The organism is Nocardioides deserti, assembly GCF_014266025.1.
Lineage (GTDB): Bacteria > Actinomycetota > Actinomycetes > Propionibacteriales > Nocardioidaceae > Nocardioides > Nocardioides deserti.
The window spans coordinates 168669-223663 of the sequence record NZ_JACMYC010000005.1 but is presented as its reverse complement, the minus strand read 5'-3'; the positions used below and the strand labels follow the sequence as shown (position 1 = coordinate 223663).

Annotated in this window: 58 protein-coding genes, 1 tRNA gene and 1 pseudogene (2 of these 60 cut by a window edge); 44 read left to right on the top strand and 16 right to left on the bottom strand. The window is 72.7% G+C overall.

Annotated features, from left to right (window positions below):
- The 7 genes from H7344_RS11170 to H7344_RS11140 all read left to right on the top strand — a co-directional run.
- Positions 1–565, top strand: the final stretch of a protein-coding gene (locus H7344_RS11170; protein WP_186346094.1) for an ATP-dependent DNA helicase UvrD2. It extends 1457 nt beyond the left edge of the window; 565 of the gene's 2022 nt are visible here — the last part of the coding sequence; the start codon falls outside the window, past its left edge; it ends in the stop codon at positions 563–565.
- Positions 566–776: 211 nt separating this feature from the next.
- Positions 777–992 (top strand): hypothetical protein, encoded by a 216-nt coding sequence (locus H7344_RS11165; RefSeq protein ID WP_166190786.1) that lies wholly within the window; start codon positions 777–779, stop codon positions 990–992.
- A gap of 107 nt (positions 993–1099) precedes the next feature.
- Positions 1100–1417 carry a WhiB family transcriptional regulator gene (locus H7344_RS11160; RefSeq protein ID WP_166190788.1) on the top strand — a complete coding sequence of 106 codons (318 nt, stop codon included), beginning with the start codon at positions 1100–1102 and terminating at the stop codon, positions 1415–1417.
- A gap of 84 nt (positions 1418–1501) precedes the next feature.
- Entirely contained in the window at positions 1502–1666 is a 165-nt protein-coding gene (locus H7344_RS11155; RefSeq protein WP_186346093.1) for a hypothetical protein, read from the top strand.
- 32 nt (positions 1667–1698) lie between these two features.
- The gene (locus H7344_RS11150; protein WP_186346092.1) at positions 1699–1893 is read left to right on the top strand and encodes a hypothetical protein; all 195 of its coding nucleotides are present in this window, start codon (positions 1699–1701) and stop codon (positions 1891–1893) included.
- Between the two features lie 108 nt (positions 1894–2001).
- The gene (locus tag H7344_RS11145; protein WP_186346208.1) at positions 2002–2181 is read left to right on the top strand and encodes a hypothetical protein; all 180 of its coding nucleotides are present in this window, start codon (positions 2002–2004) and stop codon (positions 2179–2181) included.
- 59 nt (positions 2182–2240) lie between these two features.
- Entirely contained in the window at positions 2241–3077 is an 837-nt protein-coding gene (locus tag H7344_RS11140; RefSeq protein ID WP_186346091.1) for a TOMM precursor leader peptide-binding protein, read from the top strand.
- A 149-nt stretch (positions 3078–3226) separates the two neighbouring features.
- Here the strand turns inward: H7344_RS11140 and H7344_RS11135 are convergent, their stop codons facing one another.
- On the bottom strand, positions 3227–3385 hold the full coding sequence (locus tag H7344_RS11135; protein ID WP_091115022.1) for a DUF5679 domain-containing protein: 159 nt from the start codon (positions 3383–3385) through the stop codon (positions 3227–3229).
- Positions 3386–3577: 192 nt separating this feature from the next.
- Between H7344_RS11135 and H7344_RS11130 the strand changes: the two genes are divergently transcribed.
- The 3 genes from H7344_RS11130 to H7344_RS11120 all read left to right on the top strand — a co-directional run bounded on the left by H7344_RS11130 (position 3578) and on the right by H7344_RS11120 (position 6322).
- On the top strand, positions 3578–4372 hold the full coding sequence (locus H7344_RS11130; RefSeq protein WP_186346090.1) for an enoyl-CoA hydratase/isomerase family protein: 795 nt from the start codon (positions 3578–3580) through the stop codon (positions 4370–4372).
- Positions 4373–4713: 341 nt separating this feature from the next.
- Positions 4714–5775, top strand: coding sequence for a PHP domain-containing protein (locus H7344_RS11125; RefSeq protein ID WP_229707148.1), 1062 nt, complete (start codon positions 4714–4716; stop codon positions 5773–5775).
- Positions 5776–5785: 10 nt separating this feature from the next.
- Positions 5786–6322 (top strand): M48 metallopeptidase family protein, encoded by a 537-nt coding sequence (locus H7344_RS11120; protein WP_186346089.1) that lies wholly within the window; start codon positions 5786–5788, stop codon positions 6320–6322.
- On the opposite strand, the gene H7344_RS11115 is transcribed toward H7344_RS11120, so the two are convergent.
- The gene (locus H7344_RS11115; protein ID WP_186346088.1) at positions 6253–6882 is read right to left on the bottom strand and encodes an NUDIX hydrolase; all 630 of its coding nucleotides are present in this window, start codon (positions 6880–6882) and stop codon (positions 6253–6255) included. The genes H7344_RS11120 and H7344_RS11115 overlap by 70 nt on opposite strands.
- Positions 6879–8294, bottom strand: coding sequence for a zinc-dependent metalloprotease (locus H7344_RS11110; protein ID WP_186346087.1), 1416 nt, complete (start codon positions 8292–8294; stop codon positions 6879–6881). Before H7344_RS11110 ends, H7344_RS11115 begins: the two co-directional genes overlap by 4 nt.
- Positions 8295–8348: 54 nt before the next feature.
- Between H7344_RS11110 and H7344_RS11105 the strand changes: the two genes are divergently transcribed.
- The 9 genes from H7344_RS11105 to H7344_RS11065 all read left to right on the top strand — a co-directional run bounded on the left by H7344_RS11105 (position 8349) and on the right by H7344_RS11065 (position 16980).
- Complete coding sequence (locus tag H7344_RS11105) at positions 8349–8777, top strand: molybdenum cofactor biosynthesis protein MoaE (protein WP_186346086.1); 429 nt, start codon at positions 8349–8351, stop codon at positions 8775–8777.
- Positions 8778–8846: 69 nt separating this feature from the next.
- Positions 8847–9074 carry a hypothetical protein gene (locus H7344_RS11100; RefSeq protein ID WP_186346085.1) on the top strand — a complete coding sequence of 76 codons (228 nt, stop codon included), beginning with the start codon at positions 8847–8849 and terminating at the stop codon, positions 9072–9074.
- A 43-nt stretch (positions 9075–9117) separates the two neighbouring features.
- Positions 9118–10167 (top strand): YlbL family protein, encoded by a 1050-nt coding sequence (locus H7344_RS11095; protein WP_186346084.1) that lies wholly within the window; start codon positions 9118–9120, stop codon positions 10165–10167.
- A gap of 29 nt (positions 10168–10196) precedes the next feature.
- The gene (locus tag H7344_RS11090) at positions 10197–10865 is read left to right on the top strand and encodes a PPA1309 family protein (protein ID WP_229707147.1); all 669 of its coding nucleotides are present in this window, start codon (positions 10197–10199) and stop codon (positions 10863–10865) included.
- Positions 10862–13951, top strand: coding sequence for a UPF0182 family membrane protein (locus H7344_RS11085; RefSeq protein ID WP_186346083.1), 3090 nt, complete (start codon positions 10862–10864; stop codon positions 13949–13951). The genes H7344_RS11090 and H7344_RS11085 overlap by 4 nt, the downstream gene beginning before the upstream one ends.
- A gap of 50 nt (positions 13952–14001) precedes the next feature.
- Positions 14002–14075: transfer RNA gene (locus tag H7344_RS11080), tRNA-Met, on the top strand.
- A 153-nt stretch (positions 14076–14228) separates the two neighbouring features.
- Complete coding sequence (locus H7344_RS11075) at positions 14229–14906, top strand: response regulator transcription factor (RefSeq protein ID WP_186346082.1); 678 nt, start codon at positions 14229–14231, stop codon at positions 14904–14906.
- The gene (locus tag H7344_RS11070; protein ID WP_222130525.1) at positions 14899–16314 is read left to right on the top strand and encodes a sensor histidine kinase; all 1416 of its coding nucleotides are present in this window, start codon (positions 14899–14901) and stop codon (positions 16312–16314) included. The genes H7344_RS11075 and H7344_RS11070 overlap by 8 nt, the downstream gene beginning before the upstream one ends.
- Positions 16315–16416: 102 nt before the next feature.
- Complete coding sequence (locus H7344_RS11065; protein ID WP_186346081.1) at positions 16417–16980, top strand: PepSY domain-containing protein; 564 nt, start codon at positions 16417–16419, stop codon at positions 16978–16980.
- 130 nt (positions 16981–17110) lie between these two features.
- Here the strand turns inward: H7344_RS11065 and H7344_RS11060 are convergent, their stop codons facing one another.
- Entirely contained in the window at positions 17111–18274 is a 1164-nt protein-coding gene (locus H7344_RS11060) for a hypothetical protein (protein WP_186346080.1), read from the bottom strand.
- A 53-nt stretch (positions 18275–18327) separates the two neighbouring features.
- On the opposite strand from H7344_RS11060, the pseudogene glsA reads away from it, so the two are divergent.
- Positions 18328–19256, top strand: a pseudogene (gene glsA, locus H7344_RS21380) (glutaminase A).
- 82 nt (positions 19257–19338) lie between these two features.
- Here the strand turns inward: glsA and H7344_RS11050 are convergent.
- Positions 19339–19878 (bottom strand): hypothetical protein, encoded by a 540-nt coding sequence (locus tag H7344_RS11050; RefSeq protein WP_186346079.1) that lies wholly within the window; start codon positions 19876–19878, stop codon positions 19339–19341.
- Between the two features lie 189 nt (positions 19879–20067).
- Here H7344_RS11050 and H7344_RS11045 point away from each other — a divergent pair, with 189 nt between their 5' ends.
- Positions 20068–20331, top strand: a complete 264-nt coding sequence (locus tag H7344_RS11045; RefSeq protein ID WP_186346078.1) for a gamma-glutamyltransferase — start codon at positions 20068–20070, stop codon at positions 20329–20331.
- Between the two features lie 133 nt (positions 20332–20464).
- On the opposite strand, the gene H7344_RS11040 is transcribed toward H7344_RS11045, so the two are convergent.
- A complete protein-coding gene (locus tag H7344_RS11040; RefSeq protein ID WP_186346077.1) occupies positions 20465–20866 on the bottom strand; it encodes a VOC family protein in 402 nt (133 codons plus the stop codon).
- Positions 20867–21057: 191 nt separating this feature from the next.
- On the opposite strand from H7344_RS11040, the gene H7344_RS11035 reads away from it, so the two are divergent.
- On the top strand, positions 21058–23895 hold the full coding sequence (locus tag H7344_RS11035) for a crotonase/enoyl-CoA hydratase family protein (protein ID WP_186346076.1): 2838 nt from the start codon (positions 21058–21060) through the stop codon (positions 23893–23895).
- Between the two features lie 185 nt (positions 23896–24080).
- Here H7344_RS11035 and H7344_RS11030 read toward each other — a convergent pair whose 3' ends face one another.
- On the bottom strand, positions 24081–25148 hold the full coding sequence (locus H7344_RS11030) for an aromatic acid exporter family protein (protein WP_186346075.1): 1068 nt from the start codon (positions 25146–25148) through the stop codon (positions 24081–24083).
- A gap of 82 nt (positions 25149–25230) precedes the next feature.
- Here H7344_RS11030 and H7344_RS11025 point away from each other — a divergent pair, with 82 nt between their 5' ends.
- The 5 genes from H7344_RS11025 (at position 25231) to H7344_RS11005 (ending at position 29927) form a co-directional block, all read left to right on the top strand.
- Positions 25231–25521: a hypothetical protein gene (locus H7344_RS11025; protein ID WP_186346074.1), complete on the top strand. Its 291-nt coding sequence runs from the start codon at positions 25231–25233 to the stop codon at positions 25519–25521.
- Positions 25522–25590: 69 nt separating this feature from the next.
- Positions 25591–26376, top strand: coding sequence for a CoA transferase subunit A (locus tag H7344_RS11020; RefSeq protein ID WP_186346073.1), 786 nt, complete (start codon positions 25591–25593; stop codon positions 26374–26376).
- Complete coding sequence (locus tag H7344_RS11015) at positions 26373–27011, top strand: 3-oxoacid CoA-transferase subunit B (RefSeq protein WP_186346072.1); 639 nt, start codon at positions 26373–26375, stop codon at positions 27009–27011. The genes H7344_RS11020 and H7344_RS11015 overlap by 4 nt, the downstream gene beginning before the upstream one ends.
- A gap of 54 nt (positions 27012–27065) precedes the next feature.
- Positions 27066–28481 (top strand): SIR2 family protein, encoded by a 1416-nt coding sequence (locus H7344_RS11010; protein ID WP_186346071.1) that lies wholly within the window; start codon positions 27066–27068, stop codon positions 28479–28481.
- 75 nt (positions 28482–28556) lie between these two features.
- Positions 28557–29927, top strand: coding sequence for an alpha/beta hydrolase domain-containing protein (locus tag H7344_RS11005; protein ID WP_222130522.1), 1371 nt, complete (start codon positions 28557–28559; stop codon positions 29925–29927).
- A gap of 3 nt (positions 29928–29930) precedes the next feature.
- On the opposite strand, the gene H7344_RS21200 is transcribed toward H7344_RS11005, so the two are convergent.
- Both H7344_RS21200 and H7344_RS10995 read right to left on the bottom strand, forming a co-directional pair.
- Complete coding sequence (locus H7344_RS21200) at positions 29931–30587, bottom strand: PaaI family thioesterase (RefSeq protein ID WP_229707145.1); 657 nt, start codon at positions 30585–30587, stop codon at positions 29931–29933.
- Positions 30584–31852 carry a hypothetical protein gene (locus H7344_RS10995; protein ID WP_186346070.1) on the bottom strand — a complete coding sequence of 423 codons (1269 nt, stop codon included), beginning with the start codon at positions 31850–31852 and terminating at the stop codon, positions 30584–30586. Before H7344_RS10995 ends, H7344_RS21200 begins: the two co-directional genes overlap by 4 nt.
- Before the next feature lie 176 nt (positions 31853–32028).
- Here H7344_RS10995 and fadD1 point away from each other — a divergent pair, with 176 nt between their 5' ends.
- The 13 genes from fadD1 (at position 32029) to H7344_RS10930 (ending at position 43488) form a co-directional block, all read left to right on the top strand.
- A complete protein-coding gene (gene fadD1, locus H7344_RS10990; protein WP_186346069.1) occupies positions 32029–33633 on the top strand; it encodes a fatty-acid--CoA ligase FadD1 in 1605 nt (534 codons plus the stop codon).
- Positions 33634–33724: 91 nt separating this feature from the next.
- Positions 33725–34303, top strand: a complete 579-nt coding sequence (locus H7344_RS10985) for a TetR/AcrR family transcriptional regulator (RefSeq protein ID WP_222130521.1) — start codon at positions 33725–33727, stop codon at positions 34301–34303.
- Positions 34300–35565: a cytochrome P450 gene (locus tag H7344_RS10980; RefSeq protein WP_186346068.1), complete on the top strand. Its 1266-nt coding sequence runs from the start codon at positions 34300–34302 to the stop codon at positions 35563–35565. The genes H7344_RS10985 and H7344_RS10980 overlap by 4 nt, the downstream gene beginning before the upstream one ends.
- Positions 35566–35572: 7 nt before the next feature.
- Complete coding sequence (locus tag H7344_RS10975; protein ID WP_186346067.1) at positions 35573–36358, top strand: SDR family oxidoreductase; 786 nt, start codon at positions 35573–35575, stop codon at positions 36356–36358.
- On the top strand, positions 36355–37743 hold the full coding sequence (locus H7344_RS10970) for a cytochrome P450 (protein WP_186346066.1): 1389 nt from the start codon (positions 36355–36357) through the stop codon (positions 37741–37743). Before H7344_RS10975 ends, H7344_RS10970 begins: the two co-directional genes overlap by 4 nt.
- Before the next feature lie 49 nt (positions 37744–37792).
- Positions 37793–38014, top strand: a complete 222-nt coding sequence (locus H7344_RS10965; protein ID WP_186346193.1) for a ferredoxin — start codon at positions 37793–37795, stop codon at positions 38012–38014.
- The gene (locus H7344_RS10960; RefSeq protein ID WP_186346065.1) at positions 38011–38667 is read left to right on the top strand and encodes a nuclear transport factor 2-like protein; all 657 of its coding nucleotides are present in this window, start codon (positions 38011–38013) and stop codon (positions 38665–38667) included. Before H7344_RS10965 ends, H7344_RS10960 begins: the two co-directional genes overlap by 4 nt.
- The gene (locus tag H7344_RS10955) at positions 38664–40142 is read left to right on the top strand and encodes an aldehyde dehydrogenase (protein WP_186346064.1); all 1479 of its coding nucleotides are present in this window, start codon (positions 38664–38666) and stop codon (positions 40140–40142) included. Before H7344_RS10960 ends, H7344_RS10955 begins: the two co-directional genes overlap by 4 nt.
- Positions 40143–40157: 15 nt before the next feature.
- Positions 40158–40892: an SDR family oxidoreductase gene (locus H7344_RS10950; protein ID WP_186346063.1), complete on the top strand. Its 735-nt coding sequence runs from the start codon at positions 40158–40160 to the stop codon at positions 40890–40892.
- Entirely contained in the window at positions 40885–41724 is an 840-nt protein-coding gene (locus H7344_RS21195; RefSeq protein ID WP_186346062.1) for an NAD(P)-dependent oxidoreductase, read from the top strand. Before H7344_RS10950 ends, H7344_RS21195 begins: the two co-directional genes overlap by 8 nt.
- Positions 41721–42155: a carboxymuconolactone decarboxylase family protein gene (locus H7344_RS10940; RefSeq protein WP_229707144.1), complete on the top strand. Its 435-nt coding sequence runs from the start codon at positions 41721–41723 to the stop codon at positions 42153–42155. The genes H7344_RS21195 and H7344_RS10940 overlap by 4 nt, the downstream gene beginning before the upstream one ends.
- Positions 42156–42256: 101 nt before the next feature.
- Positions 42257–42832 (top strand): hypothetical protein, encoded by a 576-nt coding sequence (locus H7344_RS10935; protein WP_186346061.1) that lies wholly within the window; start codon positions 42257–42259, stop codon positions 42830–42832.
- A gap of 218 nt (positions 42833–43050) precedes the next feature.
- Complete coding sequence (locus tag H7344_RS10930; protein WP_186346060.1) at positions 43051–43488, top strand: VOC family protein; 438 nt, start codon at positions 43051–43053, stop codon at positions 43486–43488.
- 249 nt (positions 43489–43737) lie between these two features.
- On the opposite strand, the gene H7344_RS10925 is transcribed toward H7344_RS10930, so the two are convergent.
- From H7344_RS10925 to H7344_RS21185, 4 genes are all read right to left on the bottom strand, one after another.
- The gene (locus H7344_RS10925) at positions 43738–45108 is read right to left on the bottom strand and encodes a DUF6414 family protein (RefSeq protein WP_444544115.1); all 1371 of its coding nucleotides are present in this window, start codon (positions 45106–45108) and stop codon (positions 43738–43740) included.
- Complete coding sequence (locus H7344_RS21190; RefSeq protein WP_186346058.1) at positions 45105–46358, bottom strand: ATP-binding protein; 1254 nt, start codon at positions 46356–46358, stop codon at positions 45105–45107. Before H7344_RS21190 ends, H7344_RS10925 begins: the two co-directional genes overlap by 4 nt.
- 259 nt (positions 46359–46617) lie before the next feature.
- On the bottom strand, positions 46618–47274 hold the full coding sequence (locus H7344_RS10915) for a response regulator (protein ID WP_186346057.1): 657 nt from the start codon (positions 47272–47274) through the stop codon (positions 46618–46620).
- A complete protein-coding gene (locus H7344_RS21185) occupies positions 47271–48401 on the bottom strand; it encodes a sensor histidine kinase (RefSeq protein ID WP_186346056.1) in 1131 nt (376 codons plus the stop codon). The genes H7344_RS10915 and H7344_RS21185 overlap by 4 nt, the downstream gene beginning before the upstream one ends.
- A gap of 132 nt (positions 48402–48533) precedes the next feature.
- Between H7344_RS21185 and H7344_RS10905 the strand changes: the two genes are divergently transcribed.
- Positions 48534–50663: an MMPL family transporter gene (locus tag H7344_RS10905; protein WP_186346055.1), complete on the top strand. Its 2130-nt coding sequence runs from the start codon at positions 48534–48536 to the stop codon at positions 50661–50663.
- Positions 50664–50727: 64 nt separating this feature from the next.
- Here the strand turns inward: H7344_RS10905 and H7344_RS10900 are convergent, their stop codons facing one another.
- From H7344_RS10900 to H7344_RS10890, 3 genes are all read right to left on the bottom strand, one after another.
- The gene (locus H7344_RS10900) at positions 50728–51669 is read right to left on the bottom strand and encodes a class II glutamine amidotransferase (RefSeq protein WP_222130519.1); all 942 of its coding nucleotides are present in this window, start codon (positions 51667–51669) and stop codon (positions 50728–50730) included.
- A 155-nt stretch (positions 51670–51824) separates the two neighbouring features.
- Positions 51825–52058 (bottom strand): superinfection immunity protein, encoded by a 234-nt coding sequence (locus H7344_RS21180; RefSeq protein WP_186346053.1) that lies wholly within the window; start codon positions 52056–52058, stop codon positions 51825–51827.
- A gap of 245 nt (positions 52059–52303) precedes the next feature.
- Positions 52304–52948, bottom strand: coding sequence for a TetR/AcrR family transcriptional regulator (locus H7344_RS10890; protein ID WP_186346052.1), 645 nt, complete (start codon positions 52946–52948; stop codon positions 52304–52306).
- Between the two features lie 139 nt (positions 52949–53087).
- Here H7344_RS10890 and H7344_RS10885 point away from each other — a divergent pair, with 139 nt between their 5' ends.
- The 3 genes from H7344_RS10885 to H7344_RS10875 form a co-directional block, all read left to right on the top strand.
- Positions 53088–53879 (top strand): glucose 1-dehydrogenase, encoded by a 792-nt coding sequence (locus tag H7344_RS10885; RefSeq protein WP_186346051.1) that lies wholly within the window; start codon positions 53088–53090, stop codon positions 53877–53879.
- Positions 53876–54352 (top strand): nitroreductase/quinone reductase family protein, encoded by a 477-nt coding sequence (locus H7344_RS10880; RefSeq protein WP_186346050.1) that lies wholly within the window; start codon positions 53876–53878, stop codon positions 54350–54352. The genes H7344_RS10885 and H7344_RS10880 overlap by 4 nt, the downstream gene beginning before the upstream one ends.
- Positions 54353–54534: 182 nt before the next feature.
- Positions 54535–54995, top strand: partial view of a lipase family protein gene (locus H7344_RS10875; RefSeq protein WP_229707143.1) — the start only. 1255 nt of this gene lie beyond the right edge of the window; the window shows 461 of its 1716 coding nt (coding positions 1–461); the start codon lies at positions 54535–54537; its stop codon lies beyond the right edge, outside the window.

Here is a 54995-nt window from a genome sequence, read left to right as displayed (position 1 = left end):
CGCCGCCAAGGGCCTGGAGTGGGACTCGGTCTTCCTCTGTGGTCTCCAGGACGGCACGCTCCCGATCACCTACGCCGACACCCCGCTCGCGGTCGAGGAGGAGCGGCGGCTGCTGTACGTCGGCATGACGCGGGCCCGCCTCGACCTCGCGCTGTCGTGGGCGGCCGCGCGCAACCCGGGCGGCCGCGCGTCGCGACGGCCCTCGCGGTTCCTCGACCCACTGCTGCCGGAGGAGTCCCGGGCGCAGGACCAGCCGCGGCGGCGCAAGGTCGCCGGCTGCCGCGAGTGCGGCAAGCCGCTGACGAGCGCCATCGAGAAGAAGCGCGGCCGCTGCCACGACTGCCCCGCGTCGTACGACGAGGAGCTCTTCGAGCGGCTGCGCACGTGGCGCAAGGAGCGGGCCGATGCCGAGTCGGTGCCGGCGTTCGTCGTCTTCACCGACGCCACCCTGCAGCTCATCGCCGAGCACAAGCCGCAGACGCCCGAGGCGATGCTGCGGATCAGTGGTATAGGCCGCTCGAAGGTCGATAAGTACGGCGAGGACGTGCTCGACCTCGTCGGCTGAGGCCGTTTGCGCAGGTCAGCCGAGATCGGGCCGCGCACGCCCGAGCAGCCGTGCCGGTTGCCCCGGAAACGGTTGAAGAAGAAATCGGCGAAATGCCCAATAAATGGTTTGCCCCTTACCGAGCCGGGGCGCTAACTTCACGTCACCAGCCAACGCGCACGACGGTCCTGACAAGACCGGCGCCCGAAGCACCGAAGGAGGTGGCCCCGCGATGAACAGCACCGTGAACCTGTGGATGACGGCTCAGACCCCGTCCCGCTTCGCCATGCCCACGTGCGGCCACGCCTCGATCGGCGCCACCGGTGTCATCGTCCGCGATCGTCGGGAGGACTCCGTCCTTCCCGCGGCCATCGCCGGCAAGCGCGACGCGGCCCGCACGCAGGCCTACTTCCCGGGTACCACCGCCTGGAGACCACCGATCTGCTGAGACTCCTCAGCACCGGCGACCTCCAGGCCGCGGAACCCGAAACCCGGGATCCGCGGCCTTTCTGATTTCCCGCACACCCGCGATCAGAGCAAACAAGGAGGTGAAACATGACCATCAGCGTTCTCGACCGCAGCCCTGCAGCGGAGCCCACCCTCGGCCTCCTGCACGACCAGGCGGCCTCGGTGGACGACGAGCTGCTGCCGTGCCGGGTGAACAACCCCGAGCTGTGGTTCGCCGAGTCCCCGTCCGACGTGGAGCACGCCAAGGCTCTCTGCCAGGAGTGCCCGGTCCAGGCCCTGTGCCTCGACGGGGCCCTCGACCGTCGCGAGCCCTGGGGTGTCTGGGGCGGACAGCTCTTCCTCCAGGGAGTGGTGATCCCCCGCAAGCGGCCCCGTGGCCGTCCCCGCAAGAACGACGCCGCCTGACCGGCGGCCGGCACCACGCAGCACCGCACCACGCAGCACCGCACCACCCGACCAACATCCCTCACTCACGACAAGGACGTCGCGATGAACCACCTGACCGTAGAGATCGCCCGCGCGCACATGGACGCGCGCCTCGGCGAGGCGACGCGAGCCCGCAGGTCCTCCCAGCTGGCCCGCTCGATCCGGAACCACCGCAAGGCCGAGCAGGCCGTGCAGCAGGCCCGGACCGACCTCGCCCGAGCGCTCTGAGCGCGCCTGACACCCGAAGGACCGACCTCACCATGACCACCGACCAGAACCGGAGCACCGACATGAATCTTCTCCACGAGAACCTGGCCCGCGCACAACAGGCCGCGCGCCTGGGAGAGGCGCAACAGTCCCGCCGCGGCCACGAGATGGCCCGTGCCCTCCGCCTGAGCCGCAAGGCCGAGCGGGCTGCGCAGCAGGCGCGCCTCGCCCTGGCCCGTGCTCTCTGACGCGGACCGACCTCACCCTGATCGCGGGTGATGCAAGAGAGGAGCCCGGCGCCACGACGTGGTGCCGGGCTCCTCGGCGTCCACGGCCGTTCTCGCTACCCTCGAACGATGGACGACCCCGAGCTGCCGCGCACGTGCGCCTGGTGTGGCCGGCAGGAGACCGACCTGGTCCGCAGCCTCACCTGGACGACCGCCCTCGAGAACGGCCGGCCCCGCACCTTCTGCGACGCCTGCTCCCGCGAGCACCTCCGCGCGATGGAGGGCAAGCTCGACAGCGAGCACTGGTAGCCGCCCACCCCTGTGGAGGACCGGTCGCGCGCCTCGCGGCGGCGTGTGACGCTGCCGGCATGAGCCGCACGCTGCGCCCCGGACTGGTCGTCGCCCGTCGCGACGACGGGCACCTCCAGGTCGGGCTCGACCCGCCGCGGCGGGTGGTGCTGCCCGACTCCGCGGAGGTACGCCGCGTGCTCGACGCGGTCGTCCGCGGGGCCCGGCCCGAGGGTGGCCCGGTGGCCGACCGCGTGCTGGTCGGGCTCGAGGCGGCGGGCCTGCTGGTCGACGCCCGGCCGGGAGGGCGCGCGTCCGTCGAGGCCGCCCGCGCCCGGCACGGTGACGACGCGGCTCGTCGGCTGGCGCGCCGCGCGGCGACCTCGATCTCGGTGGACGCGCCGCCGGCCCTGGTCGAGCAGGTCGTGCCGCTGCTGGTCGCCGCCGGCCTGCCGGTGACGGCGCCGGGCTCGGCGAGCGTGCACGTGGCGCTGGCGCCCGGCGTGGTCGCGCGCGACCGGCTCGACGGCTGCCTGCGCGCCGGCGTCCCGCACCTGGCCGTGGCCGGACGCGAGGGCGGGTGCACCGTCGGCCCGTTCGTGGTGCCCGGCCGGACCGGCTGCCTGCGGTGCGCGGACGCGCGGCGGGCGGAGGCCGACCCGCGGCGGGCGGTCGTGCTCGAGCAGCTCGCCCGGGCCCCCGCGGCCGCGTGCGACCCGGTGGTCGTCGCGCTCGCGCTGGCCTGGGCGGTCCGCGACCTGGTCGCGTGGGCCGAGGGCGACCAGCCCTCGACCTGGGGCGCGGCGTACGAGCTCGGCGGGGTCGTGCCGGAGCGGGTGACCGTCGACCCGCACCCGCACTGCGGCTGCGCCTGGGCCGACCTCGGGACCGACCTCGGGGTCGCCCGCACCGCGTGACCTCCGGCCGGCGGCCGGCGGCCGGCGGTCACGGAGCAGCCGTCGACAGCCGTCGGTCGACAGCCGTCAACAGCCAGGGACGACTCCGGCGGCGCTCCCACGAGGGGGAGCGCCGCCGGACAGCGTCTCGGTGCGTGGGGCTCGGAGCCTCAGGCCTTGCCGAGGATGCGGTTGAGGTTGGTGCTGCAGACGGGGCACACGGCCTTGGCCATGCGGGTGCCCTTGTCGTTGACCTTGACCTCGCCCTCCGCCTCGCGCTTCTCCTTGCACTTGACGCAGTAGAACTCGCCGCTCCAGGTCTCCGCCATGACGGCCTCCTTGCCTAGACCCATGCGGGTCTTCCTCGGGTCTCACTCGGTGGTCGCGACGGGACGCAGGGGATGCCCGCCGGTGTCCCACGGCGAGACGCCGCCGGACCGTTCTCGACGATACGACACCGCGCCGTTCCGGCCCCGCAGGCGCTCCGCGGCCCGAGGAGCGCCGTCGGTAGCCTGCCGCCCATGGCTGACCTCACCCACCTCCGTCTGGACCGGACCGACGACGGCGTGGCCGTCCTGACCCTCGACAACCCGGACATGCGCAACGCGATGTCCGACGAGATGACCGCCTCCTGGGTGCGGGCGATCGACGAGCTCGCGGCCGACAGGTCGGTGCGCGCCGTCGTCGTGACCGGTGAGGGGTCGGCGTTCTGCTCCGGCGGCAACACCGGCTGGATCGCGAGCGAGCCGGACGCGTCGGTCGACTACCTGCGGACCCGGATGATGGCGTTCTACCGGGCCTGGCTCTCGATCCGGAAGCTCGAGGTGCCGACGATCGCCGCCGTCAACGGAGCGGCCATCGGGGCCGGGCTGTGCCTGGCCCTGGCCTGCGACATCCGGTACGCCGCCCGTGGCGCCAGGCTCGGCGCCCCTTTCGTGAAGCTCGGCATGCACGCGGGCATGGCCGGCACCTACCTGCTGCCCAACGTGGTCGGCGAGGCGCACGCGCGCGATCTGCTCCTGACCGGCCGGGTGGTCCAGGCAGACGAGGCGCTGACCATGGGCATGGTGTCCCGGGTCATCGAGCCCGGGGGCTTCCTCGACGAGGTCATGGAGGCCGCCCACGGCATCGCCGCCACCGCGCCGATCGCGAGCAGGCTGACCAAGCTGGCGCTGCTCGACGGCGGCCACCGCGACTTCGAGGCGTGCATCCAGTGGGAGGCGATGGCCCAGCCGATCACGCTCGCCACCGCCGACCTGCAGGAGGGCATCCGCGCCAGCCGCGAGAAGCGGCCCCCGGCCTTCACCGGCGAATGAGCACCGGCGAGTGACCGCCGGCCACCCCGTACGTGGCGAGGCCCCCGGCCGCCGCGCGACACCCGCCTTCCCCTTGCGGATGTCGTGCGCCGGGCCCGGGGGCCTCGTCTGCTCCTCACGCTAGGTTCGGCGGGGACGACGGTCAACGCCCGCGATCCTCAGCCTGTGGACGAACCTGTGGACACGGCTGTGGACCGACCGCCGGACCCGTGGACGACACGCGGCGGAACCTGGGAGGAGCCTGGGGAGGACACGCCCGAGCGGCGCACCGGCGGGCGGCTGACCTGGGACGACGGTCCTCCACGGGCTGTGGAGGAGAAATAGACGGACGGAGGTGGGCTGTGGGCGAGCAGCCCGAGGTGCCGGCGGCGTACACCGCGGGGCCGGTCGCCGCGCTGCGGCGGATCGCGTTCCTGCTCGAGCGGGCGCGGGAGGACACCTACAAGGTCAAGGCCTACCGCGGCGCGGCCGCGACGATCCTGCCGCTGCCCGACGACGAGGTCGCCCGGATGGTCGACGAGGGCACGCTGACCGACCTGCCGGGGGTGGGGAAGTCCTCGGGCCGGGTCATCGCCGAGGCGGTGCGCGGAGAGACGCCGCGGCGCCTGGCCGAGCTGGAGACCGAGCACGCCGGCCCGCTCACCGAGGACGAGCACGGCGCCCACGACCTGCACGCGGCGCTGCGCGGCGACTGCCACTCCCACTCCGACTGGTCCGACGGCGGCTCGCCCATCGAGGAGATGGCGATCACCGCGATGGAGCTGGGCCACGAGTACCTCGTGCTCACCGACCACTCGCCGCGGCTGAAGGTGGCGCGCGGCCTCAGCGCGGAGCGCCTGGCCCGCCAGCTCGACGTGGTCGATGCGGTCAACGAGCACCTGGGCGGGTCGTTCACGCTGCTCAAGGGGATCGAGGTCGACATCCTCGACGACGGCGGCCTCGACCAGACCGAGGAGATGCTCGACCGGCTCGACGTCCGGGTCGCCAGCGTCCACTCCAAGCTGCGGATGGACCGCGACGCGATGACGCGCCGGATGGTCGCCGCGACGAGGAACCGGCACATGAACGTCCTGGGCCACTGCACCGGCCGCCTGGTGACCGGCGGCCGCGGCACCCGCCCGCCCTCGCAGTTCGACGCGCGCGCGGTCTTCGAGTCCTGCGCCGAGCACGACGTCGCCGTGGAGATCAACTCCCGGCCCGAGCGCCGCGACCCGCCCACCGAGCTGCTCGAGCTGGCCCGCGACATCGGCTGCGTCTTCTCCATCGACAGCGACGCGCACGCCCCGGGGCAGCTGGACTTCCTCTGGTACGGCGCGGAGCGGGCCGCCGCGGCCGGGATCGAGCCCGACCGCATCGTCAACACGTGGCCGAAGGAGCGCCTCCTGGCGTGGGCGACGAAGTAGGTTCCCGCACATGGGAGTGCGCCAGGACGTGGAGGTGCGCCGCTCGAAGCGGCGGCGCCGCACGGTCTCGGCGTACCGCGACGGCGAGCGGATCGTCGTCCTCGTCCCGGCCAGCCTGTCCCGCGCCGAGGAGGCGGACTGGGTGGAGAAGATGGTCGCCCGGCTCGAGCGGTCCGAGCGCCGCCGCAACCCCTCGGACGACGACCTGCTGGCGCGGGCGCGGCTGCTGAGCGACCGGTACCTCGGCGGCATCGCCGTGCCCGAGTCGGTCCGCTGGGTCGACAACCAGAACGCGCGCTGGGGCTCGTGCACCCCAGGCGACCGCTCGATCCGGCTGTCGGTGCGGCTCCAGGGGATGCCGTCGTGGGTCATCGACTACGTGATGGTGCACGAGCTCGCGCACCTGATCGAGGCCGGTCACGACGCGCGGTTCTGGGCGTGGGTCGACCGCTACCCGCAGACCGAGCGGGCCAAGGGCTACCTGCTCGGCTGGTCCGCGGCCGCGCGGGTCGACCCGCCGTCGTCGATGCAGGACGAAGTCGACTGACCCAGCCGGTCCAGCGCCAACCGGTCCGAAGCCAGCGCGACCAGCTCGGCGAGCTCCGGGTTCGGCAGGTCCTCGACCGGCCACCACCGCACGTCGACCGACTCCTCGCTCACGGCGTACGCCGCCTCCGCCGGCGCGACCGCGAGGAAGCGGACGTCCAGGTGGTGCACGGGACGTCCGTCGGCCAGCGGCCCCCCGCAGAACGGCACGGCGTGCTCGGAGAGGTGCACCGGCTGCGGGTCGACCAGCAACCCGGCGATCCCGGACTCCTCGGTCGCCTCGCGCAGCGCGGCGCCGGCGAGCGTGGTGTCGCCCGGCTCGCAGTGCCCGCCGAGCTGGAACCACTCGCGCGCCTTGGCGTGCAGCGTCAGCAGCACCCGCTCGCCGGCCGCGTCGACGACCAGCGTGCTGGCCGTGACGTGGTCGGGCCGGCAGGACCGCCCCAGCCCGTCGGGATGGGCCTCCAGGTGAGCGACGTACCGCTCGCGCAGCGCCTCCTGCGCAGGCCCGGGCGCCGTCCAGGCCGTCAGCAGCGCCAGCGCGTCGGCGTGGAGGCTCACTCCTCGTCGGAGCCGCGCGAGCCGTCGGACCCGGAGCCGTCGGACCCGGGCTCGAGCAGCTTGCGGAGCTCGGCGTCGAAGGCCTCGTCGGTCAGCTCCGCGGGCGCGCCGGCGTCCTCGCGGAAGCCCAGCGGGTCGTCGAGGTCGGCGGCGGTCGGCAGCAGGTCGGGGTGCATCCACACGCCGTCGCGGCCCTCGATGCCCTGGCGGGTGCGCAGCGAGCCCCACAGGGTGGAGGCGTCGCGCAGCCGGCGAGGGCGCATCTCGAGCCCGACGAGCGAGGCGAAGGTCTGCTCGGCCGGCCCGCCCGCGGCGCGCCGGCGGCGTACCGCCTCCTGCATCTTGGCCGCGGCCGGCATCCGCTCGGCGGTGGCCTGGCCGACGACCTCGTCGACCCAGCCCTCGACGAGCGCGAGCGCGGTCTCGAGCCGCTGCAGCGCGGCCTCCTGGCGCGGCGACTTCGGCATCTCGAACAGGCCGCCCTCGAGCAGCTGCTGCATCGACTCGGGGTTGGTCGGGTCGACGCCGCGCATCTGCTCCTCGATGCGGGCCTGGATCGCCTCGGCGTTGATCTCGACGCCCTTGGCGAAGTCGGTGACCGCGGCGATGACGTGCTCGCGCAGCCACGGGACGTGGGCGAAGAGCCGCTGGTGGGCGGCCTCGCGCAGCGCGAGGTAGAGCAGCACGTCGTCCTCGGTGACGTCGAGACCCTCGGCGAAGGCCGTGACGTTGGTCGGCAGCAGCGCGGCCCGGCCGGGCTGGGCCAGCGGCACGCCGACGTCGGAGACGCTCAGCACCTCGCCGGCCAGCGCGCCGAGCGCGGAGCCGACCTGGCTGGCGAGCATCGCGCCCATGGCCTTGCCGAGGATGCCGAGGATCGGGCCGGCCTGCGCCTTGGCCTCCGGCGGCAGCGCGTCGGTGATGCCCGAGGTGGACTGCTCGGCGACGGGCGCGACCAGCACCTTCCAGACCTCGGCGGTGCCGACGACCCACTCGGCGCGGCTCCAGGCGGTCGTGGAGGTGACTCCGGAGGGGAACGACGTGGTGTCGTCGAGCCAGTGGTCGGCGAGGCGGAGGGCGTCGGCGACGGCGTCCTTCTGCCGCTGGGTCGGCGTCGGGTCCGGCTGGGGGACGGCCTTGCGGGCGGTGTCGAGCGCGAGGTCCCAGTTCAGCGGACCGTCGTAGGGCTGCATCATCGCCTGGATCTGGCCGAAGAGCTGGGAGAGGTCGGGCATGCCGCCGCCCGCGCCTCCCGGGAGTCCGCCCGGGAAACCACCGGGGAATCCGCCGGGGAATCCGCCGGGGAAGCCACCGGCGCCACCGGAGAAGAACGCCTCGAAGGGCGTGCCCTTGAACGGGTTCTGGCCCGGGTCCTGGCCGTCGTCGGGACCGTCCGACGGGTTGTTCGTCATGCTCCCACGGTACGCGGCGGGCCCAGCGGCGAGCACGCGACTAGGGTCGGCCCCATGACCCATCCGGCCGTCCGCCTCGTCGGCCTGCGCGAGACCGCGCTCGACGTCGACGAGGTGCTCCGCTCGCTCGACGACGACGCCTCCGGCGGGCTGGTCCTCTTCGTCGGCCGCGTCCGCGACCACGACGGCGGCAAGGGCGTCACCGGCCTGGACTACTCCGCCCACCCGACGGCACTCGCGAAGCTGGCGGAGGTCTGCGACCGGGTCGCCGAGGAGCACGACGTGCACGGCGTCGCCGCCGTCCACCGCGTCGGCAGCCTCGCCATCGGCGACGCCGCCGTCGTCGTCGCGACCGCCTCCGCCCACCGCGGCACCGCCTTCGAGGCCTCCCGCGTCCTCATCGACACGTTGAAGGACGAGGTGCCGATCTGGAAGCACCAGCGCTTCGGCGACGGCACCGAGGAGTGGGTCGGCTCCCCGTAGCCCCCGTCGGCCCGGGGCAGCGGGCGTGGCTCCGCCGGAACGAGCGGCCCGCCGCCTAGCCTTCGGGGCGTGGAGATCCTGCTCTGGCTCGTGCCGCCCGCCGTGGTGACGGCCGTGGCGATGGTGTGGGTGTCGTGGCTGGGCCGCGAGGGTCGCGGGGAGGTCGACCGCGAGGTGGCCGTCCGGCGGATGGGCGCAGCGATCGAGCGGGGCCAGCGGCCGACGTACGCCGCACCCGCGCGACGCGAGGACCGCAGCACCGGCGTCGCCGTGCGCCCCTCCCGCCGCGCCTCCTGAACCGGCCGGAGCCCGGCTTGCCGCCTGATGAGAAGGTGGCGCCATGACGCAGCGCACGATCGCCGCCCTCCTGGCGGTGCCGCTGGTCGTGGCGCTGCTCGTGGCGGCGGCCCGCCACCCGCTGCCGTACGTCACCTACGAGCCCGGCCTGACCGTCGACGTGCTGGGGACCGACGGCGGCAAGGAGATCGTCGAGATCGACGGGGAGCAGACCTACCGCGAGGACGGCGAGCTGCGGATGACCACGGTCTTCGTGTCGCGGCCGAACGCCGACGTGTCGCTCTTCGAGGTGATGAAGGGCTGGCTCAGCGACGAGGACGCGGTCTACCCCTACGAGGCGGTCTACGAGGTGGGGACCACCGACGAGGAGAACGAGGCCGAGGGCGCGGTCGACATGGTCACCTCCCAGGACGCCGCCACCGCGGTCGCGCTGACCGAGCTGGGGTACGACGTGGAGCCGGCCGTCGAGGTGCTCCTGGTGACGGAGGGGACCCCGGCCGAGGGGCGGCTGCGGGTGCGCGACGTGTTCCTCGAGGCCGACGGCGTCGAGATCGAGGAGCCGCAGGACCTCGTGGACGTCGTGAAGGCGGCCGAGCCCGGCGAGCCGGTGACCTTCCGCGTGCTGCGCAAGGGCGAGGAGCGCACGGTGGAGGTCGTGCCCGAGGAGGTCGACGGCCGGCCGCAGGTGGGCGTGCGGCTCGGCACCGGGTTCACGTTCCCGTTCGAGGTCTCGGTCAACGTCGACCCCCAGATCGGCGGCCCGAGCGCCGGGCTGATGTTCAGCCTGGCCATCTACGACACCCTCACCCCGGGTTCGCTGACCGGCGAGGCGATCGTGGCCGGCAGCGGCACGATCGACCCGGAGGGCAACGTCGGGCCGATCGGCGGCATCCAGCAGAAGATCGTGGGAGCACGCGACGCCGGTGCCGCGTTGTTCCTGGTGCCGCCCGACAACTGCGCGGACGCGCTCGGGGCGCCGGCCGACGACATGGAGCTGGTGCGCGCGGAGACGATGCACGACGCCGTCGAGGCCATCGAGACGTGGGTGGCCGACCCCGACACCGAGGACCTGCCCGGCTGTGACGAGAACTGACGAGGACCAGACGTGACCGAGGACCAGACGTGACCGAGGACCAGGTGCCCGACCCGACCGCGGACGACCACGGCGACCAGGCGGACAAGGACGGCCTGCTCGACGACCTGGACACCGACCCGGCGCTCGCGTCGGCGGTGCTGGAGATCGAGTCGCACCTGGCCGGTGACGGCTGGGACCAGCCGGCCCGCTTGTACGCGTTGGTCGAGACCGGGGCGCTGGTGCGCCAGGAGCCGGCGCTGGCGGCGCAGATGGGGCTGGACGCGTCGTCCGAGCAGGGGTCGCTGACCGCGATCGAGCAGGACCAGCTGGCACCCGACGTACCCCTGGAGCAGGTGCTGGAGACGATCCTGTGGCCCGCCGGTGTGACCGGCTGCGCCGCGGTCGTGGAGCGGCTGGTGCTGCCGCCCGGCGCGGACACCGAGGTGCCGGAGGACCCGGCGGAGGCCGAGGCGTTCGCCCGCGAGCACCCGGACCGCCAGGAGGTCCGCATCGTCGCGGGGGCGACCCGCGACGGATCGACGTACTGCGCGCTGCGGTTGCGCGCGCACGACGACGACCAGTCGGTCGTCGGGGGCGCCGACCTGGTGCCCGGCCTGCTCGCGCTGCTGCAGGCCACGCTGGAGGAGGACGAGGGAATGAACCACACGACCGCACCCACTGACGGACGCACCGACCAGCCGGGAGGGTCCGCGTGAGCGAGCTCTTCGCCGACGACCCTCGCGACACCCCGCCGCCGGAGCGGGAGGTGCCGCGCCGGTCGCGCGCGCTGGCCATCACCGCGGTCGTGGTGGTGCTGGCGTTCTTCGGCCTGACGACGTTCGCGTCGTTCTACACCGACCGGCTGTGGTTCCGCGGCGCCGACTACGGCTCGGTCTTCACGACGCTGTTCTGGACGCGGACCGGCCTGTTCCTGGTCTTCGGCGCGCTCATGGCGATCGTCGTCGGCCTCAACATGTGGTTGGCCTACCGCTACCGCCCGGCGTTCCGGGTCCCGGGCTCGGACCAGAGCGGCCTGGAGCGCTACCGCGAGGCGGTCACGCCGATCCGCACCTGGCTGCTGGTCGGCGTCGCGCTGGTGATGGGCGTCTTCGCCGGCACCTCGGGGTCGGGGGAGTGGCGCAACTACCTGCTGTGGCGCAACGGCAACGCCTTCGGGGACGACGACCCGTACTTCGGGCGCGACATCGGCTTCTACGTCTTCGACCTGCCCTGGCTGCACTTCCTCGTCGACTTCACCATGGCGGTCGTCGTCGTGGCGCTGCTCGCGGCGGCCGTCGTGCACTACCTGTACGGCGGCATCCGGCTCCAGGTCTCGACCGACCGGCTCTCGGGCGCGGCGCAGGTGCAGCTCTCGGTGCTGCTGGGCATCTTCGTGCTGGCCAAGGGCGTCGACTACTACCTCGACCGCTTCGACCTGGTGACCCAGGGCGGCGAGCTGTTCACCGGCATGAGCTACACCGACGACCACGCGGTGCTGCCGGCCAAGAACATCCTCATGGGCATCGCGCTGGTGTGCGCGGTGCTGTTCTTCCTCAATGTCTGGCGCCGCACCTGGATCCTGCCGTCGATGGGCCTGGCGCTCATGGCGCTCTCCGCGGTGCTGCTCGGCCTGATCTGGCCCGGCATCGTCCAGCAGTTCCAGGTCAACCCCTCCCAGGCCGACAAGGAGGAGCCCTACATCCAGACCAACATCGACGCCACCCGCGCGGCCTACGGCGTGGCCGACGTGGAGGTCGAGGAGTACTCCAGCGACCCCGACCTCGACGTCAACATCGGCACGCTCGACGGCGGCACCGCGTCGGTCCCGCTGGTCGACCCGCAGCTGGTGCGCGCGGCGTTCGAGCAGCGCCAGCAGGTCCGCGCGTTCTACTCGGTCGCGCCGGTGCTCGACGTGGACCGCTACGAGATCAACGGCGAGGACCGCGCGCTCGTGCTCGGCGTCCGCGAGCTCGACCAGGACAACCTGGGCGACGACTCGCGCAACTGGTCCAACCTGCACACCGTCTACACCCACGGCAACGGCATCATCGCGGCGTACGCCAACCAGCGCCCGGAGGACAACTCCGCGCAGGCCGAGGCCGGGGAGGAGGCCGACGAGGCGGACAGCGTCTCGGAGGCCGACAACGTGCAGTGGGCCGAGGGCAGCGGGCCGGGCCAGGAGGACCTGACCGAGGCGACCGGCGGCTACGAGACGCGGGTCTACTACGGCGAGCAGAGCCCGGAGTACTCCATCGTCGGCAAGGCCGACGAGGAGAGCCCCGACGTCGAGCTGAACCTGCCGACGCCGGGCGGCGAGGACCAGGGCACGGTGACGACCTACGAGGGCGACGGCGACGTCGCGATCGGCGGCTTCTTCAACCAGCTGATGTACGCCGTGAAGTTCGGCGAGCCGAACTTCCTGCTCTCGGGCCGCGTGAACGAGAACAGCAAGATCCTCTACAACCGCGAGCCTCGGGACCGCGTCCGCAGGGTCGCGCCGTGGCTGACGGTAGACGCGGATGCCTACCCGGCCGTCGTCGACGGGCGGATCCTGTGGATCGTCGACGGCTACACCACGACCGACCGCTACCCGCAGGCGCAGCGCGAGTCGCTCGACGAGATGACCGACGACTCGCTCGACACCCCGGGCGCGCTGCGGACGATCCCGACCGACGAGATCAACTACATGCGCAACGCGGTCAAGGCGACCGTGGACGCGTACTCCGGCGAGGTCACGATCTACGCCTGGGACGAGGAGGACCCGATCCTCGAGGCGTGGAGCAACGCCTTCCCCGGCACGGTCACGCCGAAGGGCGAGATCACCGACGAGCTGATGCAGCACCTGCGCTACCCCGAGGACCTGTTCAAGGTGCAGCGCTTCCAGTTCGCCCGCTACCACGTCACCGACCCGCGTGACTGGTACCAGGACAACAACCGGTGGGAGGTCCCGGAGGACCCGTACACGCGGGGCACGCTCCAGCCGCCGTACCGGCTCTTCGTCCGCAACCCCGGCGACGCCGAGGAGACCTTCGCGCTGTCGTCGGTCTTCGTCCCCTACAACAAGGACAACCTCGCGTCGTTCGTCTCCGTCGACGCCGACGCGTCGAGCGAGACCTACGGGCGGATGCGCGTGCTGCAGTTGCCCAACGAGCAGACCGACGGGCCAGGGCAGGTGGCCAACGCGTTCGCCACCGACCCGCAGATCGCGGACCTGGTCGCGGACTTCAACCGCTCCGGCGCGCGACCGGTCTACGGCAACCTGTTGACCCTGCCGGTCGCGGACGCGCTGCTCTACGTCCAGCCGGTCTACTCGATCCGCGAGATCACCGACTCCGGCTTCCCGATCCTGCGCTACGTGCTGGTGCGGTACGGCGACGAGGTCGGCGTGGGGACGACGCTGCGCCGCGCGCTCGCCGACCTGCTCGGTGTGTCCGCGGGCTCGGCCGGCTCGGGCTCCGGCTCGGGCAACGGGTCGGGCGGGTCCGGTGGCTCCGGTGGCTCCGGCTCGAACGGTGGCCAGGACGAGCCCGGGGGCGAGCTGACCGGCACCCGTGCCGAGCAGATCGCGCAGCTGCTCGAGGACGCCGAGGACGCCTTCGCCGCCGCGCAGGCCGCCCTCGCCGACGGCGACCTGGCGACGTACCAGGAGCGCGTCGAGGCCGCCGAGCGCGCCGTCGCCCGGGCGCTGGTGCTCTCCGGCCAGGCCGCGGGCTCGGAGGAGGGGTCGGGCGAGGGCTCGGGTGACACCGACGAGGAGTCGACCGAGCCCAGCGCGGACGCCTCCGAGGAGGCCGCCGGGTAGACCCCGATTTGGCGGCTCTCCGCCCCGTGTCGTAACGTTGGGTTCACCGACGCGGGGTGGAGCAGCTCGGTAGCTCGCTGGGCTCATAACCCAGAGGTCGCAGGTTCAAATCCTGCCCCCGCTACACAGATGAACGGCCCGGACACACAGTGTCCGGGCCGTTCTGCTTTTCCGGCTTGGGTGCGACGTCCCGGCCCGGACCAGCGGTGACCAGCGGCGTTCAGCGAGGGTTCAGCGGTGGGGGAGGATGGCGGCCCGTCCACCTGGAGGTCCCACCATGCGCGTGCTCGTCGTCGACGACGAGGTGCGGCTCGCCCGTTCGCTGCGGATCGGGCTGGAGGCCGAGGGGTTCGCGGTGGACGTCGCGACCGACGGGACCGACGGGTTGTGGTTGGCGCGGGAGAACACCTACGACGCGATCGTGCTCGACCTGATGCTGCCGGGGATCAACGGCTACAAGGTCTGCGAGACGCTGCGCGCGGAGGAGGACTGGACGCCGATCCTCATGCTCACCGCCAAGGACGGCGAGTGGGACCAGGTCGAGGGGCTCGACACGGGCGCCGACGACTACCTGACCAAGCCGTTCTCGTTCCCGGTGCTCGTCGCCCGGCTGCGGGCGGTGGCCCGGCGCGGTGCCCGGGAGCGGCCGACCGAGCTGGTGGTGGGGGATCTGCGCGTCGACCCGGCCGCCCGGCGGGTGTGGCGCGGCGAGGCCGAGGTCGAGCTGACCGCGCGGGAGTTCTCGCTGCTGGCCTTCCTCGCCCGGCACGCCGGCGACGTGGTCTCCAAGCGGCAGATCCTCGAGGCGGTGTGGGACGTCGACTTCGACGGCGACCCGAACATCGTCGAGGTCTACGTCCGTCACCTGCGCAACAAGATCGACCGGCCCTTCGGCCGCGAGGCGATCCAGACCCTGCGGGGCGCGGGCTACCGGCTGGCGAGCAACGGTGGCTGAGCCGTTCGCCGAGAGAGGGGCCGGGCGCTGGTCCACCCGGGCCTCGGTCCGGCTGCGCACCACCGCCGCGGCCGTCCTCGTCGTGGCGGTCGCCCTGCTGCTCGGGGCGCTCGTGCTCGTCGCCATGGTCCGCGGCTCGCTGCGCGACGGCGTGGAGGCCGGCGCCGAGCAGCGCGCCGCCGAGCTGGCCGCCCAGGTCGAGGCCACCGGGCCGCCGGGCCCGGGGGAGCGCGACCCGGACGACGACCCGGACGACGACGGCGACGAGGACGAGCCCGAGGAGCTGGTCTGGCAGGTGCTCGACGTCGCCGGCCGGGTGGTCGCCGCGTCGCAGCCGCTCGGCGCCACGCTGCCACGCGACGAGGACGAGGTGCGGCTGGCGGGGGCCGACCAGCCGTACCTCGTGGTGACGGAGGACGCCGACCGTGACGAGGACGGCGGCACGGCGGCGTACGGCGTCGTCGTCGCCGCGTCGCTGGAGGACGTCGAGGAGTCGACCGACGCGCTGGTCGCGCCGCTGACGCTCGGCCTGCCCCTGGTGCTGCTGCTGGTCGGCGGCACCACCTGGGTGGTGGCCGGCCGCGCGCTGGCGCCGGTGGAACGGATCCGGCGCGAGGTCGAGGGCATCACCGGCGACCGGCTCGACCGCCGCGTGCCCGAGCCGCCGGCGCGCGACGAGGTCCGGCGGCTCGCCGTGACGATGAACGCCATGCTCGCGCGGCTGCAGACGTCCAGCGAGCGGCAGCAGCAGTTCGTCGCGGACGCCTCGCACGAGCTCCGCTCCCCGCTGGCGAGCATCCGGCAGACCGCCGAGGTCGCCCGCGAGCACCCTGGTGCGCTGCCGGAGGGCGAGCTGGCCGAGGCGGTGCTCGAGGAGTCCGCCCGGATGCAGCGGCTCGTCGAGCAGCTGCTCCTGCTCACCCGCGCCGACGAGGGCGCGCTGGTGCGGACTCACCGCGACGTCGACCTCGACGACCTGGCGCTCACCGAGGCGCGACGGGTACGCCGTGCCGGCCTGACCGTGGACACGGGCGCGGTGGCGCCGGGGCGGGTGCAGGGCGACCCGCTCGCGCTCGCGCAGGTCGTGCGGAACCTCGTCGACAACGCGGCCCGCCACGCCACCTCCGCCGTCGCGTTGGCCGTCACCGACCACGGCGACGCGGTCGAGCTGGCCGTCGAGGACGACGGCGCCGGCGTGCCCGAGGCGGACCGGGAACGGGTCTTCGAGCGGTTCGTCCGGCTCGACGACGCCCGCGCGCGGGACGCCGGTGGGAGCGGTCTGGGGCTCGCCATCGTGCGCGAGACGGTCGCCGCGCACGGGGGGACGGTGGCGGTGTCGGGCTCCTCGCTCGGTGGTGCGCGGTTCGTGGTGCGGCTGCCGGCGGCGTACCGGGACGAGCGATCCTGAACGGCCTTTCAGGAGCGTTCAGGGGAGGTTCAGCGACCCCCCGCGCATGGTGGTGCCACACCACCGGGCAGGGAGCCCGGAACGCTCACCGAGAGGGTCACCATGAACACCAGCAAGCTCCGCGCCAAGCGCGTCCTTGTCCCCGCGGTCGCCACCGTCGCCGTGCTCGGGATCGGCGGCACCGTCTGGGCGACCACCGCGGCTGCCGACGGCACGGTCGACGGCAGCGAGCGGGACCGGGTCGCCGCCGCGGCCGTCGAGGCGGTCGGCAGCGGCGAGGCCGTCGACGTCGAGACCAGCGACGACCCTGGCGAGACGTACGAGGTCGAGGTCCGGCTGCCCGACGGCGCCGAGGTCGACGTCGCCCTCGACGGTGACCTGGGCGTCGTCAGCCAGGACCGCGACGACGACACCGACGACGACCGTGACGACGACCGTGACGACGACCGTGACGACGTCGACGACCGCGCGCTCAGCGCCGACGAGCGGACCGCCGCGGGCGAGGCCGCGGTGGCGGCCGTCGGCGGCGGCACCGTCCTCGACGTCGAGGCGGGCGACGACCCGGCCGAGGCCTACGAGGTCGAGGTCCGCGCGACCGACGGCACCGAGTGGGACGTCGAGCTCGACGCCGACCTGGCGGTGCTCGACAAGCGCGCCGACCGCTGAGCCCTGGCGGTCCCCGAGCAGCGGGTCGTGTGCCCGAGGACGCCCACGAGCGCGTCCGAAGGCACACGACCCCTTCGTCTCGTCCGGGAGCGGCGGACCGGGTCGAGGAGGGGAGGCAGGCGAAGGCAGGTCAGGCGGGCGGAAGGAGCTGTCCGGCGACCGAGCCCAGGCGCGAGCCGACCCGGCCGTAGGTCGTGATCAGCTCGCCCTCGATCGGCCGTTCGCGGTCGTCGCCGTCGCCGATCCACGAGAACCGAAAGCCGTCGGCGCCCCACCGCGGCTCGCGCGCCGGGCGGGCCACGACCCGGCCGCCGTCCTGCCACCAGGTCGTCGCCTCGTCGCTGCCGGGCAGGAGCGACCAGTCGCCGGCGGCGTACACGTAGGTCCCGAGGAGGTTCCGCTCCCTCGGGACACGGCCGTCACCAGCGCGGACGTAGCGGACGGCGACGCGGTCGCCCACCCGGTCCATGGCGTCGACGCGCCAGGAGTCGTCGTACTCCTCGGGGTGGCCGTAGGTGTGCAGCGTGCCGTCGACTGGGTCGATCTCGACGACCTCCTGCTCCACGACGCACCCGCCGCAGGGCTCGCCGCGCACCTGCCTCAGCCCGAGCAGCGAGGCGCCGTCGACGGAGAGGTGGAGCGCGACCAGGGGTTCGTCGAGCAGCACCGTGTCGACCTCTCCGTCGCGGATCCGCGCGACGCCGCGAGCACCGTCCTCGTAGGTCTCGCTGCCGTCGTGCCAGAGCACGAGGGTCGTGTCGCCCACCGTGGCCGCGACGCCGAAGTACCCGCGCACGACGTCGGGGTCGTCGACCGCGACCGGGTCGTCGGTCCCGGGCAGCGCGACCTCCTCGACCGCGTCGAACGCCGGCGACCAGGAGCGGAGCACCGTCGGTTGGTCGTAGCGCGCGAGCAGGTTCACCCGGGCCGCTGACCTGCCCGGCAGGTCGGCGTCACCGATCGGGGCGCCGGCCTCGGGTTCGCCGGTCCGCGGGTCGAGCAGCCGCAGCCGGCGGCGGTCCTCCTCGACGACGACGAGCCCACCACCAGGCAGCCAGCGTGCATCGACGGCCTCGGGCAGGACCCGCTCCCGGCCGCCGGCGCGGACGAGCAGGCCCCGCGGCGTCCCGAGCGCGTACGTCGGGACCGGCGCCACCACGTCGAGCGGCTCGACCCGCGGCTCGAGGAGGGCGGCGGCGGGCTCGCGGTCACCCACGACCGCCCAGGCGGCGACCCCGCCCGCGGTCAGGGCCACGACCACCGCGCCGACCACCATGCTTCGTCGCCGCGCCACCACCCCACCCTAGGGCGAGCGGCGGCGCGGACCGCCGTCGTACGCTCCACGAGGTGGCCCTCGACCGTGACGACCTGACCGCCTCCCTCGACGCCCTGCGCGAGCGGCTGCTGCCCGAGTGCGGGGGCGAGGTGGGCGACCCGGCGGTCGAGAGGTCGGAGGAGCGCTTCGGGCTCGCCGTCGTCACCGTCGACGGCGAGGTGTGCCGGACCGACGACGCGGACGTGACCTTCCCGGTGCAGTCCGTGGCCAAGCCGTGGGTGTACGCCGTCGCGCTGGCCGACCAGCGCGACGCCGTCCACGACGCGATCGGCGTCGAGCCGACCGGCGAGCCGTTCGACGCCCTGGTGCTCGAGCTCGAGACGGGCCGGCCGCCGAACCCGATGGTCAACGCCGGCGCGCTGATGGCGGTCTCGTTGGTCGCCGGCTCCGGGCTCGAGGACCGGGTGGAGCGCGTGGTCGACGTCTGCTCGCGGGCCGCAGGCCGCCGGCTGCACGTCGACGAGGACGTCGTCGCCGCTGAGCTCGAGGGCGCCGACGCAACCGGGCGCTCGCCCACCTGATGCGCGGCGGCGGCATGCTCACCTGCTCGGTCGAGGAGGCCGTCGAGGTGCTCGCGCGGGTGTGCTCGATCCAGGTCACCGCCACCGACCTCGCGACGATGGCGGCGACGTTCGCCGGCTGGGGCGTCCGCCCCGGGACCGACGAGCGGGTACTGCCCGCGGCCGTCGTCACCGAGGCGCTGAGCGTGATGGCGACGTGCGGGATGTACGACGGCAGCGGCCGGTGGATCCACCGCGCCGGCATGCCCGCCAAGTCCGGCGTCTCCGGTGGGCTGATGGCCGTCGCCCCCGGCGTGCTCGGCCTTGCCGGCTGGAGCCCGCGGCTCGACGAGCAGGGCAACAGCGTCCGCGCCCTCCTCGCCGGTGAGTGGCTCTCCGAGGAGCTCGGCCTGCACCAGTTCGCCCCGCACGGGTCGTAGCCGGGGTCGTGTGCCCGCGGACGCGCTCGACCGCGTCGTGGGGCACACGACCCCGCGTGCGGGCCCGCAGCAGCCCGCCCGCTCAGCCCCGCGGCGTACGCCGCCGACGCACCAGCCACACCGCGATCCCACCGACGGCGACGACCGCAACGGCCGACCCGGCCAGCACGGCCGGGGCGTCGAACGGCGCGCCGGTGGCCGTCCCGGACCGCTCCCAGGCCGACCCGCGGCCGGAGACCACCCACGCGTTGCACGGGTTGACCCGCCACGCGCCGTCCTGCTCGTAGGGCGCGAACAGCCAGGTCCGGTCGGAGCGGTAGCCGTCCGCGAGCTCGTCGCCCTCGCGCGGCCACACGCCGTACTCCTCGGCCTCGACGACCAGCCGCACGGTCCCGCTGTCGGGATCCACCGGCGGCTCGCCGCGGCGTACCTCGGCCACCTCGACCTCGAGCGCGCCGTCGTCGGTGTCCACCACCCGACCGGTGAAGAGGACCGTCGCGCCGGCGACGACCTGCCCGCGCCCCACGCAGGACAACGCCTCCACCGGGGACGCCACCGCGCCGAGGCCGACCGGGGTGGCGACGAGGAGCGCGAGGGCGGCGAGGGGGCGCGCGAGGGGCATGCCCGTCCGACGTCCGGGAAGGCCGGCGGGTTCCCGCCGGTTCCCCGGTGAGGAGTCCTCCCGGCATGGGAGGGTGTCGCGGCCGGGAGCCGCCCGGCCTGGGCGGAGGGTGCAGTGCGTCGCAGGTCGAGGGCTGGTCAGGACGATCGACGGTTCCCGCGGCTGCGGCGCTGGTCCAAGCGGATCGGCATGGCGGTCGAGGCGCCGCGGTTCATGTCGCTGAACTTCCCGAGCTCCTTCGCCCCGCACGTCACCGAGCCGCACGCGGTCAAGCTCGAGGCACCGCTCCACGACGAGCTGCACGAGGCACTCGAGGACCGCGGCTACGAGGTCGAGCGGGTCGACCGCTGGGACCACGTCCTCGGCGGCGTCGGCATCGTCCGGCGGCTGCCCGGTGGTCGCGTCCAGGCCGGCGCCGACCCGCACGAGAGCACGACGGCCTTCGTGCGCTGAGGCGTTTCGCGTTCCTCGGGGCGCAACAATCGTTCAATTGCGCGGATCTATCGCGGTGGGAGCGCTTCCGCACGTCCACAACCGCGCAATTGAACGATCGTCGACCGGCCCCGACTCCGACCGGCCCGTGGGCTCAGCCCATCGCGGCCAGGTCCATGTACATGACCTCCCAGACGTGGCCGTCGAGGTCGCGGAAGGACCCGCCGTACATCGGCCCGTCGTCGCCGCCGGTGCGCTCGGCGGTGTCGGTTGCGCCGGCGGCCGCGGCACGGGTGCACAGCTCGTCGACCTCCTCGCGGCTGTCGGCGGAGAGGCAGATGAGCACCTCGGTACCGGTGCCGGCCGGCGTCGTGCCGTGGAAGGAGTGGAAGTACTCCTCCTGCAGCAGCATCACGCTGCACAGGTCGTTGAGGACGAGGCAGCACGCCTTGCCGTCGCTGAACTGCTCGTTGAACGTGAACTCCAGCGCCGACCAGAAGGCGCGGGCGCGCTCGACGTCGGCGACGGGCAGGTTCGGGAAGACCATGCGGCTCATGCGGGGCTCCTGGGTTCGGGGTGGGGTCGGGGTGGGGTCGGGGCGGGAAGTGGCTGACAGGGCAGACCGCGACGACGTCGCGGACTCATCGCTGCGCGGACCGGCCACCTCCGCTACGCTCACGAACAAACAGTCACGCCTGACTTTTTCTGACGTCGTCGGAGGGTCAGCGAGAGCGTCTTGGAGAGTGCATGAGCGAGTCCGACCTGCCCACCCAGCTCGCGAGCTACCCGCGGGTGGTCCGTGCCGGCGCCGACGTCGCCGCGCCGCTCCCGCTGGCGCAGGGCCTGGTCGCCGACCTGGCGCGGTACGCCGCGTGGCTGACGATGCACTCCTCCTTCCGTGGGTCGCCGCCGGAGGTCGCGAGCGTGGGGGACACGTTCGAGGAGCAGGTCTCGCTCATGGGCATCCCCGCCGACATCGCGTGGACCGTCGTCGAGGCGGAGGTCGGCCTGGTGGCGCTCGACGGCACCGGCCCGATGGACCTCTCGCTCGGCCTGCGGATCAGCGTGACCGGCGGCGACGGCGCCGAGGGCGACCCGGTGCGCGTCGCGGTCGAGGCCGGCATCGGCGGCGACCCCGTCGAGGGCCCGCTCGGCGCGACCGTCGCGGCCAGCGTCGAGGAGGCGCTGACCGAGTCGGCCACGAAGTTCGCCGCGCTCGCGGCCGAGCTCGCCGCGGACCCGGCCGTCTCCGCGGGCGGGCGGTTCCCGCGTCGTACCGTCGTCCACGAGCGCACCGGCGCCCGCCTCGACCCCCGCACCCCCGTGCTCGTCGGCGTCGGCCAGGTCGCCCAGCGCGAGCCCGACCTCGGCGCGCCGAAGGACCCGGTCACGCTCGCCGTCGAGGCGCTGCGCCGCGCCGGCGAGGACAGCGGCGCCGGCGCCCGTCTGCTCGAGGAGGCCGATGCGGTGTACGCCGTCGCGAGCGCCTCGTGGACCTACCGCGACGCCGCCGCGCTCGTCGCCGAGGCGCTGGGCGCCAAGCCGGACGAGACCGCGATGTCGGCGCCCTACGGCGGTGATGCCGGCCAGGTGCTCATCAACACCGCCGGCCAGGCGGTCGCCGACGGCCGCGCCGACGTCGTGCTGGTCTGCGGCGCGGAGGCCGGGGCGACGCTCGCCGCCGCGCAGAAGCAGGGGCTCGACCTCGACTGGCCGACCCAGCCCGCCGACGTCGCCCCCGACCGGGTCATCGGCAGCGACCGCGAGGCGAACAACGGGCCGGAGTCCGCGGCCGGGCTGACCGTGCCGGTCTACACCTACGCGCTGATGGAGTCCGCCGTCCGCGCCAAGGCCGGCGAGACGCCCGAGGAGCACCTGCGCACGATCACCGGCCTGTGGTCGCGCCTCTCCGAGGTCGCCGCCGGCAACGAGCACGCGTGGCTGCCGCAGGCGTTCACCCCCGAGGAGCTCGCCACGACCGACGGCGGCAACCGGATGATCAGCGAGCCCTATCCGAAGCTGCTGTGCGCCAACCTGACCGTCGACCTCGCCGCCGGGGTGGTGGTCACCAGCGTCGCGGCCGCGGAGGCGCTCGGCATCCCGCAGGACAAGTGGGTCTTCCTGCACGCCGGCGCGGCGGCGTACGACGAGTGGTTCGTCTCCGAGCGCCGTGACCTCGCGGCGTCGCCGGCGATCCGGGCGATCGGCGAGGCGGCGTTCGCGCACGCCGGGATCGGTCCCGACGACGTGCGCCACGTCGACCTCTACTCCTGCTTCCCGGCCGCGGTGCAGATGGCCGCGGGCGAGCTCGGCTTCCCGCTCGACGACGCGGAGCGGCCGCTGTCGGTGACCGGCGGGCTGACCTTCGCGGGCGGACCGGGCAACAACTACGGCACGCACGCGGTCGCGACGCTGGTCGGGCGGCTGCGCGAGGACCCGGAGTCCTACGGCCTGTCGACCTCGCTCGGCTGGTTCGTCACCAAGCACGCCCTGGGGATCTACTCGGCGACGCCGCCGCGCTCGGCGTACCGCGCCCTCGCGCCGATGCTGCTGCCCGAGCGCTCGCGCCCCGCCCTCGACACGTGGAGCGGGCCGGGCGTGGTCGAGGCTGCGACCGCGCAGTACGACCGGTCCGGCGCGCCCGAGCACGCGATCCTCTCCGTGCTCACCCCGTCCGGCGAGCGGGTGCTGGTGCGCTCGGCGCAGGCCGAGGTGCTCGAGCAGGTCGTCTGCGGCGACCCGCTGCACCTGCCGGTCGAGGTGTCCGACGCCAAGACGCTGCGGTTCACCGGCAGCGAGCGGCACGAGCTGCCCGAGCCGCCGGTGCCGCCGGTGCTGACCGAGCGACGCGGCCCGGTGCTGGTCATCACGATCAACCGGCCCGAGCGGCGCAACGCGATCGACCTGCGCACCGCCCAGCTGCTGGAGCGGGTCATCGACGCGTTCGAGGCCGACGACGAGGCGCGGGTGGCGGTGCTGACCGGCGCGGGCGGGACGTTCTCGGCCGGCATGGACCTCAAGGCGGCCGCCGCGGGGTCGTTCGCGCTGACCGACAAGCGCGGCCCGCTCGGGATCGCGGCGCTGCCGATCAGCAAGCCGGTCATCGCCGCGGTCGAGGGCCACGCGCTCGCCGGCGGCTGCGAGCTGGCGCTGGTCGCCGACCTCATCGTCGCCTCGACCGACTCGCAGTTCGGCATCCCGGAGCCCAAGCGCGGCCTCGTCGCGGCCGCCGGCGGCGTGCTGCGGCTGACCGAGCGGTTGCCGCGCAACGTCGCCATGGAGCTCGCGCTGACCGGCAACCCCATGCCCGCCACCCGGATGGCCGAGCTCGGGCTGGTCAACCGGCTGGCCGAGCCCGGCACCGTGCTCGACGCCGCCCTCGCCCTGGCCGACGAGATCGTCGCGAACGCGCCGCTCTCGATCAGCGCCAGCCGCCGGATCGTCCTCGAGTCGCCGTCCTGGTCGGCCGACGAGGCGTTCGCGAAGCAGAGCGACCTCGCCGGCGTGGCCGTCATGTCCGAGGACGCCGCCGAGGGGATCGCCGCCTTCGCCGAGCACCGCGAGCCGGTCTGGAAGGGCCGCTGACCCGACGCCCGCCCCGGCGGCCGGGCTCGGTGCAGGGTCGGTGGGAGTCGCAGCATGTAACGCGATGTTCGCTGCACTAGACGCACGCTGCAGCGTGCAGATAGAGCGGCGAACGTCGCGTTACAAGGCCGCCCGCGACGCCGCCCGGAACCCGGCGGCGGGGCGGCGGGGCGGCGGGGAGCCGGTCAGGACCACGCCTCGATGGCACGCTGGAGGTTGACCCAGACGGCGGCGGCGGGCAGGTGCTTGTCGTCGGCGGAGGCGAGCCGCCAGACGAGCAGTCCGAGCTCCTCGACGGTCCGTTCGGCGTCGGCGGTGGGGATCGCGGCGGCGTCCTCCTCGACGGGGTCCTCCTCGGCGCTGCGGAGCAGCGTGCCCACCGCCCGCATCGCCCGCGCCAGCGTCTCGCGCAGGTCCCGGGCCGACTCGTCGTCGCCGTGCATCGCGGAGCGCTGGTCCGAGACGAGCGCCGAGACCTCGTCCACGCACCCGGCGAGGCGCTCCAGCGCGCGGGCCTGGGCGTAGCGGCGGTCGGCGGTCTCCGACCAGCGACCGGCGCGCCAGTTGCCGCGGCGGGCGTCGTTGGCCTCGGTCACCAGCGCGCGCAGGTCGCTGACGTAGGGCTCGATCCGGCGGCGCTGCCGCTCCCAGAACGACTCGTCCAGGAGCTCCTCGGCCAGCAGACCGTCCGCCAGGGCGTCGAGCTCGTCGGCCAGTCGGTGCCGCAGGCGGACCTGCGCGCGGGTGACCGGCGTGAGCGGGAGCTGGGGCACCAGCGCGTTCACGACGGTGGCGACCACCGCGCCGAAGGCGGTCAGGCCGACGTACGCCCCGACGTACGCCTCCGGGTCGTGCCGGCCGATGATCAGCACGAACAGGGCCGCGACCAGCACCCAGCTGCCCATCGCGCCCAGCGGCCGCAGCCCGGCCAGCATGGTCGCCACGGCGATCGTCAGGGCCAGGGCGAGCCAGCTGGGCACGTCCAGCAGCCCGGCGCCGGTCGCCAGCGCGGCGCCGAGCGCGATCGCCGCGACGGTCTGCGCGGAGGTCCGTGCCGAGCCGATCACCGTCGTCGACATCGCGGCCGCGGCCCCCATCGGCGCGTAGTACGGGTAGTCCCCGAGCGGACCGCCGAGCGGCTGGACGAGCAGCCAGGCGAGCCCGGCCGCCGCCGCCGTCTTGAGCGCGAGCAGCCATCGCGGGTGCGCCCACGACGCCGCCTGCAGGCGCCGCCAGTGGTCGAGTGCTGGCATGCCCCGACGGGTACCCACCCTCGGCCCCCCGTCACCCGCTGGGGTGAGTGTGGTCACATCGGGTTCGAGGCACCGTGGAACCATGACCTCGGGAACCCAGGCCGGCGCCGTCCGGCTGCGGACACTGGACCGCGGCGAACGGCGGGACCGCCCCGCTTTCTGGTACGACGAGGCCGGTGCGCCGCGCGACGACGTGGAGGCGGTCGCGGAGGTGCTCGCCCACCAGGGCTACGACCTCGACGCGATCACCGGGTGGTTCACCCGGCCGAACGCCGGCCTGCCCGGCATGGCCGCCCCGGTCGACCTGCTCCCCACGCACGTCGGGCGCGTCCTCGCCCTGGCCGGCTCCGACCGGCCCTGCGGTCGCCCCTGACCCTGCGGGGCGCCACGTCGACCCTGCGTGTGTGCCACCTCGGGGTGGGGGTCGTGCTTGGATCGGCGGATGGACAAGGTGATGGCGTCGGCCGCCGAGGCGGTGGCCGACATCGCGAGCGGGTCGACGGTGGCGGTCGGCGGGTTCGGGTTGTGCGGGATCCCGTCGGTGCTGATCGAGGCGCTGCTGGAGGCCGGGATCGACGAGCTCGAGGCGGTGTCGAACAACGCCGGCGTCGACGACTGGGGCCTGGGCCGGCTGCTCGCGGCCGGGCGACTGCGGCGGATGGTGGCGTCGTACGTCGGGGAGAACCGGGAGTTCGCCCGGCAGTACCTCGCCGGTGAGCTCGAGGTCGAGCTGACCCCGCAGGGCACGCTCGCGGAGCGGATGCGCGCGGGCGGCAGCGGGATCCCGGCGTTCTTCACCGCGACCGGGGTCGGGACGCAGGTGGCCGAGGGCGGGCTGCCGTGGCGCTACGACAGTGACGGCAACGTGGTGAAGGCCTCGCCGCCGAAGCCCACGCAGGTCTTCGAGACCGCCGAGGGGTCGAAGGAGTTCGTGCTGGAGCACGCGATCGTCGCGGACTTCGGGCTGGTGCGTGCCTGGAAGGGCGACCGGCACGGCAACCTCCTCTACAAGGACTCCGCGCGGAACTTCAACCCGCTCGCAGCGATGTGCGGGCGGACCACGATCGCGGAGGTCGAGGAGCTGGTCGAGCCCGGGGAGATCGACCCCAACCACGTCCACACGCCCGGGGTGTTCGTGCAGCGCGTGGTCGCGCTGACCCCCGAGCAGGCCGCGGACAAGCGGATCGAGAAGCGCACGGTCCGCCCGAGCCAGGAGGCGCAGGCATGAGCTGGAGCCGCGAGGACATGGCCGCGCGGGCGGCCAGCGAGCTGACCGACGGCTCCTACGTCAACCTCGGGATCGGGCTGCCGACGCTGGTGCCGAACTACGTCGCCGATGACGTGGAGCTGGTGCTGCAGTCCGAGAACGGCATCCTCGGCGTGGGCGCCTACCCGGTCGAGGGCGAGGAGAGCCCCGACCTGGTCAACGCCGGCAAGGAGACCGTCACGGTGCGGCGCGGGGCGAGCTTCTTCGACTCCGCGACCAGCTTCGGGATGATCCGCGGCGGGAAGGTCGACGCCGCGATCCTCGGCGCGATGCAGGTCAGCGCCGCGGGCGACATCGCGAACTGGATGATCCCCGGGAAGATGGTCAAGGGGATGGGCGGCGCCATGGACCTCGTCCACGGCGCGAAGAAGGTCATCGTGCTGATGGAGCACGTCGCCCGCGACGGGTCCTACAAGATCGTCGAGGAGTGCTCGCTGCCCTACACCGGCCGCGGCGTCGTCCAGCGGGTCATCACCGACCTCGCCGTCATCGACATCGTGCCCGCGAGCGAGGGTGGCGGCCTCCGGCTGGTCGAGCTCGCGCCCGGCGTCACCGAGGACGAGGTTCGCGAGAAGACCGAGCCGCCGCTGCGCTGAACCCCCGTCCGGGCGGGTCTGGCCCGCGACCCGGGCGGGCACCCGGGACCCGAGATGTCCCACCCGACCGGTCACCTGTTCCTCGTCCGCGGCCGCATCGAGACGGTCGTCCACGACGCCGCCGTCGTGCCCACCGACGACCGTGGCGAGGTCGCCGAGCACTGGCGGCCCGTGGTCGACGGCGGTCCGTCGGTGTGGTTCGTCAGTGTCGGCAACGGCGACGGGCTCCCGCCGGAGGAGCTGGTACGTCGCGTGCTGGACGTCGTCGGCGAGGTCGCGGCCGCGGACCTCCCGCCGGCCGGCGGGCGGGTGAAGCCGGTGCTGGCCGTCCCGGTGCTCGGCCTCGAGGGCGGCGGCCACGACCGCGACCGCGGTGAGGTGGTCCAGGCGCTGCTGGCCGGTCTGCTGGACGCCGTCACGCGGGTCGACCTCGACATCGCCGTCGTGGTGCCCGACCCGTCGGTGCACGCCGCCGCACAGCACGTCCGGGCCGCGCTCGCCCCGCCCGCGCTCGAGCCGGGGCTGGCCGAGGAGGCCGACCGGCTGGGAGCGCTGGCCCGCCGCGGCGAGCTCGCGCTGTTCCTCGGCGCCGGGGTGAGCGTGCCGGCCGGGCTGCCGTCGTGGAGCCGGATGCTCGCGCTGCTCGCCGAGCGCACCGGTCGGCGCGGGCGCCTCGACGTGGAGCGTCTCTCGCTGCTGGACCGGGCCCAGCTCCTCGAGCAGCAGGTGCCCGACCTGGGCCGGCAGGTCGCCGAGCTGTGTGGCGGCGTCGGCCGGGGCTCGCTGGCCCACGGGCTGCTCGCCGGGCTGGGCTGCCGCGAGGCGGTGACCACCAACTACGACCGGCTCCTCGAGACCGCCGTCCGGGCCGCGGGCGGCGAGGTCGCGGTGCTGCCGTGGGAGAGCCCGGTCGGCGCGCCCGGGTGGGTGCTGAAGCTGCACGGCGACGTCGACCACCCCGGCAGCATCGTGCTCACCCGGCGCGACGTCGTCCGGTTCGCAGCCGAGGTGGGCCCGACCGGCGCCATGCTGCAGAACCTGCTGCTGACCCGGCACCTGCTCGTCGTCGGGTCCTCGATGACCGACGACAACGTCGTCCGGCTCGCGCAGGAGGTCCAGGTGCACCGCGAGCAGCACGGCGTGACCGGTGAGTTCGGCACGGTGCTCGACGTCGACGACGACGCCGCCCGCGGCGAGCTGTGGTCGTGCCAGCTGCGGTGGCTGACGCTGCCGGGGGACCGGCTCGAGGAGCGGACCCGCTCGCTGGAGGTGTTCCTCGACGCCGTCGCCGCCCGCGCCTCCGACGACGCTCGCTGGCTGCTCGACCCGCGCTTCGCCGGCCTGCTCGACGCCGAGGAGCGCGAGCTGGCCGAGCAGGTGCGGCGGGTGCGCACGGGCGTGGAGGGCCACGGGCCGGAGTGGAGGCCGCTGCTCGACGCGCTGGACCGGCTGGGCGCCGACGCGAGCTGACCCGGGCTGACGCTGCTGGACGCGGGCTGACGCGATCGCCACGCGCGGTGGCCGCCGGCGCGGCAGGATCACGCCATGGTCACCTCGCCCGGCCGGCCCGCGGCCACCACGCTGACGCTCCTCCCGCCCGGCGAGCACGGCCTGCTGGCCGCCCGCCCGGGACCTGACCTGCGCTCGGCGCGCTACGAGGAGACCGAGCTGGTCGCGGCCGGGACGGCGCCGTCCTACGCCGCGGACGCGGCCGGGCTGCCGCAGGACGGGCGCTGGTCGCTGGTCGAGCGGGACCACGCCGACTTCGCGACGCGCGTCCTGCTGCGCGCGCCGGCCGACCCGGCGGCGTACTCCGGCACGCTCGTCGTCGAGTGGCTCAACGTCAGCTCCGGCACCGACGCGGCCCCGGACTGGACCTACCTGGCCGAGGAGGTCGTCCGCCGCGGCCACGCCTGGGCCGGGGTCTCCGCGCAGCACATCGGCGTCATGGGCGGCGTCTCGGCGGTGGGGCTCGGCGGGCCGAGCGCGGGGCTGCGGGGCCGGGAGCGGTACGCCGCGCTGCACCACCCGGGCGACGCCTACTCCTACGGGATCTTCGGCGAGACCGCCACGGCGCTCGTCGACCACCTCGCGGGCGGTCTCGGCGCGACCACGTGCCTGCTGGCGATCGGGGAGTCGCAGTCGGCGTACGCGCTGACCACCTACGCCAACGGCGTCCAACCGCTCACGGGTCGCTTCGACGGCTTCCTCGTCCACTCCCGCGGCGGCGCCGCGATGCCGCTGGGCGAGCCGGGGACGGCCGTCGACATCGGCGTCTTCCGCAACGACCCGCCGACGCGGATCCGCGACGACCTGGCCGTCCCTGTCGTCATGGTGCAGACCGAGACCGACCTGACCGGACGGCTCGCCTACCTGCCGGCTCGCCAGCCCGACGCCGAGCAGGTGCGGCTGTGGGAGGTGGCGGGGACGGCGCACGCCGACAAGTTTCAGATCGGCGAGTTCGAGCAGTACCTCTCCTGCCCGCGACCGGTGAACCGCGGCCAGCAGGCGTACGTCGTCCGCGCGGCGCTGCGGCACCTCGAGACGTGGGCGCGGGGCGGGCCGGCCGCGCCGACCGCCGACCGGCTCGAGGTGGTCGACGGACGGTTCGCGACCGACGACCTCGGCAACGCCTGTGGCGGGGTCCGCACGCCCGCGGTCGACGTGGCCGTCGAGGTGCTGTCCGGTGACACCGAGCCCGGCGCGCCGGTGATCTGCGAGCTGTTCGGCAGCACGGTGCCGCTGCCGGCGGAGCGGGTCGCGGCGGCGTACCCGGAGCCGTCGGCGTACCTCGCGGCGTACGAGCGGGCGACCGACGCGGCGATCGCAGCGGGCTTCGTGCTGCCCGAGGACCGGGCCGAGGTGCTCGCCGAGGCGCGGGTGAACCAGGTCGCCGAGGCCCTGGACGGCGGGTGAGCCTCAGACCGCCCAGCTCGGCACGATGAAGACGCCCTCCGCCTCGACGGTCACGCCGTCGGGGTCGGCGAGCGTGGCCACGACGAAGACCTTGCGACCTTCCTCGCGGTCGATCCGCGCCTCGACGCGCACCGGCCCCAGCGGGGTGGCGCGGACGTAGCGCATGGTCAGCGTGCCGGTGAAGGTCACCCGCTTGCGTGCGCTCGCGGCCACCCCCATCACGTGGTCGAGCAGCAGCGCGCCGACACCGCCGTGGACCATGCCGGGCGGGCCCTCGTACTGCACGCCCAGCACCACGTCGGCGTGCACCGAGTCGTCGGGGTCGCGCACGACCCGCAGCGGCGGCGCGATCGCGTTGCGCTCGCCGACCACCGCGTTGCCCCAGCTCCACGTGCGGCCCTCGGCGTTGTAGTGGACCCCTGCGGGGCCGTCGGTGCGGCGGGCGCGCAGCCGCGCGACGAGCGCGTCGACCTCGGCGCGGACCGCGCGGACCTCGTCCTCGTCGACGCACGTCTGGATCGTCGCCTCGACCAGCGCGCGGACGCCGTCGGCCAGGGGAGCGTGCACCGCCTCGAGCCGGTCGACCTCGGCGGTGCTGACGTCCTCCTGGACGAAGATCGAGGCGTAGCCGGTCGACGGCGCGCCCGCGGCCGGGCTCACGCCGGCGCCGCCTGCACGGGGAAGATCGGCAGCGAGCGGCGCGGCTCGAACGCGAACGACGCGCCCGTGCTGATCCGGGTCACCGCGACCTCGTCCGGCTCCTTCGCCGGCTCGTCGAGGGTGCGGACCGTCGCGGTCCAGGTGTCGGCGGAGCCGGTGACGTCCACGTCGAGGTACGCGCTCACCCCGCGGACCGCCGCCTGCAGCGGCGCGGTCGTCCCGGGCCCCACGAGGGTGATCCAGGCGCCGTCCTCGTGCGCCGCCGACGGGCGGACGTCGATCGAGCAGGCCTCGCGGTCGACCGACGCGGCGACGTACGCCGCAGGGTTGAGGAGGGGGTGCAGCCGCAGGACCTCGATCGCCCCGGCGGCGTCCGCGGGCAGGTCGAGCGCGCGGCGGATCCGGTCGGCGGCGACCCCGGCGATGCCGACGAGCTGCTTGGTGGCGATGGTGCGCGCCTGCGTGCTGCCGGCCTCGTCGTCGCCGGTGCGGGCGCGCAGCGCGAGCAGGAACGCCAGGTTGAGCAGGTGCATCTGCAGGCACACCTCGTCGGCGATCCGCACCAGTGCGGAGTGGCTGAACGCGGCGAGGTCGAGGTCGTCGACCAGCGGGCCGGCGTAGTCGGCGGCGCCCTCGTCGAGCGGGTCGATCGGGTCGAGCTCGAGCGTCGCGGCGCGAGAGCGCTCGTTGACCGCGAGGGCCGCGATGCCGCTGACCGGCGGGTGCGCCGGGTCGATCCGCACCGTCCACGCGCAGTGCGGCGTGCGGTCGGCCGGCAGCCGCGGCGGCCGGTGGATCGGCCGGACCTGCGCCCGCGGGTTGGTCGCGACGGCGGTGGCGTCGAAGGTCGGGTCCTCGATGGTGTGGCACATCGACCGGACGAAGTCGGGGCCCATCGGCTCGACGTCCATCAGGGCGCCGCAGTGGTCGAGGTGGAACTCCCCGGTCCAGCGGTCGTGCACGGTGTAGCGGAAGTCCATGAACTGCGGGGGAGCGCCGATGTCGAGCTGCAGCCCCTTGAAGATCGTGACGACGTCGCCCTCGTCGGGCGGACCGGCGTAGCCGAGCGCCTGCTGCATCCGCCGGGTGTAGATCGGCGAGGCCGCCGCCCACTCCTCGATCGCGATCTGCGCCATCTCCTCGCGGCCGAACGCCGCGATGCACCACGCCATGCCCGACCGGTCGATCAGCTGGCCGATGAGCAGCAGCTCGGGGACGAGGGTGGCGAGCTGGGCGCGCGAGAGATCGGCGTACCGGCTGGTCATGCGGGCATCGTCGGGCACCCCGGCAGGGGTGTCAACAGTGTTGACCCGAGGTCACGGCAGCCGGGTGAAGACTCGGACGGATCTGCGCGAACCGGTTGACGCCGCGGCGACGGACCGCCATGTTGACGCGTGTCGAGTGAGCCGGGTCACACGCCCGGCACGAGGGAGGCAGAGGCATGGCGGAGAACGTGCAGCAGCTGGTGCGGGAGCGGGCCGAGGACGACGGCGTCGCGATCCGCTACGGCGACCGGACCTGGACCTGGCGCGAGCACGTCGCCGAGGCGTCGACGGAGGCGTCCGCGATGCTCGGTCTCGCCGACCGCGAGCGGCCGGTGCACGTGGCGGTGCTGCTGGGCAACACCCCCGACATGCTCCGGTCGATGGCCGCCGCGGCGCTGGGCGGCTACGTGCTGTGCGGCATCAACACCACCCGGCGCGGGGCCGGGCTCGCCTCCGACGTACGCCGGTGCGACGCCCAGGTCCTGCTCACCGACGCCGAGCACCGCCCGCTGCTCGACGGGCTCGACCCCGAGCGGGACCTCGGCGGCGTGCGCGTCGTGGAGATCGGCTCGGACGAGCACGCCGCGCTGGTCGCGGGCGCCGGGCCGCTGGTGCCGCTCCGCGAGGTCGAGGCGATGGACACCTTCATGATGATCTTCACCTCCGGCACGAGCGGCGACCCGAAGGCCGTGCAGGTGGCGCACCTGATGGTGCTCTTCTCCGGCATGAACCTCGTCGACCGGTTCTCGCTGACCTCGGACGACGTCTGCTACCTCTCGATGCCGCTCTTCCACTCCAACGCCGTCGTCGCGGGGTGGGCGCCGGCGCTCGGCGCGGGCGCGACGATGGTGCCGGCGAAGTTCTCCGCCTCGCGGTTCCTCGACGACGTGCGGCGCCACGGCGTGACGTACATGAACTACGTCGGCAAGCCGCTCGCCTACGTGCTGGCCACGCCCGAGCGGCCCGACGACGCCGACAACACGTTGCGGGTCGCGTTCGGCAACGAGGCCAGCGACCGCGACATCGAGGAGTTCTCGACGCGGTTCGGCTGCGACGTGATGGACGGCTTCGGCTCGACCGAGCTCGCGGTCATCATCCTGCGCGAGCCCGGCACGCCGCCGGGCTCGATCGGCAAGGGCATGCCCGACGTCGGCATCTACGACCCCGAGACCGTCACCGAGTGCGAGGTCGCGCAGTTCGACGAGCACGGCGCGCTGGTCAACGCCGACCGCGCCGTCGGCGAGCTCGTCAACACCCAGGGCGCCGGCTACTTCCAGGGCTACTACAACGACCAGGGCGCCAACGAGGAGCGGATGCGCCACGGCATGTACTGGTCCGGCGACCTCGCCTACCGCGACGCCGAGGGCTGGATCTACCTCGCCGGCCGCACCGCCGACTGGATGCGCGTCGACGGCGAGAACCTCGCCGCCGCCCCCATCGAGCGGATCCTCCTCCGCCTCCCGCAGCTCAACCGGGTCGCTGTGTACGCCGTCCCCGACGGCAACGTCGGCGACCAGGTGATGGCCGCGATGGTGCTTCAGGACGACGCCACCCTCGCGCCGGCCGAGCTCGAGGCGTTCCTCGCCGACCAGCCCGACCTGTCCTCGAAGGCCTGGCCGCGCTACGTCCGCATCGCCCCCGACCTCCCGGCAACCGCCACGAACAAGGTCGTCAAGCGCGAGCTCATCGCCCAGGGCCCGACCCCCGGCAACGGCGAGCTCTGGGTGCGCGAGGAGCGCGGGCGCTCCTACGCCCCCGCCGGCGCACCCGTCCCCGCCTGACCCGCCCCCTCGGCCCACCCGGTGGCGACCGGCGACGGGAGTTGTCCAGAACCGGTTGCACGCGGCCGAGAACACGTTCTAGATTGGACACGTGTCCAGTTATGTGTCCAACGCGCCGCGCCAGGAGCTGGGGTCGCGGCGGGCGGGGACGGTCGAGCGGCTGTTCACGGCCGGGGCCGAGGAGCTGGACGAGGTCGGGCACGAGGCGCTGACGATCCGGTCGGTGGCGAGCCGGGCGGGGGTGTCGCCGGCGACGGCGTACACCTACTTCGCCTCCAAGAACCATCTCTTCGCCGAGCTGTTCTGGCGCTACCTCGCCGAGGACGCCGACCACGACCCGCGGGGCGCGGACGCAGTCGCTCGCGTCCAGGACGTCACCCGCCGGATGGCCGAGCGGCTGGCGGCCAGCCCGGCGCTGGCGGCGGCGGTGACCCCGGCGCTGCTCAGCTCCGATGCCGACGTGGCGCGGCTGCGGCTGCGGATCGGCGGGGAGTTCCTGGACCGGTTCGCGAAGGCGCTGGGGGAGCGGGCCGACCCGGCCGTGCTGGAGGCGCTGGTGCTGGCGTTCTCCGGGGCTCTGCTGCAGGCCGGCATGGGCGTCATGACCTACACCGACATGGGCGAGCGGCTCGACGCCGTGGTCGCCGCGATCCTGGAGGGCCACGCATGACCACGACGGCAGACCGCGCGGCCGCGCCGCCGGTCCTCGACCCCTACGACTACGCCTTCCACGAGGACCCCTACCCGACGTACGCCCGGCTCCGCGCCGAGTCCCCGCTGCACCACAACGTCGAGCACGACTTCTGGGCGCTCAGCCGGCACGCCGACGTCGCGGCCGCGGTGCGCGACGACGAGACGTTCTCCAACGCGATGGGCGTCTCGCTCGACAAGAGCGCGTGGGGCCCGCACGCCCACAAGGTCATGTCGTTCCTCGCGATGGACGCGCCGCACCAGGCCCGGCTGCGCTCGCTGGTCTCCCGCGCGTTCACCCCGCGCCGGGTCCGCGAGCTCGAGCCGCGGGTGCAGGCGCTGACCGAGCACTACCTCGGGCTCGCGCTCGACGGTGCCGGCAGCGGCGACGAGGTCGAGCTGGACTGGATCGCCGCCTTCGCCGGCAAGCTCCCCATGGACGTCATCTCCGAGATGATGGGCGTGCCGGAGGCCGACCGCGACGAGGTACGCCGCCTGGCCGACCTGGTGGTCCACCGCGAGGAGGGCGTCCACGACGTCCCGCCGGCCGGCATGGAGGCGGCGCTGACGCTGGTCGGCTACTACGCCGAGATGCTCGCCGAGCGCCGGCGCGCACCGAGCGAGGACCTCACCAGCGCGCTGCTCGAGGCCCGGATCGACGACGGCAGCGCCGACGGCGACCGGCTCGGCGACGACGAGATCATCGCGTTCCTCTTCCTCATGGTGGTCGCCGGCAACGAGACGACCACCAAGCTGCTCGGCAACGCGCTCTTCCACCTGACCGCGAGCCCCGCCCAGCTCGACGACGTGCTCGCCGCCGGGCCGGGACCGGACGGGCTCGTGGCGCCGTGGATCGAGGAGACGCTGCGCCACGACACGTCGAGCCAGATGGTGGCCCGCCACCTCAAGCGCGACCTCGAGCTCCACGGCACCGTCGCGCCGGCCGGGTCCAAGCTGCTGCTCCTGCTCGGCTCGGCCAACCGCGACGAGCGGGTCTTCTCCGAGCCGACCGTCTTCGACCTGCACCGCGACAAGGCCGAGCTCTCCCAGATCCTCAGCTTCGGCGGCGGCCGGCACTTCTGCCTGGGCGCCAACCTCGCGCGGCTCGAGGCCCGCGTCGTGCTCGATCACCTGGTGCGCGTCGCCGGCGGTCTCGAGGTCGACCACGACGCCGCGGTGCGCGTCCACTCCACGAGCGTGCGCGGCTTCGCCTCGCTCCCGACCCGCATCCGGCTGAGGTGAGGACGCGATGAGCGCGAGCAAGTACGCCCAGCCCGAGCGCCGCCCGGCCGTCGTCGCCGGGGCCTCGTCCGGCATCGGCGCCGAGACCGCCCGGGCACTGGCCGGGTCGGGCTTCCCGGTCGCGCTGGGCGCGCGGCGTACGGACCGGTGCGAGGAGCTCGCCGCCGCCATCCGCGCCGACGGCGGGGAGGCGGTCGCCCACCCGCTGGACGTCTCCTCCGACGAGTCGGTCGCCGACTTCGCCGCCAAGGTGCAGGCCGACCTCGGCGACGTCGAGGTCGTGATCAGCAACGCCGGGCTCGTCGGGCCCGGCCGGCTGCTCGAGGTGGGGACCGAGCGGTTCGGCCGCGAGCTCGACGTCAACCTCGTCGGGCCCTACCGGCTGCTCCACACCTTCGTGCCGGGCATGGTCGAGCGGCGCCGTGGCGACATCCTCTTCGTCTCCTCCGACGTGGCGCTGCGGGCGCGGCCGTTCATGTCGGCCTACACCGCCGGCAAGTCCGGCCTCGAGGGGCTCGTCGAGTCGCTGCAGATGGAGCTCGAGGGCACCGGCGTCCGCGCGTCGGTCGTGCGGCCCGGGCCGACCTGGAGCGAGATGGGCGGGGACTGGGACGCCGACGAGGCCGCCTTCGTGCTCGACCAGTGGGTCCGCTTCGGGCTCGCCCGCCACCCCCACTTCCTCAAGGCGCGCGCGATCGCCGACGCCATCACCACCGTCGTCAGCGCGCCCCGCGGCGTCCACATCAGCCCGGTGGACGTCAATCCCGAAGCACCCGTGGAGGACCCGTCATGAGCACCACCACGCCGCGCGACCTGCTGGCCGACATCCCGGAGGTCTCGACGGTCCTCGACGACCAGAGCCCCGAGGTGCCGGAGATCATCCGCGGCACCGGCCACCTGCCCGAGATGCGGGTCGACCCCATCGGCCTGTTCCACCGCGTCCGCGACGAGTGCGGCGACATCGGCCGCTTCCGGCTCGCCGACAAGGACGTCGTGCTGGTCACCGGCGCAGAGGCGAACGAGGCGTTCTTCCGCGCGCCCGACTCGACGCTCGACCAGGCGGCGGCGTACCCCTTCATGACTCCGATCTTCGGCCAGGGCGTCGTCTTCGACGCCAGCCCCGAGGAGCGGCAGCAGATGTTGAAGAACCAGGCGCTGCGCGGCGACATGATGCGCGGCCACGCGCAGACCATCGAGGCCGAGATCCGCCGGATGGTCGCGGACTGGGGCGACGAGGGCGAGATCGACCTGCTCGACTTCTTCGCCGAGCTGACGATCTACACGACGTCCGCGTGCCTGATCGGCAAGCCGTTCCGCGAGGAGCTCGACGTCCGGTTCGCGCAGCTCTACCACGAGCTCGAGCACGGCACGGACGCGATCGCGTACGTCGACGCGTACGCCGACATCGACTCCTTCCGCCGCCGCGACGCCGCCCGCGAGGGGCTCGTCGCCCTCGTGCAGGGGATCATCGACCGCCGGATCGAGCGCGGGCCGGTGCCGCGCGAGGAGCGCGACCTGCTCGACGTGCTGATCTCGCTGGAGATGTCGGCCGACTACGTGACCGGCATCTTCATCTCGATGATGTTCGCCGGTCACCACACCAGCAGCGGCACGGCGTCCTGGGCGATGATCGAGCTGCTGCGCCACCCCGACGTGATGGCGCAGGTGGTCGGGGAGCTCGACGACCTCTACGCGGACGGCTCCGAAGTGTCGTTCCAGGCGCTGCGGTCCATCCCAGTGCTGGAGTCGGCGCTCAAGGAGACCCTGCGGCTGCACCCGCCGCTGGTCATCCTGATGCGGCTGGTCCAGGAGGACTTCGACCTGCTCGGCCGCACCATCCCCGCCGGCACCGTCGTGGCCTCCTCGCCGCGGGTCTCGAACCGGATCGAGGAGGACTTCCCGGACGCCGGCGCCTTCGACCCGGGCCGCTACCTCGACCCGCGGCAGGAGGACCTGCAGAACCGCTGGACCTGGATCCCGTTCGGCGCCGGTCGGCACCGCTGCGTCGGCAACGCGTTCGCGATGATGCAGATGAAGGCGATCTTCTCCGTCGTCCTGCGCGACTTCGAGTTCGAGGCGGCGCAGCCGCTGGACTCCTACCGCGACGACTTCACCAAGATGGTGATCCAGCTCGAGCAGCCCTGCCGGGTGCGTTACCGCCGCCGGCCGGGCCGGTGACGGGCCGGTGACGGGCCGGTGACGGGCTGGTGAGCGGGCGGTGAGCGGAATGCGGGTCGTCGCCGACCTCGACCTCTGCCAGGGTCACCAGCTCTGCCAGGGCGAGGCGCCCGACGTCTTCGGCTTCGACGAGGACGCCGACGTCGTCGTCGTGCTCGAGCAGCACCCCGACGAGGCGCGTCGCGCCGACGTCACCCAGGCCGTGAAGTACTGCCCCGCCTTCGCGCTGACCATCGACGACGGGGCCACCGAGGAAGAGGACCGACCATGACCGGGACCACCGCCGACCTGACCCGTGCCGAGCTCGAGGGGTTCTGGGAGCACTGGCTGGCCGTCAACCGCGACGCCGAGCGGCAGGGCGACTGGCGGGTGCTGGCCGAGGAGTACGCCGAGGACGCCAGCTACGGCTGGATGTACTCCGTCGACGAGCACTTCATGGCCGTCGGCCGCGACCAGATCCGCGACTGGGCCATCGGCATCGAGATGGACGGCTTCGACGGCTGGCACTACGACTACGTCGCCACCGTCATGGACGAGAAGAACGGCATGGTCGTCGGCTTCTGGAAGCAGCGCTCGGGGATCACCGACGACGCCACCGGCAAGGAGTACGAGATCCTCGGCATCGGCGGCTCGTGGTTCGGCATCGAGCGGCAGACCGGCGGCGCCGACGACGGGCAGCTGAAGATCGCCTGGCAGCGTGACTGGTTCGACATGCCGTCGACGGCGCACACGTTCATGGAGATCCTCAAGTCGGGCAAGGCGCCCGACTCGCTCCTGGCGCGGATGAAGGTCTCCGGCCACGGTGTCCCTGGGCACTACCACCTCGCCGACATCCCCTCGCCGGTCTGGCCGCCGCCGGTCGAGGCCGGGCTGCACGTGCGGCCCGAGCCCGCGCTTCCGGCACAGTCGGAGCCGACGGCATGAGCGAGCCGGTCACTGGGCTGGCGAGCCCGCCGGCCCAGCAGCTGGTCGACGGCAAGCTGGTCCCGGCGAGCGACGGCGCGACGTACCCCATCCTCGACCCTGCCACCGCCGAGGTCATCGGCCACGCCCCGGACGGGACGGCCGCGGACGTCGAGGCGGCGATCGCGGCGGCGCGGCGGGCGTTCGACGAGAGCGCGTGGTCGACGGACGTCGCGCTGCGGGTGCGCTGCCTGCGCCAGCTGCACACCGCGCTGCTCGAGGAGGCCGAGGCGTTCAAGGCGCTGACCACGGCCGAGGTCGGCATGCCCGGCTTCATGATGGGCGCGGCCGGCTTCGACGTCCCGGTCGACGGGCTGCGGTGGGTCACCGACCTGCTGGAGACCTACGAGTTCGAGACCGACCTCGGCGTCGCGAAGCCGATGGGCATCGCGTCGCGACGGACGGTGCGCCGCGAGCCGGTCGGCGTCGTCGCCGCGATCAGCCCGTGGAACGTGCCGACCCAGATCAACCTCGCCAAGATCGGGCCCGCGCTGGCCGCGGGCTGCACGGTCGTGCTCAAGCCCGCTCCGGACACCCCGTGGGTCGCGGCCGAGCTGGGGCGGCTGGTCGCCGAGCGCACCGACCTCCCCGCCGGCGTGCTCAACGTCGTCACCCCGCGGTCCAACGAGGTGGCCTCCGTGCTCGCCAGCGACCCGCGCATCGACATGGTGTCCTTCACCGGCTCCACCGCGACCGGCCGCGCGATCATGGCCGCCGCGGCGCCGACGCTGAAGAAGGTCTTCCTCGAGCTCGGCGGCAAGTCCGCGGCGATCGCGCTCGACGACGCCGACGTGGCCTCGGTCGCCGGCGCCACGGCGTTCGCGGCATGCATCCACGCCGGGCAGGGCTGCGCGATCACCACCCGGCTGGTGGTGCCGCGCGAGAGGTACGACGAGGCGGTGCAGGTCGCGGCAGCGACGATGGAGTCGATCGGCGTCAAGGACCCGGCCGACCCTAGCGCGATCTGCGGACCGGTCATCTCGCAGGTCCAGCGCGACCGCGTCGAGGCCTACCTGAGGTTGGCCGAGGAGGAGGGCGGGACGTTCGCCACCGGCGGTCACGTCCTCGACGACCGGCCCGGCTACTGGGTCGCGCCGACCGTCGTCGCCGGCCTCGACAGCTCCTCCCGGCTCGCCCAGGAGGAGGTCTTCGGCCCGGTGCTGGTCGTCCTGCCGCACGACGGGGACGACGATGCCGTCCGGATCGCCAACGACTCGGCGTACGGGCTCTCCGGCTCGGTCGACTCCGGCTCGCTCGAGCGCGCCAAGGCCGTCGCCGACCGGATCCGCACCGGCACGCTCGCGGTGAACGGCGGCGTGTGGTTCAGCCCCGACGTGCCGTTCGGCGGCTACAAGCAGTCCGGCCTCGGTCGGGAGATGGGCGTCGCCGGCTTCGAGGAGTACCTCGAGGTGAAGACCATGGCCTTCCCGGCCTGACTCGACAGGAGCACCATGCACAGACTCCAGGACAAGGTCGTCGTCGTGACCGGCGCGGCGCAGGGCATCGGCGAGGCGTACGCCCGGGCGCTGGCCGCCGAGGGCGCCTCCGTCGTCGTGGCCGACCTCAACGCCGAGGCCGGCGAGAAGGTCGCCGCGGACGTCGGCGGCCTCTTCGTGCGCACCGACGTCTCCTCCCACGAGGACGCGGCGGCGCTGGTGGTCGCGACGGTCGAGCGGTACGGCGGGATCGACGGGCTGGTCAACAACGCCGCGATCTACGGCGACATGCAGTTCGACCTGCTCGTCAGCGTCGACTGGGACTACTACCGCACGTTCATGAGCGTGAACATGGACGGCGCGCTCGTGATGACCCGTGCGGTCTACTCGGAGATGCAGAAGCGCGGCGGCGGCTCGATCGTCAACCAGAGCTCGACCGCGGCCTACCTCTACTCCGGCTTCTACGGACTGGCCAAGGTCGGCGTCAACGGCCTGACCCAGCAGCTCGCGCACGAGCTGGGCGGCATGGGCATCCGGGTCAACGCGATCGCCCCCGGACCGACCGACACCGAGGCCACCCGCACCCAGGCCGGCGGCGCGTTGAGGGAGCTGGTGAAGTCGCTCGCGATCAAGCGGATGGGCCAGCCCGAGGACATGGTCGGCGCCTGCGTCTTCCTGCTCTCCGACGAGGCCTCGTGGGTGACCGGGCAGATCCTGGCCGTCGACGGCGGGCAGACGTTCCGTGGCTGAGCCTGCTGTCGGCTTCGTCGGGCTCGGCAACATCGGCAAGCCGATGGCGCTCCGGCTCGCGGTCGCGGAGGCCCTCGACGTCCACGTGTACGACGTCGCGCCGGGGCCGCTGGCCGAGCTCGAGGCCGCGGGGGCGAAGGTCGGCGGGTCGGTGGCGGAGGTCGCAACTGCGGTCGACGTGCTGTGCGTGATGGTCCGCGACGACGACCAGGTCCGGGCCGTGCTCGACGAGGCGCTGACCACCGCGCGCGACGGACTGGTGTTCGTCGTGCACTCCACGGTCGCTCCCGGCACCCCCGGCGAGCTGGCCGACCTCGCCGCGCGATCCGGCGTACGGCTCCTCGACGCGCCGGTCAGCGGCGGCCCGATGGGCGCCGCCGACGGCACACTGGCGATCCTGGTCGGCGGGGAGGACGAGGCGTTCGCGGCGGCCCGGCCCGCGCTGGACGCGATGGGCACCAAGGTCGTCCACACCGGCCCGGTCGGGTCGGGCACGCGCTTCAAGCTGGCGCGCAACCTCATGCACTTCGTGTCGTTCACCGCCGCAACCGAGGCGCAGCGGCTCGCCGAGGCCGCCGGGCTCGACCTCAAGGCGCTCGGCGACGTCGTGCGCCACACCGACGCGATCACCGGAGGGCCGGGCGCGATCATGCACCGCGAGACCGCCGCGCCGATCGCGCCGGACGACTTCTGGCACGGGGTGTTCTCCCACGTCGTGGCGCTGGGGGAGAAGGACCTCGGGTTCGCCGTCGCGCTGGCGGACGAGCTCGGCGTCGACGTACCGCTCGCGCGGCTCGCGGAGCAGCGGCTGAGGAAGGGACTGGGACTGTGAACGAGGACCGCACCGCCAAGTTCGACCACCTCCCCGAGACCCGCCGCCGCGGGCTGGAGAAGATGGAGGAGGTCTACGGCTTCGAGATGTCCGACGGCGACGGCGACTTCTTCCGCTACACCGCCGACCACCTCTTCGCCGACATCTGGACCCGCCCCGGCCTCTCCGACCGCGACCGGCGGCTGCTCCTGATCGGCATGCTCGCCGGCCAGGGCGCCGCGGACGTGCTCGGCATCCAGGTGCCCGCCGCCCACGCCAACGGGGAGCTCGACGACGAGGCGCTGCGTGAGATCGTGGTGTTCGTGAGCCACTACGCCGGCTGGCCCAACGGGGCCCGCCTCAACTCGATCGTCGAGGACACCATCGCCAAGGCGGCCCGTCGAGCCGCGCGCGCGGCCGACCAGACGGAGCAGTCGGGGGAGCAGTCCTGAGCGCTGCGACCGCCGTCCGTCCACTCGCCCTCGCCGACCTCGACCGGGTCGTCGCGCTCCTCGAGCGTCGCCTCACCCGCACCGCCGCCTGGGCGCCGCGGATGTGGCGACCTGCCGAGCAGGCGCCCGCGGTGCTCCGCGCCATGGCGGAGCGGATGCTCGAGGCGCCCGACGCCGTCTGCCTCGGCACCGACGACGCCGTGCTCCTGGGCGTACGCCGCGGCGCCGGCGTCGTCGTCGACCACCTGGAGTCCGCCGGCGACGACCCCGATGCGCTCGCGCGGCTGCTGACCAGCGTGCCGGCCGACGCGGGGGAGGTGCGCGTCTTCACCCCGGTCGCCGACGAGGTGCGGATCGCCGCGACCGATGCCGCCGGCCTCGCCGTCACCGGCCGCTGGTGGGTCCGCGACCTGCCCGTCACCCTCGCGGTCGCCGCGAACCTGGCCCCCCCGAGGCCGGGCTACTCCCTCGCCCCGGCCCCGCCCTTCCACGACCCCGGTGGCCCGATCGCCGTCATCGGCAAGGCCGCCTCCGCCCAGGAGCTGGTCGAGCTCGGCGTCGACGCCGCCGCCCGCGAGGCCCGCGTCGCCGTCGTCATCGCCGACACCGGCTCGCCGCTGGAAGCCCTCGCCGCCGAGGCGGCGTACCGGCCGGTGGCGGAGCTGCGGGCACGCTGAGCCTCGGCGGCTCTTGGAGTCGGCGCAGACGGTGCCGTCTCCGCGGCGGTCAGCTCGCCTGCGGATGCGAAGGGCGCCACTCGTGCGCACCCGGGAGCGTCGATGATGAGCCCTCAGCCGATCTCGCCTAGATGAGAACAGGATCGAGCCGCCGATCAGCGGCGAATCTTCGCCGCCAGCTGGTCGACACAGCGCGCTGACTCGGTACCGTCCAAGGCATGCACATCAAGCTCGAGAACGTCGGCATCGCCGTCCGGGACCTCGACGCGACGATCGCCTTCTTCACCGACCTCGGCCTCACCCTTCTCGGCCGCGACACCGTCCAGGGAGCGTGGACCGACACTGCGGTCGGCCTCGACGGGAATCACGCGCACATCGCGATGCTCCAGACGCCGGACGGCATCGGCCACCTCGAGCTCTTCGAGTACATCCACCCCGACGCGATCGAGACGGAGCCCACCCGGCCCAACGAGATCGGCATGCACCGCGTGGCCTTCTCGGTCGATGACATCGACGCCGCCCTCGAAGTCGCCGCGCGGCATGGCTGCTACCCGCTCCGCGGAGTCGCGACCTATGAGGACGTGTACAAGCTCGCCTATGTCCGCGGACCGAGCGGCATCATCGTGATGCTCGCCGAGGAGCTGCAGAACCGCTGACCCTGGGGTGGTCCTGCTCCGGCACCCGCCAACGGCCAAAGTGCGTCCCTACGCCGCCCGTCGGCGCTGACCACAAGTGACCGCGCATGCCGTGAGCGGAAGCGCGGCGCATTCCGCCCAGTTAGACGCAACCGTGCAGGTGACCAGGGACACGCCTTTGATCCGGTAGGCGCTCGGCGCATCCCGCGCTGCACGGTCAAGTGAGTACTACCCCGACAGCTGCCTCAATCAGCGGGCGCGCCTGGGAGTTCACCAGTAAATCGCGACGAACTCGGCCTCAAGGATTTCTTGCTCATCGCCGTCGGCCGCTGGGTCCTCAATCGCTGCGTCAACAGCAGGAATCGCAGCCTGCAGTTGAGCGATGGCTTGGAACGGTTCGCGCAGTTCGGCTACCAATTCTCTGTCGATGGGCGCCAGCACCAGGGGTGGGCTCGCGGCGACCGCGCCGACGACATGGTCGAACGCGCGTCTGGTGACGCCGACGTCGCCGAGTTTCTCGACGTCGGGGATGAGATGGGACGCCTCCTCGGCGGCTCGGTTCAGTGCGGCCTCATCGAGGCTGCGTCCTGTGCTCCTGGCTAGGGCTTGCCCGAAGGGTATGAGGCCATGAACTCTGATGACTTCAGGGATGGGGGTCGTAAGCACTTCAACGCCGGATTTGTGCATACCGCGGAACGCCAACGGCAGTTGTCGGAGTTGATCGCCGATCCCCTTGTCGATTGAGTCGAAGACGTCGGCGAGCTTCACGGGAGTCCAGCTCGTCGCGAGACCGCTTCTCGCGAGGCGTGCATACACAGTGTACTCCGACCAGCCGAAAAGGACTCGACGGACGTCTTTCCAATAGAGCGGTAACTCCGTGACACCGGCGATCGCGATTGTCTCCGCTGAGGCCGCAACGGCACTTCCCTGTGCGAGAGCTGCTGCGTCGACAAGCCAGACTTCGTTGTCGACGTCGATGCGGAGGTGGCTGACGACTTGGGCATTGATGGGTACGAGATCGACGAGCATCTGCGGTATCAGCTCCAGGGCCGGCGCAATCTCGGCAAACTGCGACTCGCTGAGGCCAAACATCGACGACCGACCCTTGATCAGGTCGAGCATAGATGTGGCTGCGGCTGTGACCTGATAAGTGGGGTCGGCGCTGAGCTTGACTCGGAGTTCAACGACATCTCCGCGTTCGAGATCGCTCACACGGACAGCCCGACGCTGCCGGGCGAGGGCGCTCAGCTTGCGGCCAAGGTCGGCCTCCGTATCGGCGGGCTTTGGCCTTCTGCGCGCTTGCTGGTCCTCGACAGAAAGTTTGAGGTCTGTGTCGGTGAGGCGAAGGCTGCGGAACGTTCCTTGAACGACGGCCCGTCGGACGACTTCCTGCGTCGTCGTTCGTGAAGACGTCGTGCGGGACGTAAGGCCAAGACCCGGAGACAGCGGCGTAGCGGGCGCAGATATGGAACTTCCAACCTCCCCACCGGTCGTCTCGGCATGGGTGTTCTTGAATGTCTCGGCGATGGAGCCGTGCCGTGCAGCGACGAGGCTGGTGACGCTCACCTCATCGAGGTAGACGAACTCTCGTCGTCGCTGTTGCCAGGCACGTTTGCGCGACCAGCGCGGTCTGAGGTTCACGAGCGGCCCGCCTGCCTGAGAGTGGTTTCACGGTTCATCCTTGCGCGGACGTAGCCCTCGCGGACGTCTTCGGCGTTGAGCCTGTTTCGGCCGTCGAGGGCGGCGAGAACCCCGGCTTCGGTCCAGATCATCGACATCTCCGCGGCTGTCCAACCCTCTGTCCCCTCCGTCAGCGCTTCCAGATCGGCTTTGTCGGCTCCCAAGACGCGGCGTGAGGAGGCGCGGAGGATGGCGAGACGGTCTCCGCCGTTCGGGTGTCCGTTGAACTCGACCTTGAAGCTCAGTCGGCCCGGTCGCAGAAGTGCGGTGTCGAGCGCTCCGGGCAGGTTGGTCGCTGCGATAACCAGAACGCCCTTAGCCGGGTCAAACCCATCGAGGATAGTGAGGAACTGACCCACGAAGCGGGTGACGTACTCGGGGGCATCGTTGTCGCGTTTGGACACGATGCTGTCGAGTTCATCGAAGAACAGGAGCGCGGGCGCGCTTTTGGCTGCATGGTCGAAGAGGTCGCGTAGCCGTTGCTCGCTTTCACCGACCCACTTGTTGATGATTTCCGGTCCGTCGATGAGGTAGAAGCTGGCGCCGACCTCCTTGCTTAGCGCGCGGGCAAGGTAGGTCTTTCCGGTGCCTGATGGACCGCTGAACAGGATGCCCTTCACTGGGTTGACCCCGATGCGCTCCAAAAGTTGTTGGGGGTCGAGGGCGACTCGTGCGAGGTCCAGTGCCCGTCCGACGAGATCCGGGGATCCGCCGAAGTCGGACAGTTCGACATCTATGTCCGCCGGTTCGACCAGCATGATGGACGGGTCGAGCCCTGATTCGTTGCGATGGATCCCGAGACGGTCGATGGGCTTAGTAGTGAGAACGGCCCCGGGGATACCTTCACTGCTGACGGAGACGGCTTGTCCAGGTTGGAACGGGTTCGCTGCGCGTTGAGGTACGTCCGTAAGTCGGCCGTTGATTTCCAGGATGGCCCTGGTCCCGTCGTCGCTCAGCTCGACGACAGTTCCAATGCTCCCCTGGGCCGGCCAGTCGTCCGGGGTGAGTTTCTCGATTTCTTCAGAATGGGCGCTATCGGGGATGAAGTAGACGTCACCGGGTTCGGAGGCCGCGAGGTCTGGGTGCCAAAGCCATCCCTGCCCGTCGGGCAAGCGATCGATGTAGATGCGGTTCTTTGCGACATCGACACTGCGCACTCGCACGATCGAGCCGCTGACCGGCGGAACGAACTCGTCGTCGAAGATGCTCACGGAAGCGGTCTCCGGGCTCGCGGCGGGGACTGGGACATGCGGACTCCGGCTGTATGTAGCCCGCCGGTCGCTGCCACTCAGTGAGCGCAGGTCCAACATGCGGGGATTACGATCTGTGGGCCTGAAGGACGATAGCGGCGGGACGGCGGTGGCGTAGGATTCCCGCACGCTTGACCGGCGCTCGATCCGGCGGCGTGCATCATCCCGCCGCGACTGGGCGCGTCCGAACTACGTAGTCGCGACCGGCGGTCGGCCGGACCTATCCCTTGACGCGCCCAGTCTCGTACGCCCACATCGCGACCTCGACCCGGTTTCGGGCGCCGAGCTTGTTCATCAGCGCGCCGACATGGGTCTTCACCGTGCTCAGAGTGATGTGCAGCTCGTCGGCGATCTCGGCGTTGGTGCGGCCGCGGGCGACGGTGAGGAGCACTTCTTCCTCGCGTTCGGTGAGCGGCTCGATCGGCTGGGTCGGCGGGGCGGCTCGCTCCGGGCCCGCCAGCGTGGTGAGCAGGCGGCGGGTGATGCCGGGTGAGATGAGCGCGTCACCGTTCGCGGCAGCGTGGATCGCCTGGACCAGCAGCTCGGGCCCGGCGTCCTTGAGGAGGAAGCCTCGAGCGCCGGCCTTGAGGGCGCCATGGACGTACTCGTCGAGATCGAAGGTCGTGATGACCACGATGGCCAGGGGGTTCTCGACGCCGGGGCCAGCGAGCTGGCGGGTGGCCTCGACGCCGTCGATGCCGGGCATTCTGATGTCGAAGAGGCAGACGTCCGGGCGCAGCTCGCGTGCCACGGCCACCGCCTCGTGACCGTCCGTCGCCTCGCCAACGACCTCGATCCCGGGCTGCGCGTTGAGGATCATGGTGAGCCCGGTGCGGACCAGGAGCTGGTCGTCGGCGACCACCACCCGGATGGTCATCGCGGCACCTCCCGCGGGAGAGTCGCCTCGACGGTCCAGCCGCCGACCGGGTCCGGCCCGGCCTGACAGGCGCCGCCGAGCAGCTTGGCTCGTTCAGCCATGCCGAGCAGGCCGTAGCCCACGGTGGTCGCGGGGCGGGCTGCTTCTCCGTCGTCGTGCACACGCAACCGTACGGCGCCGACGTCGCCGGTGACCTCCACCGTGACCGCCGTGGCGTTCAGCGAGTGCCGGATCGCGTTGGTGACCGACTCCTGGCAGATCCGGTAGACCGCCACCTCGACCGGTTGCGGCAGGCCGGCGAGGTCGCCGTCGCAGTGCACCTGCACCACCGGGCTCATCCGGGTCAGCTCGTCCAGGTCGCTGATGCCCCGCTGCGGCGTGTAGTCGGCCGCCTCGCTGTCGCGGAGCACCCGGACCATCGTGCGCATCTCGTACAGGGTCCGCGACGCCTCCGCCTCGATCACCGCCAGCGCCTCGACCGCCGAAGCCGGGTTGGTGGCTGCCACCGCCCGCCCCGCCTGGGCCTGGATCGCGATGGCGGACACGTGGTGCGCGACGGTGTCGTGCAGCTCGCGGGCGAGCTCACCGCGCTCGAGCGTCCGGACCTGCTGCACCTCGCGCTGGCGCGCGACCGCGCGGTAGCGCATCGCGGCCCCGAGGGCGAACGCCGCGACCAGCACGGTGGTGCCACCGATCACGTCCTCGAGGGTCTCGCTGGTCGCGAGGCCCAGGCCGGCCGGCACGGCGACGATCGCCGTACCGACCAGCGCCTCGGGCCCGGAAGCCCAGCGGTACAAGGCGTACGGCAACAGCAGGACGCCGATCATCGAGTAGAGCCCCGCATCGGCGACGTCGCCGAGGATCATCGGGAGGTGCAGCACCATCGCGCCGCCGAAGCCGACCGCGGTCGCCGGGAGCGGATGGGTACGCCGCCAGAGCAGGGCCGGGATCACCAGGAGCGCGACCAGGGTGGCCAGAGGCCGCGCCGGTACGTCGGGGCGGAAGATCGCCTCGCCCGCAGCCGTGGCCAGCAGCGCGTTGACCAGGGCCCAGTCCCACCACACCCGCGCCGGTGGGTCCGGGGCACGGGGCTCGGCGAGGATCGAGCGGATGAAGGCGGTGAGCACCTCTGCAGCCTAGGGAGCGGTGACCCTCCTCGTACCGGGCACAAGCACGAGCCGCTCCTCGTCCTTTCGGCTGAGGAGCGTCCCCCTCCTGAGCCCGATGTACGCCGCTCGCCGCCCGGCCACGGTGGAGGCATGTCGAAACTCCTCTACCGGCTCGGCCGGTCTGCTGCGACCCGGCCCTGGGTCGCCATCGGCGCCTGGGTCGTCCTCGCGCTCGTCGTCATCACCTCCTCCGTCGCCTACGGGCGCGACCTCGAGGAGAGCTTCGAGGCACCCGGCCTCGACTCCTACCAAGCCGCGGAGCTGCTCGCCGAGGCCCGGGTCGACGAGGGCGGAGTCACCGCCCACGTCGTGCTCGAAGCCCAGGACGCTGCGGCGCAGCTGGCACCGGTGGAGGCCGCTCTCGAGGCGCTCCCGCGCGTGCTCAGGACGACCAGCAACGTCTCGCCGGACGGCGCCATCGCACTCGTGCGCGTGCAGTACCCCGGGATCGAGCACCTCGAAGCCTCCGACCTGGACAACCTCAAGGACGCCGTCGCCGACCTGCGCGACGAGTCGTCGCTGACGTTGGAGACCGGAGGCGACCTGTTCTTCGCGTTCGAGGAAGCACCCACCGGGCTCGGCGAGGTCGCGGGGATCGTCGTCGCGATGATCGTCCTGCTGATCGCCTTCGGATCCTTCGTCGCGATGGGGCTGCCGATCGGGATGGCGCTGTTCGGTCTGGTCATCGGCGTCACCTCGATGAAGCTGGTGACGTACTTGATCGACATCCCGGCGTGGGCGCCGCAGCTGGCGGCCATGGTCGGGCTCGGCGTCGGCATCGACTACGCGCTCTTCCTGGTCACCCGGCACCGCGAGCACCTGGCCCAGGGGATGCCGGTCGCCGAAGCGGCCGGCCGAGCCCTGGCGACGGCAGGACAGGCGGTGATCTTCGCCGGCGGCACGGTCGTCATCGCGATCCTGGGGTTGCTCGTCGCGGGGATCCCGTTCGTGACCGGTGGCGGGATCGCCATCTCCGCGATGGTGCTCGTGATGGTGCTCGCTTCGGTCACGTTGCTGCCGGCACTTCTCGGACTCGCCGGGCACCGGATCAACGGGCGTCGGCGCACGTCGCACCGGCCGAGCACCGGCTGGTACCGCTGGGGCGCTCACGTCACCCGCAACGCGACGGCGTACCTCGTGGGGGGAGCGGTCCTCATGATCGCCCTGGCCGCACCCGTGCTCGCGCTCAACCTGGGCTTCCCGGACGACGGGACCAAGCCCGAGTCGAGAACCGAACGCCGGGCCTACGACCTGATCGCCGACGGGTTCGGCCCGGGGGCCAACGGGCCGCTGGTGATCGCGGTCGACATCTCCCGGGACGGGTCGGTCGTGGCGCCGCTGGCCGCGGCGATGGCAGCGGACCCGGGCATCGCCTCGGTCGGCGACCCGTCCATCGATCTGCCCGCAGGCGTGGCGACCCTGGTGGCGCAGCCGACCACGTCGCCCCAGGACGAGGCCACCCAGGAGACCGTCGCGAGACTCCGCAGCGAGGTCTTCCCGACGGTGCTCGACGGCACCGCAGCGACCGCCCATGTCGGCGGTCAGACCGCCGCCTTCGCCGACCTCGGTGACCGGGTGCAGGAGCGGATGCTGCAGTTCGTGGTGGCCGTGCTGGTGCTGTCGTTCCTCCTGCTCACGCTGCTGTTCCGGTCGGTGCTGGTGCCGCTCAAGGCGGTCCTGCTGAACCTGCTGAGCGTCGGCGCGGCGTACGGCGTGCTCGTCATGGTCTTCCAGTGGGGCTGGGCGGCCGGCCTGATCGGTGTGGAGTCGACGGTGCCGATCGTGTCGTTCATCCCCCTGTTCATGTTCGCGATCCTGTTCGGTCTCTCCATGGACTACGAGGTGTTCCTGCTGTCGCGGGTGCGCGAGGAGTACCGCCGCCACGGCGACAACACCCGCGCGGTCATCGCGGGGATCGCCGGCACCGGGCGCACCATCACCGCAGCCGCGCTGATCATGGTCGCGGTCTTCTCGGGCTTCGTCCTGGGCAGTGACCCGGTGGTGAAGATGATGGGAGTGGGACTGGCCACGGCGATCTTCCTCGACGCGACCGTCGTGCGCCTGGTGCTGGTCCCCGCCACCATGAAGCTCCTGGGCGACGCGAACTGGTGGCTGCCGGGGTGGCTGGATCGGCTGCTGCCGGAGCTGGACTCCCCGTCGGTCGAGGAGCCGGTGGAGGAGCCGGTGGCAGCGGTAGGCCGACCGCCGCTGGCTCCCTAGGGCCGGCGCGTCCGGGCCGAGCCGCGCGACGGCATCGCGGGGCTCGGCCCGGGGCGCGGGCGCGCTAGACCGACAACCTGTTGACTGTCCTCGAGACGTGATCACCCGTTCTCTCCAAGAACACGATCTCCCCGTACTCGACGTGCGACCAGCCGTCGCCGTCCTCCGTGAGGGCCTCGGAGGCGAAGATGGCGGCCGATGCCTCGTCCTCGTCGCAGGCCACGAAGTCGTAGGACGTGTCGTCGCTCGGGACGTGGCGACCGATCAGCAGGTACATCGGCTCCAGGAGCATCGAGAGGGCGAAGTCGTCCGTGCCCGGGCCGGACTCCCGCAGCTCCTTCCAGTCACCGACCGGGTTGGTCTCGCCCTGGTGCCCGAGGCCCGCGTTGATCCCGATGATCCGGTTCGGCGACACCAGGGCCATCTTCAGCTTGGTCAGGGCCGGCAGGTCGAGGTCCTTCATCGCCTTCGCGATGAGTCCGACCATCTCCTCGACCGCGCGTTGGACGTCCTCGTTGCTGTCGCCGTCGAGGAGGGAGAGCAGGAGCACGTAGAGGAACTCCGTGTCCGTCGAGCCCCGCATCTGCTTCAGGTACCTGTCCTCGCAGTGCTGCAGCAGCTCCCTCTGCAGGAGCATCCAGTTCGGCATGTCGCCGTTCTGGGCGACGATCCACGGTGTCTCCTCGAAGGAGAAGGGGTGGCAGTTCTCGTCCACCATGACGGTCGTCGAGTTGTAGACGGCTGCGCGCACGTGGGCGAGCATCGTGCTCGCCTGGAGGCTCGGGATGAGGTGGGCGGCGTTGTCGTCGTAGAACGCAGGCATCGGCCGGCGGTAGACGAGGGGATCCTCCGGCTTGAGCAGATGCTCGCTCCAGGCGCCGAATCCCCAGCCCGCCAGCTGCAGGTCCGGGTAGCGCTCAGGGTCGAGGGCCTGGTTCACCAGGCTGTTCGACGGCGTGAGCAGCAGGCTCTCGAGCGGGGTCTCGGGCCCGATGTAGGCGAGCACTCGGCACATACGGGTCCTTCGCTGAGGGGGGCGGGACGCGGCGGCGTCCACGAGCGTCGCCACCCTACGGGCAGGTCAGGAAGAAGATGGTCGAGCAGATCGCCACCCAGCGCACACGCCCTCGGCGCCGGCGGGCGATCGACCTGCGGAGAGGATCAGTAGCGCCGGATCGGCTTGTGGGAGCCGAATGCCATGACGATGGCGACGATCCACAGGACCACCGTCCAACCGCCCAGCAGGTTGATCCAGAAGATCGTCCAGTGGTTCGACTTGCCGCGCAGGGCCGCCACCGCCCACGGCAGCATGTAGCCGCCGGTGAGGAGAGCCACGACGACGGCGACGAACGCGCTGACCGGACGATCACGCTGATCGGTCAGATAGCTGCTCACTGCTCCAGCCTACGGGGAGCACGGCCGGGACCGGACCAGGTCGAGCGTCCCCAGATCGCGCACGGCGGCGGCGGTCCGCTCGACCATGACGGCGAACATCCGGTCGCCGCGGTCGGTGTGGGCGCCGTACGCACAGCCGAAGACCGGTACGGATCCCCTGGAGCATCGCGGATCGGCGCTCGGGGGCACCGAGGGAGGTGGCGACGAGGTAGGCGAGATCCTCGGCGCGGTGCCCTGCAGCGCACTCAGTCGTCGGTGGACGCCGCAGGTCCCTGCGTCGCGTATCGCGCGGTGATGGTGCGGACGGCTTCGTCGACGACCTGAGCGACGCGTTCGGGACTCACCTCCCAGCTCGGCACCAGGAGGGCCGGCCAGAACACGTAGTTGGAGATCATGCCCAGGAACTGGGTGGCGGCGAGGTCCACGTCCTCGACCCGCACCGTGCCCGCCTCGTGCTCAGCGAGGAGGTAGCTGCGTACGGACTCGAAGTAGGGCAGCTTGCCCTGCGAGAACTGCGCATGAGCCAGCTCGGGAAACCGCGGCAGCTCGGCGATGACGATCCGGAACAGGTCGGTCATCTGGCGTCGGCCCAGCAGTTCGGCGTAACGGCGGCCGATGGTGCCGAGCCCCTCGGTGATGTTGCCTGCCGGCGGGATCTCCTCCTCCTCGGAGGTCGACCAGGACTTGGTCACGATCGCGTCGAACAGCGCTGCCTTGGTCGGGAACTGCTTGAACAAGGTGGCCCGCGAGACGCCCGACTGCTCGGCGATCCGGGCCAGCGACGTCCGGTCATAGCCCAACTCGAGGAACAGGGCGGTCGCTGCCGACACGATCAGCGCGCGCTTCTCCTGGGCGACGCGCTGGTGGTACGTGGTCGCGGTCCTGTCCATGGGCGCAGCATACGAGGTGAGTGGCTTGACTCGCCACGGCTACCCACCTAGTGTTGGCGATGGTGAGTCGCTCGACTCACCACTGACCGCAGTCCGCCATCGAGGACCGGTCAGCCACTGATCTGACGAAGGACACCTGATGCCCCGCTTCGACAACCAGACCGTGCTCGTGACCGGCGGGACCGGCGGGCAGGGCGCGAGTCACGTCCGTGCTCTCCATGCGGAAGGCGCCAACGTGGTGATCGGCGACATCGACGCCGAACGCGGCGCCGCTCTCGCCGACGAGCTCGGGCCCCGCGCTCGCTTCACCCACCTCGACGTCACCGACGAGGGCTCCTGGGCCGGCGCCGTGCTGGCCGCCCAGAACGCTTTCGGAGCCCTCGACGTCCTCGTCAACAACGCCGGCGTCCAGAACCCGCCCGCGCCCATCGAGCACACCGACCATGCCACCTGGTCGCGCATCCTCGACGTCAACCTCACCGGGACGTTCCTCGGCATCAAGACCGCCGCCCCGGCCCTGCGTCGCACGGCCGGCCGCGCGAACGGGGGAGCCATCGTCAACATCGCCTCGACCATGGGCCTGGGCGGCACGGCCCACTACGCGCCGTACGTCGCCAGCAAGTGGGCCGTCCGAGGACTCACGCGGACGGCAGCACTCGAGCTCGGCCGCGACCGCATCCGTGTGAACACGATCCACCCAGGCGTCATCGCGACCCCCTTCATCCACGAGCCGGCAGCCGGCGCCACCGCCGCGATTGCGGACTTCTACTCACCCGAGCCCTTCGCCATCCCGCGGCTCGGGGAGCCGACCGACGTCACCCGGCTGCTCCTGTTCCTCGCCTCGTCGGAAGCCTCGTTCATCACGGGGTCGGAGTACGTCATCGACGGTGGGCTCCTCCTCGGGCCCGCTCTCCAGGCCGAGTCCGCATGAGCACCCCCGGTGCCACCGGCGGGAACGACTACGCACGGAACTCGTCCCTGTCCCACCTGCCTGACCACGTCCGGCGAGCCATCGAGATCACCCCGGCCGCGGGCACCAGGGAGCGGATCATCGACATCACGACGGTGGGGCGCCGGACCGGCCGACCGCGCCGACTCGAGATCTTCTTCTACCGAGCCGCGGGCGCCACCTACCTGTGCAGCGGCGCCCGCGGTGGCGCGACCGACTGGCACGCGAACCTCCTGGCCAATCCCGACTTCACCTTCCACCTCAAGAACGGGATCCGCGTGGACCTACCTGCCCGGGCCACGCCAGTCACCGACCCCGAGGAACGCCAGGCGGTGCTGACGGCGATCGTCGCGGACCTCAACCAGCCTCACGACCCCGGCACCATCCGGCCGACCCGGCTCGAGGACTGGAAGAACAGCCGGCTGATGCGCGTCAGCTTCCGCGACGAGCCATGATCGCCGACCCGTGACGGGGGCGTAGACCGTTGCCGATGTGGCAACACTGGAGGCGTGCAGCAGGGCGATGGATCGCGGGGGACCACGGAAGGGCTCCTGGGCCCGTGGCGGGCGGTGCGGTGATCGGCCGGAGGCTGCGTGCGCTCCCGGGCCTGGTCGCCGGGGCACCGCCGTGGTCGCTCGTGCTGGTTGGGGCCGTCGTCACGGTCCTGGGTGCCAACCTCCTCGTCCGCCCCCTGAGCGCACTCGAGGTGCTCGGCTACTACGTCGGCGCCAGCTGCGTCCTCTCCGGGCTCGGCGACCTCCTCGGACAGAGGGGCGAGCGGCGAGATCGGGTCGTGCTCGTGCAGGGCGTCGCCTGGCTGGTCGCCGGACTCGCGGTCGTGGTGTGGATCGGCCGCAGCATCGAGCTCCTCGGGCCCTTCGTGGCCGTGCTGCTGATCGTCTCGGGCAGCGTCTCGGTCGTGGCGCTCGTGCGCGACCGGAGCAGCGCCGCGGTGCTTCGGGCGCTGTTCGGCGCGTCGGAGACCGCCTGGGGCGTGATGGCCCTGTGGTGGCCCGACGTGACGCTGCTGGTCGTCGCCGTGCTGTTCGGCGCACGCACGGCCGCGTTCGGGGTCGCCCTCGTGTGGCGGGGTGCCCG

Excerpts from the sequence above, each read along its gene's own strand:
- H7344_RS11165 (WP_166190786.1), top strand. The coding sequence starts at position 777 with ATGAACAGCACCGTGAACCTGTGGATGACGGCTCAGACCCCGTCCCGC.
- H7344_RS11160 (WP_166190788.1), top strand. The coding sequence starts at position 1,100 with ATGACCATCAGCGTTCTCGACCGCAGCCCTGCAGCGGAGCCCACCCTC.
- H7344_RS11155 (WP_186346093.1), top strand. The coding sequence starts at position 1,502 with ATGAACCACCTGACCGTAGAGATCGCCCGCGCGCACATGGACGCGCGC.
- H7344_RS11150 (WP_186346092.1), top strand. The coding sequence starts at position 1,699 with ATGACCACCGACCAGAACCGGAGCACCGACATGAATCTTCTCCACGAG.
- H7344_RS11145 (WP_186346208.1), top strand. The coding sequence starts at position 2,002 with ATGGACGACCCCGAGCTGCCGCGCACGTGCGCCTGGTGTGGCCGGCAG.
- H7344_RS11140 (WP_186346091.1), top strand. The coding sequence starts at position 2,241 with ATGAGCCGCACGCTGCGCCCCGGACTGGTCGTCGCCCGTCGCGACGAC.
- H7344_RS11135 (WP_091115022.1), bottom strand. The coding sequence starts at position 3,385 with ATGGCGGAGACCTGGAGCGGCGAGTTCTACTGCGTCAAGTGCAAGGAG.
- H7344_RS11130 (WP_186346090.1), top strand. The coding sequence starts at position 3,578 with ATGGCTGACCTCACCCACCTCCGTCTGGACCGGACCGACGACGGCGTG.
- H7344_RS11120 (WP_186346089.1), top strand. The coding sequence starts at position 5,786 with ATGGGAGTGCGCCAGGACGTGGAGGTGCGCCGCTCGAAGCGGCGGCGC.
- H7344_RS11110 (WP_186346087.1), bottom strand. The coding sequence starts at position 8,294 with ATGACGAACAACCCGTCGGACGGTCCCGACGACGGCCAGGACCCGGGC.
- H7344_RS11105 (WP_186346086.1), top strand. The coding sequence starts at position 8,349 with ATGACCCATCCGGCCGTCCGCCTCGTCGGCCTGCGCGAGACCGCGCTC.
- H7344_RS11095 (WP_186346084.1), top strand. The coding sequence starts at position 9,118 with ATGACGCAGCGCACGATCGCCGCCCTCCTGGCGGTGCCGCTGGTCGTG.
- H7344_RS11075 (WP_186346082.1), top strand. The coding sequence starts at position 14,229 with ATGCGCGTGCTCGTCGTCGACGACGAGGTGCGGCTCGCCCGTTCGCTG.
- H7344_RS11065 (WP_186346081.1), top strand. The coding sequence starts at position 16,417 with ATGAACACCAGCAAGCTCCGCGCCAAGCGCGTCCTTGTCCCCGCGGTC.
- H7344_RS11050 (WP_186346079.1), bottom strand. The coding sequence starts at position 19,878 with ATGCCCCTCGCGCGCCCCCTCGCCGCCCTCGCGCTCCTCGTCGCCACC.
- H7344_RS11045 (WP_186346078.1), top strand. The coding sequence starts at position 20,068 with ATGGCGGTCGAGGCGCCGCGGTTCATGTCGCTGAACTTCCCGAGCTCC.
- H7344_RS11040 (WP_186346077.1), bottom strand. The coding sequence starts at position 20,866 with ATGAGCCGCATGGTCTTCCCGAACCTGCCCGTCGCCGACGTCGAGCGC.
- H7344_RS11035 (WP_186346076.1), top strand. The coding sequence starts at position 21,058 with ATGAGCGAGTCCGACCTGCCCACCCAGCTCGCGAGCTACCCGCGGGTG.
- H7344_RS11030 (WP_186346075.1), bottom strand. The coding sequence starts at position 25,148 with ATGCCAGCACTCGACCACTGGCGGCGCCTGCAGGCGGCGTCGTGGGCG.
- H7344_RS11025 (WP_186346074.1), top strand. The coding sequence starts at position 25,231 with ATGACCTCGGGAACCCAGGCCGGCGCCGTCCGGCTGCGGACACTGGAC.
- H7344_RS11020 (WP_186346073.1), top strand. The coding sequence starts at position 25,591 with ATGGACAAGGTGATGGCGTCGGCCGCCGAGGCGGTGGCCGACATCGCG.
- H7344_RS11015 (WP_186346072.1), top strand. The coding sequence starts at position 26,373 with ATGAGCTGGAGCCGCGAGGACATGGCCGCGCGGGCGGCCAGCGAGCTG.
- H7344_RS11010 (WP_186346071.1), top strand. The coding sequence starts at position 27,066 with ATGTCCCACCCGACCGGTCACCTGTTCCTCGTCCGCGGCCGCATCGAG.
- H7344_RS11005 (WP_222130522.1), top strand. The coding sequence starts at position 28,557 with ATGGTCACCTCGCCCGGCCGGCCCGCGGCCACCACGCTGACGCTCCTC.
- H7344_RS10995 (WP_186346070.1), bottom strand. The coding sequence starts at position 31,852 with ATGACCAGCCGGTACGCCGATCTCTCGCGCGCCCAGCTCGCCACCCTC.
- fadD1 (WP_186346069.1), top strand. The coding sequence starts at position 32,029 with ATGGCGGAGAACGTGCAGCAGCTGGTGCGGGAGCGGGCCGAGGACGAC.
- H7344_RS10980 (WP_186346068.1), top strand. The coding sequence starts at position 34,300 with ATGACCACGACGGCAGACCGCGCGGCCGCGCCGCCGGTCCTCGACCCC.
- H7344_RS10975 (WP_186346067.1), top strand. The coding sequence starts at position 35,573 with ATGAGCGCGAGCAAGTACGCCCAGCCCGAGCGCCGCCCGGCCGTCGTC.
- H7344_RS10970 (WP_186346066.1), top strand. The coding sequence starts at position 36,355 with ATGAGCACCACCACGCCGCGCGACCTGCTGGCCGACATCCCGGAGGTC.
- H7344_RS10965 (WP_186346193.1), top strand. The coding sequence starts at position 37,793 with ATGCGGGTCGTCGCCGACCTCGACCTCTGCCAGGGTCACCAGCTCTGC.
- H7344_RS10960 (WP_186346065.1), top strand. The coding sequence starts at position 38,011 with ATGACCGGGACCACCGCCGACCTGACCCGTGCCGAGCTCGAGGGGTTC.
- H7344_RS10955 (WP_186346064.1), top strand. The coding sequence starts at position 38,664 with ATGAGCGAGCCGGTCACTGGGCTGGCGAGCCCGCCGGCCCAGCAGCTG.
- H7344_RS10950 (WP_186346063.1), top strand. The coding sequence starts at position 40,158 with ATGCACAGACTCCAGGACAAGGTCGTCGTCGTGACCGGCGCGGCGCAG.
- H7344_RS10935 (WP_186346061.1), top strand. The coding sequence starts at position 42,257 with ATGTGGCGACCTGCCGAGCAGGCGCCCGCGGTGCTCCGCGCCATGGCG.
- H7344_RS10930 (WP_186346060.1), top strand. The coding sequence starts at position 43,051 with ATGCACATCAAGCTCGAGAACGTCGGCATCGCCGTCCGGGACCTCGAC.
- H7344_RS10915 (WP_186346057.1), bottom strand. The coding sequence starts at position 47,274 with ATGACCATCCGGGTGGTGGTCGCCGACGACCAGCTCCTGGTCCGCACC.
- H7344_RS10905 (WP_186346055.1), top strand. The coding sequence starts at position 48,534 with ATGTCGAAACTCCTCTACCGGCTCGGCCGGTCTGCTGCGACCCGGCCC.
- H7344_RS10890 (WP_186346052.1), bottom strand. The coding sequence starts at position 52,948 with ATGGACAGGACCGCGACCACGTACCACCAGCGCGTCGCCCAGGAGAAG.
- H7344_RS10885 (WP_186346051.1), top strand. The coding sequence starts at position 53,088 with ATGCCCCGCTTCGACAACCAGACCGTGCTCGTGACCGGCGGGACCGGC.
- H7344_RS10880 (WP_186346050.1), top strand. The coding sequence starts at position 53,876 with ATGAGCACCCCCGGTGCCACCGGCGGGAACGACTACGCACGGAACTCG.